The following is a 54,721-nucleotide window of genomic DNA, read 5'->3' as shown; positions in this document are numbered from 1 at the left end:
GATGGAATCAGTCTTTCTCTGACTGTTAGCCCAAGCTATCGAAACAGAAGTCAGGTTGGGCGATAGTTAGACATTAGCCTAAATTCCACCGCGTTCAGGCACGAAGAGACATCACGCATCCACTCAACATCCGGCCGCACGTATCGCACTTCCCCTGGCGGGCTGCTCGGCCGAGAACAGCTCTGCTGACAGATCGAAACGCTCCTCCTCTGACACGATACGGATCATGCACCGTCTCGGATTCCTGCACACGTCGCCCGTGCATGTCCCCGTGTTCGACCGCCTCGTCACCCTCGGAGACGCGGACGCCGACCCACGACACATCGTCGAAGAAGCGCTCCTCCGTGATGCCCGCGCACAGGGGCCACGAGCCGTCCGAACTCGCGTCGAGGAACACCTCGCAGCTCTGCGTGACGAAGGCGCAGAGATCATCTGCTGCACGTGCTCGACGATCGGCGACGTCGCAGAGCGGGCGGCGTTCGATGTTCCCGTCTTCCGCGTCGATCGCCCCATGGCCGTTCGCGCAATCGAGCTCGGCCCGAGAATCGGAGTCGTCGTAGCGCTCGAATCGACCATTGCGCCGACCCGCGCTCTGCTGCACGACGCGGCGACGACTGCACACCGCCGAATCGAGGAATCGATCGTCATCGCGGACAGAGCGTGGGACAGCTTCGAACGCGGCGACCATGACGGGTACCTCGTCGAGATCGCCGCGACGGCACGGGCACTGGCCTGCCGCACGGACGTCATCGTCCTCGCGCAGGCGAGCATGGCGGACGCCGAGCCGCTGCTCACCGACCTGGCGGTGCCGGTGCTCACCTCGCCGGCCTCGGCCGTCGCACACATGCTCGGCCTCTGATCACCATCACCTGCGGCCGCTCGGCGGCACGACTGCAGAGACAGCGTCGCCCCGGCCGTCATCGACGACCGGGGCGACGCGCACAGACTCTGCAGATCACACGTTGAACCGGAACTCCACCACGTCACCATCAGCCATGACGTAGTCCTTGCCCTCCATGCGCACCTTGCCGGCGGCCTTCGCCTCGGCCATCGAGCCGAGCGTGTCCAGGTCCTCGAAGGAGACGACCTCGGCCTTGATGAAGCCGCGCTCGAAGTCGGTGTGGATGACGCCCGCCGCCTTGGGCGCGGTGTCGCCGCGGTGGATCGTCCACGCGCGCGACTCCTTGGGGCCGGCGGTCAGGTAGGTCTGCAGGCCGAGGGTGTTGAATCCCTTGCGCGCCAGCTGGTCCAGGCCCGGCTCGTCGATGCCGACGCCCTCGAGGAGCTCCCGGGCGTCCTCGTCGTCGAGCTCGGCGACCTCGGACTCGAGCTTGGCGTTGAGGAAGATCGCCTCGGCCGGCTCGACGAGCGCCTGCATCCGCTCCTGGAAGTCGGTGTCGGTCAGCTGGTCCTCGTCGACGTTGAAGACGTAGAGGAAGGGCTTGGTCGTCAGCAGCCCGAGCTGACGGGCGATCTCCATGTCGACACCGGCGGCGCCCCCCTTCGCGAAGAGCGTGTCGCCGGCCTCGAGGACGGAGCGCGCGGCGAGGGCGGTGTCGAGGACGTCCTTGTCGGTCTTCTTGCCCTTGACCTCCTTCTCGATCCGCGGGATGGCGGTCTCGAGCGTCTGCAGGTCGGCCAGGACGAGCTCGGTGTTGATCGTCTCCATGTCGGAGGCGGGGTCGATCTTGCCGTCGACGTGCGTCACGTCGTCGTCGACGAAGGCACGCACCACCTGGCAGATCGCGTCGGACTCGCGGATGTTGGCGAGGAACTTGTTGCCCAGCCCCTCCCCTTCGCTCGCACCGCGGACGATGCCGGCGATGTCGACGAAGGAGACCGTCGCGGGCAGGATCTTCTCGCTCCCGAAGATCTCGGCGAGCCGCTGCAGTCGCGCGTCCGGCAGCGGGACGACGCCGACATTCGGCTCGATGGTCGCGAAGGGATAGTTCGCGGCGAGGACGTTGTTCTTGGTCAGGGCGTTGAACATCGTCGACTTGCCGACGTTGGGGAGCCCGACGATTCCGATGGAGAGTGCCACGGGGACAGGAGTCTAACCGGGCGAAGGGGGGTCCCCGGCCCGGTCCCCCGCCGCCACCCACCGGCGGAGCAGGACCCGCAACGTCCACCAGATCGCGACGAAGAGGGCGAGCAGGCCGATCAGACGCGGCCAAGAGCCGCCGGACGTGGCGATCACGGGCACCAGCAGGAGGGTGGCGAGCACGGGCATCGCGGCGAGGAGCAGCGTCAGGTCCTTGACGGTCTCGCGACCCCACATCGACCACAGGGGCGGACGCGCGGGCGCCTTGCGGGGCAGGCGGAGATCGTCGAGGGGGTCGCTCACGTGTCGTCCCGGGGGCCGGAGTTCTCCAGGTAGGCCGTGCTGTCAGCCGTGCCCATCGCGACCTCCGCGACCATGCGGGAGGTGTAGGGCGCGACCCGCTCGGCGAGCGTCGCCGCATCGGCCCAGTGCACGGCCCTGATCTCTCGGGGCTGGAGGCTCGCGGCGTCGAGGAAGTCCTCCGGCACATGACCGAGGTCGAAGAGGCACAGCAGGGCGTCGTCCCAGCCGCGGTAGGGCGGCAGCCAGTTGACGGCGAGCAGACCGCGCACGGTGACGTCGAGACCGAGCTCCTCCTTGACCTCACGGACCACGCAGGTCGCAGGGGACTCGCCCGGGTCGACGATGCCGCCGGGCAGGTCCCAGTCCTGCTTGTAGGTCAGCTCGCACAGCGCGATCCGGTCGCCGTCGGTGCGCAGCACGCCCTGGGCGATGAGGCGCTTCTTGGGCAGGCGCGCGTTGAGCACCTTGATGAAGGCGAGGCGACCGGCCTCGGTCGCGAGGTTGGGGCGAGTCGCCGAGGCCTTGACCTGCTCCTCCGTGGGCTCGTCGCTCGTCATGGTCCCGAGGCTACCGGCGCTACTCGCCGAGGCGGCCGTCGATCCGCTCCCGCAGCAGGTCCGCGTGACCGAGGTGCCGGGCGTACTCCTCGACCATGTGCCCCAGCAGGGACCGCATGTTTCACAGACATCCGCCGTGGCCGACAAAGATCTCGTCGAGCCCCGTGCCGCGATGATCCGGTCGGACGAGCCGCACTCGGCACGCCAGGCCGCGAAGGCCTCGTCGACGCACTCCCGGGTCCCGACCGCGTCGTCCCACTCCCCGTCCATGTTGCCCGGGCCGCGGAAGAGGGTCGCGACGTCCTCCCCTTCGACGCACTGCCTGAACCAGCCGCGCTCGACGCGGGCCATGTGCCGCACGAGTCCCAGCAGGGAGATCGTCGACGGCGGGACGGCGCGCTGGGCCAGCTGCTCCGGGGTGAGCCCGGCGCACTTGGCCTCCAGGGTCTCGCGCTGCCGCTGCAGGAATACGGTGAGCATCGTGCGCTCGTCCCACGCGAGGTCCTGCGGCGAGCGTGGATCGCGTCCGCTCTCGTCGACGAGGACCTCAGCGCGCTGGGTGTCGCTCATGCCCCCACGATCCGGCCCTGACCGATCAGCGTCAACACCCGCGGACCGTTGTCGGTGCTCGACGAGAGCATGGGACATGGGTCGTCGACGAGGACGAAGGGGGATGACGTGGAGGTCATCGAAGGACTGGCAGAGCAGGGGACGATCGAGACGGGTGGCGCAGGTCCCGGGTGGGGTCCCGCGGATCCCGGACCGGACGGCGCGGATCCCAGGTCGGGCGGCGCGGATCCCGGGTGGGGTTCCGCGGATCCCGGACCGGACGACGTCCGGGACCCGGTCGCGGCGCTGACCGGGGCACTCGACCTGGTGGGCCGCGTGCGGGAGCGGTGCCGGGACTCGACGGCGCCGGTCGATGATCCCGAGCTCGAGGCGCGGCTGCGGGCCACCGAGGCGGCCCGGCGCGCGATCGACGCGATGGAGCTGACGCTCGTCGCCGAGCTCAACCGGCACGGGGAGCGGCGCGGCTCCGACGGCATCCACCGCGAGGTGCGTCTCGCCGTCGACCAGGTGGCCCAGATGGCCCCGGACGCACTGGCGCTGACAGTCGGCATCGGTCCGAGCGAGGCGGACAAGCGCTGCCGGCTGGCGGCGCGGGCCGCCACCGACCTCGCCGATGTCGCGGAGCTCATGGCGGCCGGTCGGGTGAGCCGTCGGGCCATGGAGCAGCTCGACAAGCACACCCGCGACACCGACTCCGACACGACGCGGGCGATCGTCGACCACCTCCTCGGCGCCCGCCGCGGCGAGCCGGGCTCCATCCGCATCTGTGGGATGGAGCCGCACGAGGTCGCCAAGACCTGCCGGCGCCTCATCTCCCGACTCGACCCGGAGCTCATGCAGGCTCGAGCGGAGGCCAACCGGGCCACGCGTCTCGACGTGCGCACCGATCCCGGTCCGATCGGGACGACCTGTCTGACGGCCACCCTCCCGACGGAGATGGGCGCGGCGATCCAGGCCGCGGTCGACCAGGCCGGCGTGCTGCGGCGCAAGGACGATCCGACCATGCCGGTCGGTCGTGCACGGGCCCTCGGACTGGCCGACCTCGTCCTGTGTGGCGTCGAGCTCGAGGCGCAGGTCCGGCTCGGCATCCCGGTCCTGGCCTCTGCCGCCTCAAGATTGACCTTCGCCCCGGACCGGCAAGAGTGCGGTGGGTGCCACGAGGCACTGGCGGACCCGCTCGTGGGCCTGCCCGAGGACGGGACCACCTACGGGCAGGCCACGACGGAGTCGGTGCGCATCGTCACCGGTTCGGGCGCCGACGCCGTGGATGTCCTGACCGAGGAGTGGTTCCCCGACGTCACCACCGAAGTGCGCGTTGCGGCCGCCCGCGGCGCAGCGGGTGACGGCGCCCAGCAGGACCGGTGGGTCTCCGGCACGACGATCCCCGGCGTCGGTTACGTGCCGCCGGACGCGGTGGCCGCCATCCTCGGCCGGCTCGACGTCCGCATCGGCCGGGCCCTCCTCGACGCTCGCACCGGCACCCTGCTCGAGACCTCCACCGACCGGTACGCCATCCCCAAGGCGCAGCGCGAGTTCGTCGCCACCCGCGACGGGACCTGCCGGATGTGGGGGTGCGAGCGTCCGGTGCACTCGACCCGGCTGGGCTGGCAGGCCGACGTCGACCACGCCACCCCGTGGCCCGCGGGTGAGACGACCCCGGGCAACCTGTCGGCCCTGTGCCGGCACCACCACCTGGTCAAGCACTCCGCCCGCTGGACCCACCGCCTCAACGGCGATGGCTCGACCGAATGGGTCACCCCCGGTGGCACGGTGGCCTTCACCTTCCCGGTGCACGCGGTGGACGCCGACGACGTCACCGAGGGTGGCGCGGTCGAGGAGACCAAGGCTTCGTCCCCACCCACGGGGACCAACGAGCCCGGCCAGCCCCCTTCGTCCCCACCCACAGGGACCAACGAACCCGAGCCGGCGCCGGTGTCTGCGGCAGACGAGATCAGGTCGGGCATCCGACTCCCTTCGTCCCCGTGGGCGGGGACCAACGGGCTGGTCCGCTTCATCGGCCCCTTCCCCTTCTGACCCGCACGGCCATCACATCCCCATCGTTGTCGGAGGTCACTGCTTGGCTGGAGCCATGGACACGACGAGCCTGATCATCGGACTGCTGGTCGGCGCCGCCCTCGGCGGACTGCTGGCCTGGCTCGCCGCGCGCGCCACGACGGCCGCGGTGACCGCCGAGCGCGACGGGTTGCGCGAGCGGCTGTCCGACCACGAGGTCGCGGCGGACGAGGACGACCGCACGGCAGCGGCGCTCCTCCCCCTCGGCGAGACCTTGCGGCGCATCTCGCTCAAGGTCGAGCAGCTCGAGCGGGACCGGGTCGACCAGTTCGCCACGGTCCGTGAGGCCCTCGGTCGCGTGGAGCAGACGACGACCCGCGTCGGGCACGAGGCATCCTCGCTCGCCTCGTCGCTGCGCATCTCTTCGGTGCGCGGCGCCTGGGGCGAGGTGCAGCTGCGCCGGGTGCTCGAGGTCTCGGGGATGTTGGCACGCACCGACTTCGACGAGCAGGCGAAAGGGGTGACCTCCGCCGGCCGGGACGTGCGGCCCGACGTCGTGGTGCGGCTGCCCGGTGGCAAGCACTTGGTGATCGATGCCAAGGCGCCGATGTCGCACTGGCTGCAGGCCCAGGCCGAGGACATCGAGCCGGAGGAGCACGACCGACTGCTCGAGGGACATGCGGCCTCCCTGCGCTCGCACGTCGACACCCTCGCGGACAAGGCGTACTGGACCGCCTTCGACCCGTCGCCGGAGATGGTCGTCTGCTTCGTCCCGTCGGACGCCACCCTCGCCGCCGCCCTCGCCCGGGTGCCCGGGCTGCACGAGGAGGCCATGGCGAGCAAGGTCGTGCTCGCCTCCCCCGGCACGCTGCTGGCGCTGCTGCGGACGGTCGCCTTCGCGTGGCAGCAGGACACCGTGACGAGCGAGGCCCGCGAGCTGTTGACGATCGGTCGCGAGCTCTACGCGCGACTCGGCACGCTCGGTGAGCACGCGTCGCGGATGGGCCGGTCGCTGCAGCGATCGGTCGAGGACTACAACCGGCTCGTCGGCTCGCTCGAGAGCCGCGTGCTCGTGAGCGCCCGTCGCATGCAGGAGCTCGGACTGGCGACCGACGAGATCGACGACGTCGAACCGGTGACGGTCGCGCCACGGCCGCTCACCGCACCCGAGTTGCTGGACGCACCCGAGTTGCTGGACGCACCCGAGCCGACGCCCGCGGCGCTCGACACGTCGCAGATGCTCGACACCTCACAGATGCTCGATGCGGTGGCAGAGCCACAGGCCCGTCCGGAGATCGACGTCGACAGCGAGCGCCGCCGGTGGGAGGGTGACAACACCAGCACGGCACGTGAGGAGGCCTCGTGACCCAGCAGCCACTCCCCTCGTGGGAGCCGCCCATCAACGGCACCGACGCCGAGCAGCTCGTGGCCGCCATCGACCGGCAGCGCGCGACCCTGCGGTGGAAGGCTGACGACCTCGATGAGGCCGGCCTGTCCCACCGCATCGGCTTCTCCGAGCTCTCGCTCGGTGGCCTGCTCAACCACCTCGCCTTCATCGAGGACCTCACCTCGACGCACTCGCTCGACGGCACCGAGCTGCCCGAGCACTGGGGCGACCCGCGCGACCCGGAGCAGTGGGACCGGATCTTCGCACCCACCGAGACCCCGGCGCAGATCTACGCCCGCTACGACGACGCCGTGACCCGAGCGCGCACCCGCATCGGTGAGGCCATCGCCGCAGGTGGCCTGGACCAGCCGGTCAACCTCGAGGACCCCGACCGGGGCACGGCCAACCTGCGCCGACTCCTGCTCGACCTGCTCGAGGAGTACGGCCGCCACACCGGCCACTCTGACCTGCTGCGCGAGTCGGTCGACGGGCGCACCGGCGAGGACCCGCCGGACGAGTGGACGACGCCCTGGGAGTGAGCGCACGCTGGCAGCGAGCGGCCCCGCGGGAGTGACCACTGCACGGGAGTCGGCGTCGGCCCTGAAGTGATCGCCGCCCTTGACGACTCCCTCAGACCTCCAGCGTCCGGGCGATCGGCACGCCGGCCCGGTAGCTCAGGTGCAGGTGGTTGGGCGCATCCAGCACGGCAAGATCCGCGCGAGCGCCGACCTCGATGCGCCCGATGTCGTCGCGGCGCAGCGCGCGGGCGCCACCGCGGGTGGCGGCGACGACGGCTTCGCTCGGCGTCATCCCCATCTCGCGCACGGCCAGCGCGATGACGAAGGGCATCGAGCTCGAGTAGCAGGTGCCGGGATTGCAGTCGGTGGCCAGTGCCACGGACACCCCGGCGTCGAGCAGCGCCCGGGCGTCGGGCCACGGCGAGCGCGTCGAGAACTCCACGCCGGGCAGCAGCGTCGCGCTCGTCGTCGCGGCCGCATCGACCAGCGCGTCGACGTCGGCACCCGAGAGATAGGTGCAGTGGTCGACACTGGCCGCACCGAGCTCGCAGGCGAGTTGGACGCCCGGGCCGTGGTCGAGCTGGTTGCCGTGGACGCGCAGCTCCAGCCCGGCCTCCCTCCCGGCCTCGAGGACGACGCGAGACTCGTCGCCGGTGAAGGCGTGCGGCGACGCCGGCTCGCAGAAGACGTCGATCCACCGAGCGTGCGGGGCGCACGCGGCGAGCATCTCGCCGGCGACGAGGTCGACGTAGCCGGCACGGTCCTCGCGCATCTCGGCGGGCACGACGTGCGCGCCGAGGTAGGTCACCTCGTCGGTGACCTCCGCGGCCAGCTGCAGCGCGCGCTCCTCATCGGCGACCGTGAGCCCGTAGCCGGACTTCACCTCGACCGTCGTCGTCCCCTGCGCGCGCATCTCGGCGACACGGGCGGCCAGGGCTGCACGCAGCGTGGCGTCGTCGGCGGCACGGGTGGCGTCGACCGAGACACCGATCCCACCGCCGTCATAGGACTGCCCGGCCATGCGAGCGGCGAACTCCGCCGATCGGTCCCCCGCGAAGACCAGGTGCGCGTGACTGTCGACGAACCCCGGTGTGACACAACGCCCTTCGACGTCGATCACGGAGTCAGCGGCCGGCGCCGACGAGGCGGGTCCGACCCATGCGATCCGTCCGTCCTCGACGACGAGCGCATGGTCGACGCGGGTGCCGATGCCCCCTTCGCCCGTGCCGTCGCAGGTGACGAGCTCACCGATGCCGGTGACGAGAGTGCTCATGAGGTCCTCCTCCGTGCGGTCTCGCGGGTGATGACGCGGTGGATGAGTCGCGCGGCCAGCTTGGCCGTGCGCTGGTCGACGTCGAGCCCGGGGTTGAGCTCGGTGACGTCGAGGTGGACGAGCTTGCCCGAGTCGACGACCGCTTCGCACACCGCCTGGACGACGAAGGGGGGAACCCCCAGTGCCGCAGGCGCGCTCACGCCGGGCGCGGCGCCGGCCGGCAGGACGTCGAGGTCGATCGTCAGGTACACCTCGTCGAGGTCCGCGAGGAATCCCGCCACGAACTCCACCGCCGGCGCGACCTCCTGCGCGTCGTCATCGAGCAGCCACGTGGCACCGATCGACTCGGCGGTCTCGAAGAGCACCCCGGTGTTGCTCGTGCGGCTGATGCCGACGACGGCGTAGTGCATCTCCTCCCCCGCGGCCTGTCGGTCCCGCGCGATCTGCAGGAAGGGCGTGCCCGACGTCGGCACGTCCGCCTCCCGCAGGTCGAAGTGCGCGTCGAGGTTGAGCACACCCAGTCGCGGTCGCATCCCCAGCCCGAGGTGGCTGCCGTAGGCGGTCTCGTGACCGCCGCCGAGCACGACGCTCAGCGGCGCGTCCTGCCGTGCCGCGCGGATGGCCTCGCCGAGACGACGGTGACCCCCTTCGAGGTCACCGTCGTCGACGACGACGTCCCCGTGGTCGACGACCACGAGCTCGTCGTGGACGGCGAGCGAGCCGAGCGCGGAGCGCAGGGCACGCGGCCCCTCGGCCGCGCCGACCCGCCCCTTGTTGCGGCGCACCCCTTCGTCACTGGCGAAGCCGATGAGCGCCGCGTCGGGCGCCCGCCCCTCCGCGGGTCGAGGTGCGAGGGACGAGCCTCGAGACCCGGGCTCCACCACGGCATTCCAGAACCGCCGGTGCTCGGGCCCGTCGCCATCGGTCCGGCCCGTCCACTCGAAGGGGGCGCCCACGCTCACTCCTGACCGTCGCGGATCGTCGGCTCCATGGGCACCCTGACCCCACGCTCCTGCGCGACCTCCGCCGCGCGCGAGTAGCCCGCGTCGACGTGCCGCAGGACGCCCATGCCGGGGTCATTGGTCAGCAGACGGTCCAGCTTCTGCGCGGCGAGCTCGGTGCCGTCGGCGACGCCGACCTGGCCGGCGTGGATCGAGCGGCCGATGCCGACGCCTCCGCCGTGGTGGATCGAGACCCAGGTCGCGCCGGAGCTCGTGGCGGTCAGCGCGTTGAGCAGCGGCCAGTCGGCGATCGCGTCCGAGCCGTCGAGCATCGACTCGGTCTCGCGGTAGGGCGAGGCGACGGAGCCGGAGTCGAGGTGGTCGCGACCGATGACGATCGGGGCCTTGACCTTGCCGTCGCGCACGAGCTCGTTGAACAGCAGCCCGGCCTTGTGCCGCTCGCCGTACCCGAGCCAGCAGATGCGCGCCGGCAGCCCCTCGAACTCCACGAGCTCACCCGCGGCGTCGAGCCAGCGGTGCAGGTGCTCGTTGTCCGGGAAGAGCTCCTTGAGCGCCTCGTCGGTGACCTTGATGTCCTCCGGGTCACCGGACAGCGCCACCCAGCGGAAGGGACCGAGACCCTCGCAGAAGAGCGGGCGGATGTACGCCGGGACGAAGCCCGGGAACTCGAAGGCCCGCGTGTACCCGGCGTGCCGGGCCTCGTCGCGGATGCTGTTGCCGTAGTCGAAGACCTCGGCGCCCTCGTCCTGGAACTCGACCATCGCCTGGACCTGGGCGGCCATCGACTCACGCGACTTCTTGGTGAAGCCCTCGGGGTCGCCCTCGGCCTCGCGCTGCCAGTCGTCCAACGCGACCTCCGCGGGGAGATAGCTCAGCGGGTCGTGCGCGCTCGTCTGGTCGGTGACGACGTCGACCTCGACCTCACCGGCGCGGTGGCGGCGCAGGATCTCGGGGAAGATCTCGGCGGCGTTGCCGACGAGCCCGACGGACAGGGCGCGCTTGTCCCCCTTCGCCTCCATGACCTTGGCCAGGGCGACGTCGAGATCGGTCTCCACCTCGTCGAGGTAGCGCTTGGACTGGCGCCGCTTGAGGCGCGACTCGTCGACGTCGACGATGAGGCAGGCGCCGCCGTTGAGCGTCACGGCGAGCGGCTGCGCGCCGCCCATGCCGCCGCACCCACCGGTGAGGGTCAGGGTGCCGGCGAGGGTCCCGCCGAAGCGTTTGCGGGCGACCGCGGCGAAGGTCTCGTAGGTGCCCTGGAGGATGCCCTGGGTCGCGATGTAGATCCACGAGCCGGCTGTCATCTGGCCGTACATCATCAGGCCCTCGGCCTCGAGCTTGCGGAACTGCGGCCACGTCGCCCAGTCACCCACGAGGTTGGAGTTGGCCAGGAGCACGCGGGGCGCCCACGGGTTGGTGCGCAGCACGCCGACCGGCTTGCCGGACTGCACGAGGAGGGTCTCGTCGTCGGCGAGGTCGGTGAGGGTCTCGACGATCGCGTCGAAGGCCTCCCACGACCGCGCGGCGCGGCCGGTGCCGCCGTAGACGACGAGGTCGTCCGGGCGCTCGGCGACCTCGGGGTCGAGGTTGTTCATCAGCATGCGCAGCGGCGCTTCGGTCTGCCAACTGCGGGCGGTCAGCTCGGTGCCGCGGGCGGCACGCACGGGACGGGCTCCGTCCATGGAGATCACACTTCCTTGTGTCGGCTGGGATGGGTCAGTTCAGGGGGCCCGTCACCGACTCCGCCGCAGTGCGGACGGAGCCGTCGACGACGGCCAGGTGGGCAGCGGTCAGGTCGGGCGAGGTGAAGCGGTCCGGCCCGGGGCCGGTCTCGCCGTGGGCGGCCAGGGCCTCGATGACCGCGGCGGTGGCCGGAGCCGGACGAAGGGGGGCCCGCAGCGCGATCCCCCGAGCTGCGGTGTGCAGCTCGATGGCGATGACGCGGCCGAGCGCGTCGACGCTGCGGCGTAGCTTGCGCGCGGCGCCCCAGCCCATCGAGACGTGGTCCTCCTGCATCGCACTGCTCGGGATGGAGTCGACGCTGGCGGGGGTCGCCAGGCGCTTCATCTCCGAGACCATCCCGGCGGCGGTGTACTGGGCGATCATCAGCCCGGAGTCGGTCCCCGGGTCGTCGGCGAGGAAGGGAGGGAGGCCATTGCTGCGCTTGACGTCGAGGAAACGGTCGGTGCGCCGCTCGCTCATGCTCGCGACGTCGGCCGCGACGATCGCGAGGAAGTCGAGGACGTAGGCGACGGGCGCCCCGTGGAAGTTGCCGTTGGACTCGACCCGGCCGTCGAAGGTGACGACGGGGTTGTCGATGGCCGAGGCGAGCTCGTGGCCGGCGATCGTCGCGGCGTGCTCGACGGTGTCGCGGGCGCCGCCGTGCACCTGCGGGGCACAGCGCAGGGAGTAGGCGTCCTGGACGCGGGTGCAGGCCTGCGGGTCGCGGTGGCTGTCGCGGATCGGGCTGTCCGTGAGGACCGCTCGCATGTTGGCGGCGGCGAGCGCCTGGCCGGGCTGGGGACGCAGTGCCTGCAGGTCGGCGGCGAAGACGTCGTCGGTGCCGAGCAGGCCCTCGACGCTCATGGCGTTGGCGATGTCGGCCGCGACGAGCAGGTGCCGCAGGTCGTGGACGGCGAGGCAGAGCATGCCGAGCATGCCGTCGGTGCCGTTGATGAGGGCCAGGCCCTCCTTCTCATGCAGCTCCACGGGCGACAGGCCGGCTCCGGCGAGCGCGGCCGCGGCGTCGACCTCGTCGCCGCCGGCGACGCGCACGCGTCCCTCGCCCATGAGCGTCAGGGCGCAGTGGCTGAGGGGCGACAGGTCCCCGGAGCACCCGAGCGAGCCGTACTCGTGGACGACGGGGGTGATGCCGTGCTGCAGGAGTGCGAGGTAGAGGCGCAGCGTCTCCTCGCGAATACCGGTGCGTCCCGTCGCGAGGGTCTGCACGCGCAGCAGCATCAGCGCACGGACGACCTCCTCCTCGACCTCGGCGCCGGCCCCGGCGGCGTGGCTGCGCACGAGGGAACGCTGCAGCCGCGTGCGCTTCTCGTGCGGGATGTGGGTCGTGGCGAGCGCGCCGAACCCGGTCGAGACGCCGTAGTGGGCGACGGTGTCCTCCGCCAACCCCTCGATGACGGTGCGCGACTCCCGGACGCGCTCCCACGCGGCGTCACTGATCGTGACGGGGGCGTGGTGACGGGCGACGGCGACGACCTCGTCGATGGTGAGGGGCCGGTCGCCGAGGACGACGGTGGTGGTGTCGGTGGGCATGAGGCCCATGCAACCCCCCTTCGCCCCTCCCCGGGAGCCGGGCGGAGCCGATAGTGTCTTGGATACAAGACATCTCGCTGGTCGAGGTGCGACGAAGGAGCCTGGAGACCCGTGCCCAACGCCACCGCCGCCGGCCACGCGCTGCGCGCCCTGACCCACCTCGCCGGCCGCGCCGAACCCATCCCCGCGGCCCACCTGGCGCGGGCGCTCGAACTGCCCCGCAGCAGCACCTACCACCTGCTCAGGGTCCTCGTGGAGCACGGCTTCGTCGTGCACTACGAGGAGGAGCGCACCTACGGCATCGGGGCGGCCGTGCACGAGCTCGGTGCCGGCTACCAGCGACAGGACCCCCTGGTCCGGCTCTCCCGACCGCTCGTCGAGCGGCTCGTCGACGCCACGACGCACAACGCCCACCTCGCCGTGCTCACGGGCCGCGACGTCCTCTACGTCATCGAAGAACGTGCGGCGGGCCGCCCTTCGCTCGTCACGGACGTCGGGGTGCGCCTGCCGGCGACGCTCACCGCGAGCGGCCTGGCCCTGCTCGCGGCGCTCCCCCGCCGCCAGGTGACCGCCCTCTACCCCTCGGCCGCGGTCCTGGTCGACGGCGGGCCCGCGACGCCTTCTGCCCTGCGCCGCCAGCTCGTCGACGTCCGGGCCCGCGGCCACGCGCGGGAGGAAGGGAGCGTCACGCCCGACCTGTCCTCCGTCGCCTCGGCGGTCCTGGACCGCGACGGCCACCCCGTGGCCGCGGTCGCCCTCACCTATCGCACCGCAGACGTGGACGAAGGGGGTGCCGCCGCCCTCGCCTCGAGCGCCCGGGAGACGGCCCAGCGGATCAGCGCGCGCCTCTAGCCCCGACCGTCACTCTCTGCCAAACTACGACGTGACGTAGTAGTCGCAGAAGGGATGGCTGACCATGCGCATCGTCGTCGGCGCCCCGGGCAACGGGGCCGCGCTGAAGGACGAGATCAAGGACTTCCTCGAGGCGGATCCCCGCGTCAGCGACGTGGTCGACCTGTCGAGACCGGACATCACCTATCCCCGGGTGTCCCTCGAGGCCGCGCAGGCGGTCGTCGCCGGGGACTGCGACCGCGCGATCCTCGTCTGCGGCACCGGCATCGGGACCGCGATCGCGGCCGGCAAGGTGGTCGGCGCCCGAGCCGCCACCGCCCACGACCTGATCACCGTGCGCGGGTCCGTGGAGAACTACGACGCCCAGATCCTGTGCATGGGGCAGAACGTCATCGCCCCGGTGCACGCCCGCGCACTGGTCGACATCTGGCTCGACCTGCGCCACGACCCCGCCGGCTCCTACGGCCCCAAGCTGGCCGAGATCGGCGACTTCGAGGCACAGCACCACCCCGACCCGCGGCACTGAGCACCCAGGAGGCAGACGATGGACCTCGCCGGATCCGACTTCCCGTTGTGGCTGCGCGCGCAGCACCTGCTCAACTTCGTCCTCATGGGCATGCTCATCCGATCGGGCATCGAGATGCTGTCCTCGCTGCCACGCCTGTGGTGGCGCAACGACTGCGCGCCGGGGACGGAGTGGCTGAAGTTCACCCGGCGTGAGCTGCCGAAGGAGGAGGGCGTCTACACCTCGCTCATGGATGAGAGGTCCGTCTCGCCGCTGCTCTCCCTCCCCGGTCGGGAGAACATCGGCCTCGGCCGCCACTGGCACGGACTGTCCGTCATGTTCTGGGTGCTCAACGGCATCGTCTACGCGGCCCTGCTCTTCGCCACCGGGCTGTGGCGCCGGATCGTGCCGACCTCGTGGGAGGTCTTCCCGCAGGCGTGGGACTCGCTCCTGATGTACCTCAGCCTCGAGACCCCCGACATCAGCCACTTCACGCCCTACGACTCGCTGCAGATGCTGGGCTACACCTTCGTCATCTTCGTGCTGGCGCCCTTCCAGATGCTCACCGGCGTGGCGATGTCGCCGGCCGTCCGCTCACGCTTCCCGTGGTTCGTCAAGGCGCTCGGTGGCCACCAGGGCGCCCGGTCACTGCACTTCATCGGCCTGGTGATCTTCTCCGGCTTCATCGTCATGCACGTCTCGCTCGTCCTCCTCGTCCACCGCGACCACAACGTCATCCACATGGTCTTCGGTGGGGGTGAGGTGACGACTGCGCGAGCGGCCCAGGCCCTCGTCATCATGGTGGCGACGATCGTCGCGGTGGTCGTCTTCTGGATCGCCCTGTCCTACTGGTCCTTGGCCGACCGCGCGCGAGCCCAGCGACTGACCACCGCGGTCACCGAGGTCGGCCGCACGATCTTCCTCGACCGGATGCGTCCGCTGGGCGCGAAGAAGAAGGCCTACACCGACCGGGACATCTCCCGGTTCCACTGGACCAACGGTCTGCCGCCCACCGAGGACGAGTCACAGCTGTGGGTCCAGGCCAGGGACAACGACTGGCAGGGGCTCACGATCACCGTGCGCGACGACATCAACGACGTCGAGCAGCACCTGACCCTGGAGGATCTGCGGGCGCTGCCACGACACTCCTACGTCGCCACCCACACGTGCATGCAGGGCTGGTCGGCCACGTCCCGGTGGACCGGCGTGCGCCTCACCGATCTCATGGACGTGCTCGGCCCCCGACCGGCGGGCGCCAGGTACCTCATGGCCGAGTCCTACGGGCTGGCCCAGAAGATGTACGACAACCGACCCCGCGAGCCCTTCTACGCGGTCATCGACCTCGAGACGATGGCGGAGGAGGAGTCGATCCTCGCCTACGAGCGCAACGGCCACCCGGTCGACGAGCACCTGGGTGCGCCGGCGCGGCTGCGCGTCGAGTCCAACCACGGGTACAAGCACGTCAAGTGGGTCAGCCGGATCATGTGGATCCACGACTACGCCGACTACGGTGATGGTCGTGGCGGGACGCGAGAGGACTCCGCCCTGCAGGCGTTCAACGGAAGGATCTGATGCCCGTGGCGAGGATCGTCACCACCCGCTTCCTCGTCGAGGGCGTCCACGCCGACGACGACACCAAGGCGGCCCTGCAGGCCCTCTACGACATCTTCGCGCAACACGGCCTCGGCCAGGCGACCTTCGAGATCATCCCCGGAGAGCACACCCGCCTGTGGGTCAAGCACCGCGACGACGTGCAGCCCACGCCCGAGCTGATCGACGAGGCCCTCGCCCGCGCGGGCGAGTACCGGGTCGTCGACGGGTAGGAGCTGACCTCAGTGCAGCTGACCGGCGTCACCGAGGGCGCCGGCATCGTGCTTCATCTGGTCACTCAGGCCGGCGGCCTTGAGGTCCTTGCGCAGCTCCTTGGGCAGGGCGAAGAGGAGCGACTCCTCGGCCGCCACGATCGGCTGCGGCTCCCCGTAGCCACGCTCGGCAAGGAAGTCGAGGACACCGCGCACGAGGATCTCGGGCACCGAGGCGCCGGAGGTCACGCCGACCGTGCGCACCCCGTCGAGCCAGGCCTCGTCGATCTCCTCGGCGTAGTCGACGAGATGCCCGTCGCGGGAGCCGTGCTCGATCGCGACCTCGACCAGGCGCACCGAGTTGGAGGAGTTGCGCGAGCCGACGACGATCATCAGGTCGCAGTCCTTGGCCATCTGCTTGACGGCCAGCTGCCGGTTCTGCGTCGCGTAGCAGATGTCGTCCGACGGCGGGTCCTGCAGCTTGGGGAACTTCTCCCGCAGCCGCCGCACCGTCTCCATCGTCTCGTCGACGGAGAGCGTGGTCTGGGAGAGCCAGACGACCTTGTCGGGGTCGCGGACCTCGACGTTGGCGACGTCGTCGGGCCCCTCGACGAGGGTGATGTGCTCGGGCGCCTCACCGGAGGTGCCGATGACCTCCTCGTGGCCGTCGTGGCCGATGAGCAGGATGTCGTAGTCGTCGTCGGCGAAGCGAACGGCCTCGCGGTGCACCTTGGTGACGAGCGGGCAGGTCGCATCGATCGTCTTGAGGCTGAGGGCCTTGGCCTCCTCGTGCACGACGGGGGCGACGCCGTGCGCGGAGAAGACGACGGTTGCGCCCTCGGGCACCTCGTCGGTCTCCTCGACGAAGATCGCGCCGCGCTTCTCCAGCGTCGTGACGACATGCTTGTTGTGCACGATCTCCTTGCGGACGTACACGGGGGGCCCATAGAGCTCCAAGGCCTTTTCGACGGTGACGACGGCGCGGTCCACCCCGGCGCAGTAGCCGCGGGGTGCCGCGAGCAGGACGCGCTTGGCGCCCTCGGGGGCGTCGGGTGCGGTGGACGGGGTGGCGCTGGTGGTCATGGCCCCATCGTAGGCGAGGGGCCTGAACACCCCCTGACCGTCCGTGGCCCGGCCTACGCTGGGCCGCATGACCGCGCCCCTGCCCGACAAGGCCGCCGACACCACGGCCGAGCAGCCGTGGCCGGTGCGGCTGCTCAGCATGAAGATCGCCGAGTACGTCGACAAGATGTCGGTGACCTGGGTCGAGGGGCAGGTCGTGCAGCTGACCCGCCGCCCCGGCTCACGCACCGCGTGGCTGACCCTGCGCGACCCGGACGTGGACATGTCCCTGTCGTGCATGGTGCGCACGACCGCGCTCGATGCCATGCCGGCCCCGCTCGGCGAGGGCGCGCGCGTCGTCGTCCAGGCCAAGCCGAACTACTGGACCCAGCGCGGGTCGCTGTCGATGGACGTGCGCCAGATCCGGCCCGTCGGCGTCGGTGAGCTGCTGGCCCGCATCGAGTACCTCAAGCAGCACCTGCGCTCCGAGGGGCTCTTCGACGCCTCGCGCAAGCGCCCCCTCCCCTTCCTCCCCCGCCGGGTCGGGCTGGTCTGCGGCCGGGCGAGTGCGGCCGAGCGCGACGTGGTGGAAAATGCGCGCCGCCGCTGGCCGGGCCTCCCCTTCGCCGTCAAGCAGGTCGCGGTGCAGGGCCCGACCGCGGTGACCGAGGTCGTCGCGGCCATCGCCGAGCTCGACGCGATGGACGACGTCGACGTCATCGTCGTCAGCCGTGGTGGTGGGTCAGTGGAGGACCTGCTGCCCTTCAGCAACGAGACGATGGTCCGAGCGGTCGCCGATGCGCGCACCCCTGTCGTCAGCGCCATCGGACACGACGTCGACACCCCGCTGCTCGACCTCGTCGCCGACGTGCGGGCCTCGACCCCCACCGACGCCGCCAAGCTCATCTGCCCCGACGCCGCGGCCGAGCGCGCCGGCGTCGTCGACGCGCGCGAGCGGGCCCGGGCCGCGCTGACCGGGCTCGTCGAGCGCGAGCGCCGGGGCCTGGTCCACCTGACGAGCCGTCCCGTGCTCACCGACCGCACCGCCTTCGTCCGCGCGCAGCGCGAGGTCGTCGGCGCGCTGCGCCACCGCGCCCACGGGCGGGTCGAGGCGCGCCTGCACCGCGAGCGCGACCGCATCGGTCACCTCCGGGCCCAGGCCCGCGTGCTCTCCCCCGCCTCGACCCTCGAGCGCGGCTACGCGATCGTCCAACGGCCCGAAGGGGAGGTCGTCGCCTCCCGCGAGGAGCTCGCCGTCGACGACCTGCTGCGGGTGACGGTCGCGGACGGGGACTTCGCCGTCCGGGTCGCCGGCTCCTGAGCGGTCGTCGTCGCCGGTGGTTACTCGCGGGTACGACGTGCACTACAGGAGCAGAAGCACGCACGAACCCCGAGATCTCGGGGTTCGGCCACCGCAGGTCCCGCCGGCATGTCGTCGTACCCGCGGGTCACGAGCCGGGACCGACGCCGGACCCCGCGCATAGGGTGGTCCCCATGGCCACCGACCCGCAGCAGACCGAGCAGGAGCAGACCGACGTCGCCGACCTCAGCTACGAGGAGGCGCGGCAGGAGCTGATCGAGCTCGTCGCCCGGCTCGAAGGGGGCCAGGCCGGCCTCGAGGAGTCGATGCGGTTGTGGCAGCGCGGCGAGGCGCTGGCCGCGCACTGCGAGGCGTGGCTCGACAAGGCCGAGGCGAGCCTGGCGCCCGAGGTGGCGACGCCCCCTTCGTCCGGCAGCTCGTCCGGCACCCAGCCGACCGACGACTGAGGCCGCGCCGGTGCACCGCGTCGCCGCGGGACTGCTCGTCGCGGACGGGCTGGTCCTGCTGGGTCACCGCCACCCGCAGCGGCGCCACTACCCCGACTGCTGGGACGCGGTCGGTGGTCACATCGAGCCGGGCGAGACCCCGATGGAGGCGCTCGTGCGGGAGTGCCGCGAGGAGATCGGCGTCGTCGTCACCCGGGCCCGACCGGTCGACCTGCCGGTGACGATGGAGGACCTGGAGCTGCACGCCTTCGTCGTGGAGGCGTGGGAGGGCACGCCCGCCAACCTCGAGCCCGACGAGCACGACGCGATCGGCTGGTTCGGCGCCGACGAGGTGCCCGGGCTCCGACTGGCGCACCCCGCCCTCGGCGAGCTGATCGCCGGCGTGGTCCGCCCCGGGTGAGACCCGCTCCAGGACGACCCGCTGCGAGCGACCGCCTCAGCTCGTGGGGCTCGTGGCCCCGGGAGTGACCTTCGCCGGCACGAGCCGCTCGGCGAAGAGCTCGAGCTGCTCCCACGAGCCGGTGCCCGTGACGAGCGTGGTCAGCTCGCTCGCGTCGTCCGGGGAGTTGACGAGGCTGCGCTGCACCTTGCCCTCTCGGTCGCGCTTGGCCCAGACCCGGCCGTCGTCGGTGGTGAGGGTGCCGACGCGCGCGCCGTTGTTGGTCTGGGTGTTGACCCAGCCCTGACCCGGGTCGACCGCCTGCTGCACCGAGACGTACTCGCCGTCGGGGGTGGTGTAGCCGGCGTTCCACACCATGACGTCACCCTTGGAGCGCACGTAGCGCACATTGGTCGCCGCCCAGCCCTCGGGCAGCTCCTCCGGGTAGGCGAAGGGCTGACCGGCCTGCTGAGCGCGGAACTCGGCGGTGCCGGCGACGTCGATCGACTCGGGCGTGGTGCTGTTGGGCCGGCCGGTCATGAAGAACAGACCGAGGGTGATGGCCAGGATGACGGCCATCGAGCGGGCCATGTTGGCCACGGTGCCCTTGCCGTAGTGGCTCGCCCCGCGCGCCGGCACACCCTGCTGCGCCGCCAGCTCGGCGGGCGTCGGCTCGCGGTGCGGGGCGGTGCTGGGGGCGGTCTCGGCAGGGTCGCCGGGGGTGGAACTCATGGAGCACATGGTCGCACGCGCCGATGGGTGCGACAGATAGGCTCTGGCGCGACGAGCACCACGCCGCCACCCGAGGAGAGCCATGAGCCAGTCCCAGCCCACCCCGAGCGCCGGGGTCATGCACCCCGACCGCAACCTCGCGATGGAGCTGGTGCGGGTGACCGAGGCCGCCGCGCTGGCCGGCGGACGCTGGGTGGGACGAGGCGACAAGAACACCGCGGACGGTGCAGCCGTCGACGCGATGCGCTCGATGATCTCCAGCGTGCGCATGAGCGGCACCGTCATCATCGGTGAGGGGGAGAAGGACGAGGCCCCCATGCTCTTCAACGGCGAGGAGGTCGGCGACGGCGAGGGCCCCGCCTGCGACGTCGCGGTCGACCCGATCGACGGCACCACCCTCACGGCGAAGGGGATGACCAACGCGGTCTCCGTCCTCGCCGTCGCGGACCGCGGCTCGATGTACGACCCGAGCGCCGTCTTCTACATGGACAAGCTCGTCACCGGGCCCGAGGCGGCCGACGTCGTCGACATCCGCCTGCCCGTGGCGGAGAACATCAAGCGCATCGCCAAGGCGAAGAACGAGCAGCCCGAGGACGTCACCGTCATCATGCTCGACCGCCCGCGCCACAACGACCTCGCCGAGCAGGTCCGGGCAGCCGGGGCGCGCATCCGCTTCATCTCCGACGGCGACGTCGCCGGCGCCATCATGGCCGCCCGGCCCGGCACCGGCATCGACCTGCTCCTCGGCATCGGCGGCACCCCCGAGGGCATCATCACCGCCTGCGCCATCAAGTGCCTCGGTGGTGTCATCCAGGGCCGCCTGTGGCCTCGCGACGACGAGGAGCGCCAGCACGCCCTCGACGCGGGCCACGACCTCGACCGGGTCCTCACGACCGACGACCTCGTCGCGACCGACAACTGCTACTTCGTGGCGACCGGCATCACCGACGGTGAGCTGCTGCGCGGCGTGCGCTACCGCGCCGGCGGCGCGACGACCGAGTCGCTCGTCATGCGCAGCAAGTCCGGCACGATCCGCGTCGTGGAGGCCCACCACAACCTCACCAAGGTCCAGCGCCTCTCCCCGCAGCCGACCGCCTGACCGATGGTCGGCCTGCGGCGTCGTCAGCCCACACCCGCCCCGACGCTCGTCGTCGGCGAGTCACTCGTCGACGTCGTCGTCCGACCGGACGGCAGCCGCGAGGAGCACGTGGGCGGCAGCCCGCTCAACGTCGCCGTCGGGCTGGCCCGGCTCGGCCACCCCGTCAGCCTGGCGACGCACCTGGCCCGGGACGCCCACGGGGCCGTCATCGGTGAGCACCTCACGGAGGCGGGTGTCGTCCTCGCCCCCGGCAGCGACACCGCCGTCGACACCTCGACGGCGACCGCCACCCTCGACGAGACCGGTGCCGCCACCTACTCCTTCGACCTCGACTGGCGCCTGCCGCCCCTGCCGGAGACCACGGGCCACCTGCACACCGGGTCGATCGGCGCCCTCAAGCCCCCGGGCGGGGTCGACGTGCTCTCGGCGATGGCCGGCGCCGCCCGGACCCGTACCGTCTCCTACGACCCCAACATCCGCCCGGACCTCTTCCCGGACCAGGAGCTGGCCCGCGACGAGGTCGCGCGGCGCATCGCGGTGTCCGACGTCGTCAAGGCGAGCGACGAGGACCTGCAGTGGCTCGCCGGGCGATCACTCGACGACAACGAGATCGCCGACCACCTGAGGGCCTGGTGCGACGCCGGGCCGGTGTTGGCGGTGTGCACCCTCGGCGCCCGCGGCGCGCTGGTGCTGCTGCCGTCCGGGCGGCGCACGACCCTGCGCGCGCACCGGGTCGAGGTCGTCGACACCGTCGGCGCGGGCGACGCCTTCATGTCAGGTCTGCTCTCCGGGTTGCTCGACGCCGGCCTGCTCGGCGGCGCGGATGCCAAGTCACGCCTGCACGGCGCCCGCGGACAGGTGCTGTCCGAGGCCGTCGAGCGCGGTCTCGCGGCCTCGGCCCACACCGTCTCCCGGGCCGGCGCGCAGCCACCGACCCGCGCCGAGCTCGGGTTGCCCAGCCGCCCGGGGCGGTGACCGGAGGCCCAGCGGCCGGGGTGAGATGCCCAGCCGCCGGGCCGGTGACGCTAGGCGGGCTGCTGGGCCTCGCGCGAGCGGGCCCGCTCCAGGGCCCGCTGCCGGTCCTCCTCGGACTGCCTGGCGATCTCGGCGGCCTTGTCGTCGTCGCGCGTCAGGCAGTCGCCCGTCTCCGGGTCGAAGACGTGCATGAGCGCCGGGTCGAAGACGAAGTTGCCGTCGTCCCCCTCGCGCACCCGCGAGCGCGGGTCGAGGTTGATGACCATCTGGGTGCGCATTCCCTCGCCGTCGAGCTCCTTGTCGAGCTCGTCGAGCTTGTCCTTGACGTCGCCCTCGACGCCGAACGGCACGTACGCGTACTGCTCGTTGCCGAGCCACTCCGTCTGGTCGACCGGCGCGCTGAAACTCACCCCGCCGTTGGGCACGTCGCCGAGATCGGCGTCCTTGATGTGCTCGGGCCGGATGCCGACGATGAGCAGCTCCTTGCCTCCGGCCCGCTCGCGGACGGCCGCGGGCAGCGGGGCACTGCAGAACGGCAGCTCGAGCTGGTCCCCCTTCACCTCCGCCGGCAGGAAGTTCATCGGCGGTGTCCCGATGAACCCGGCGACGAAGAGGTTCACCGGCTGGTCGTAGAGCTCGCGCGGGCTGGCGCACTGCTGCAGCACGCCCTTCTTGAGCACCGAGACGCGGTCACCGAGCGTCAGCGCCTCGGTCTGGTCGTGCGTGACGTAGATCGTCGTCGTGCCCATGCGGCGCTGCATCCGGGCGATCTCGGTGCGCATCTGTCCGCGCAGCTTGGCGTCGAGGTTGGACAGCGGCTCGTCGAAGAGGAAGGCGTCGGCGTCGCGCACGATCGCCCGCCCCATCGCCACGCGCTGACGCTGGCCACCGGAGAGGTTCGCCGGCTTGCGCTCGAGGTGCTCGTCGAGCTCGAGCATCGAGCTGGCCATGCGCACCTTTTCGTCGATCTCGGCGTTGGTGTGCTGGCCCTTGGCCAGGCGAAGGGGGAAGGCGATGTTCTCGAAGACCGTCAGGTGCGGGTAGAGGGCGTAGTTCTGGAAGACCATCGACAGGTTGCGGTCCTTCGGCGAGAGGTCGTTGACCCGCTTGCCGTCGATGAGCAGCTCGCCGCTCGTGATGTCCTCGAGCCCGACGACCATGCGCAGCAGCGTCGACTTCCCGCAGCCGGAGGGGCCGACGAAGATCATGAACTCGCCGTCCTTGATGTCCAGGCTGACGTCGTTGACCGCCGGGAAGCCGTCGCCGTACTGCTTGACGATGTTGTTGAGGGTGATCTCGGCCATGGGATGTACTCCAGTTCTCGTGAGGCGGGGGTCAGCCCTTGACGGCGCCCGAGGTCAGGCCGGCGACGATCCGGCGCTGGAAGATCAGCACGAGGATGACGACGGGGATGGTGACGACGACCGAGGCCGCCATGATCGCGCCGGTCGGCTGCTCGAACTGGCTGGCCCCGGTGAAGAAGGCGAGCGCGGCGGGGACCGTGCGGGCCTGGTCGGAGGTCAGCGAGATCGCGAAGACGAAGTCGTTCCACGCGGTGAAGAAGGTGATGATCGCCGTGGTGAAGACGCCGGGTGCGGCGAGCGGGATGATCACCTTGCGGAAGGCCTGCCAGCTGCTCGCCCCGTCGACCTGGGCCGCCTGCTCCATCTCCCACGGGATCTGCTGGAAGAAGGCCGACATCGTCCAGATCGACAGCGGCAGCGTCAGGGCGAGGTAGGGGATGATCAGGCCGGGGATCGTGTCGAAGAGACCGACCCGGCTCCACACGTCGAACAGCGGCGTCACCATCGCGACGACGGGGAAGAAGCTGACGGCCAGCGCCGTCGTGAGGATCATCTTCTTGCCCTTGAACTCCAGCCGGGAGATCGCGTACGCGCAGAACATCGCGAGCACGACCGAGATGAGGGTCGCGAGCAGGCAGACGATCAGCGAGTTGCGCAGGGCCGGCATGAAGAGATCGCTCGCGCCGCCGGTGAAGATCAGCTTGTAGTTCTCCAGCGTCGGGTCCTTGGGCCAGAAGTTGCCGAAGTAGGCCGAGTCCGGGTCGGCGAGGGTGTCCGCGCTCTTGAGCGAGAGCGAGAGCATCCACAACAGCGGCAGCACGGTCCAGATCATGATCGGGACCGCGAGCGCGGTCCACAGCCCGGTGCCCTTGGCGGATTCCTTGGCCATGTCAGCTCCTCCCCTGGGTCAGGTCGACCTTGAATCCTCGGACGAACACCGCCGCGATGATCAGCACGCAGACGAAGAGGATCACCGACAGCGCCGACCCGAGCCCGATCTCCGTGCGGTCGATCGTCTGGCGATAGATCAAGCCGGAGAGGGAGTTCGTCCCGTTGGCGCCTCCGGTCATGATGAAGATGTTGTCGAAGATGCGGAAGGCGTCGAGGGTGCGGAAGAGCACCGCGACCATGATCGCGGCCTTCATGTTCGGCAGGATCACCTTGAACAGCACCTGCGTCCACGACGCACCGTCGACCTTGGCCGCCTCCTCCATCGACGTGTCCACCTGCGCCAGGCCGGCGAGCAGGAGCAACGACATGAAGGGGGTCGTCTTCCAGATCTCCGAGAGGCAGATGACGAAGATCGAGGGCCAGAAGCTGCCGAACCAGTCGTAGTTGTCGGCGACCCCCGGGATCCAGTTGGTCCAGCGGTTCACGAAGCCGGTGTCGGTCTGGTACATGAACAGCCAGGTGAAACCGGAGACGACGGTGATGATCGAGTACGGGATGAGCACCACCGTGCGCAGCGTGCGCCGGGGCAGCACGATCCGGTGCATCACCAGGGCGATGATGAAGCCGAGGATCAGCTCGACGATCACGGTGATGACGGTGATGAGGACCGTCGCCTTCATCGCGTCCCAGAAGACCCCGTCGCTCAACGAGACGACGTAGTTGTTCAGCCCGACGAACTCCCGGTTCTCCGGGTCGGTGAGCCGGTAGGCGAAGAAGCTGTTCCACACCGCCTGCAGGATCGGGTACGCGGTGACGAGCAGCATGACGACGAAGGCGGGCATCGCCAGCTTCCAGCCCAGGCGCTGCTCGGCCCGGGACCGGTCGGACAGGCGCGGCTTCGCCCCCTTCGTCGGCGGGTCGGTGCGCGCAGGCTCGGTCACGGTGCTCACAGCAACGCATCTCCCTTCAGCACGTCCTGCAGCAGGGACGTCGTCTGCTGCGGCGTGGTCGACGGGTCGACGGACCCGGGCGGGCTGTACTCGCGCTGGATGCCGCTCGAGACGTCGCCGTAGTACTGCGTGAGCGGCCGGGGGCCGCTGGCGTCCAGGGACTCGCGGATCAGGGAGGCCATCGGGAAGTCCTTCTTGATCTCCGGGTCGTCGTAGACGGCCTTGCGCGCGGCGGGGTTGCCGGTGCCGAGCATGTAGGCCTTCTGGCTCTCCTGCGAGGTCAGGCAGCTGACCGCCTCCCAGGCGGCCTCCTGGTTGTCGGAGGAGGCGGCCACGCCCATCTCGATGCCACCGAGCGGCGGCTTGGACTCGGTGCCCTCGGTCGTCTGCGGGTAGCGCGCCCACGCGAGGTCGTCGATCCACTCGACCTCGGCGCCGGAGAGCGCCGCGTAGACGTAGGGCCAGTTGACCATGAAGCCGGCCCGCTCCGTCTGGAACATGTCGAGCGTCGTCGTCTCGTCGGTCGAGCCCATCGCCGGGCCGGCGACGCCCTCCGAGGAGACGGACTGGATGATCTCCGCTGCCTTCTTGCCGCCCTCGGAGTCGAGGCCGAACTGCAGCTCCTTGCCGTCGGCGCCGGGGTTCTCGACGATGTGGTCGCCGCCGCCCTCGACGAGCGCGTTGATCCACACCATGTAGCCCTCGTAGCGGGAGGCCTGGACGCCGATGTCGGTGTCGGTGGTCTTGGCCGCCTCGATGACTTGATCCCAGGTGACCGGCTTGGTCATGTCGAGCCCGGCCTCCTTGGCGACGCTCTTGCGGTACCAGAGCAGCTGCGTGTTGGCCCAGAAGGGAGCGGCGTACAGCTCGTCCTTCCACGTCGCGTTGGTGACGGCCGGGTCCACGACGTCGTCGGTGAACTCCGCCTTCTTGTCCTCGGGCACGGGAGCGAGGAACTCGGCCTCGGCGAACTCCGCGACGAAGACCGGGTCGATCGACATGATGTCGACGCCCTTGTCCTGCGAGGCCAGGCGCCGCAGGAGCTGCTGGCGCTGGTCGCTCGCGCTGTTGGGCAGCAGCTGGATGCCGATCGTGTACGTGCCGCCGGAGGCGTCGGAGCACTCCTTGGCCAGCTGCGCCTGTCCGCCACCGGCCGGGTCGGAGCCACCGCCGTCGGGGTTGATGTACCAGGTCAGGTGGGTCGAGCCACCGCTCGAGCCGTCGTCACCGCAGGCCGCCAGACCCAGGCTCGCGGCCGTGGCCGCGGCCAGCAGGAAGGCCAACCGCCCTCGTCGTCGTGTCACCACGTCGCTCCCTTCGTCCGGGACGCGACGTCCGCGGGTCGCCGACGTCGCCTCCCATGGATCTGTCTACACCCCGGATGTGGTGTGTGCCACGTTTATGACGTGGCGAATTCACCTCCGCGATGGTTTCGTGACGGACCGCTCACCCGGGCCGACGAAGGGGGTCGCGCCGCCGGGTCTACATTGCAAGGACCACTTGCGAAAGGAACCTTGATGCCCGCATCCCCCTCGGCCCCCGAAGACTTCGCGGACCTGATCGCCGCCAACCAGACCTTCTCGGAGAGCTTCGCGCTCAGCGGGTTCGACGGCATCGCGCACGCCGGCGTCGCCATCGTCACCTGCATGGACAGCCGGATCGACCCGCTCGGCATGCTCGGCCTGGTGCCCGGAGACGCCAAGATCTTCCGCAACCCGGGTGGGCGCGTCACCGCGGCCGCGCTCGAGGCGCTCGTCCTCGGCGTGCACCTGCTCAAGGTCGAGCGCATCCTCGTCGTCCCGCACACGCGCTGCGCGATGGGCAGCGCCTCCGAGGACGAGCTCCGCGCGAAGGTCGGCGCCTCCGCCGGCCAGGACGCCTCGTGGCAGGGATTCCACGTCGTCCACGACCAGATCGACGCGCTGCGCCAGGACGTCGCGGCCGTGCGCACCCACCCGCTCATCGGCGAGCGCGCCAAGGTCGGTGGCTTCGTCTACGACGTCGACACGGGCCTGCTGCAGCAGCACTTCTGAGCCGGCGACCGACGCCCGGCCCCGGGTGACGGGGGTCACACGACCCCTGTCACCATGGGGAGCATGACCACCGTCACGACCCCCACCCCGACGTCCGAGCTCATCGCCGAACCCTGGGCGAGCGAGCAGACGATCACCTGCCGCGACGACCGCGTCGGCCTGCGCGCCGTCATCGCGATCGACGACACGACCCTCGGCCCCGGCTTCGGCGGAGTGCGCTACCGCGCCTACCCCTCCACCGAGGCCGCCGCGCGCGAGGCGCAGCGCCTCGCCGCCGCGATGACCCTCAAGCACGCGCTGGCCGAGCTGCCCTACGGCGGAGCCAAGTCCGTCGTCATGCTCGAGGGCGCCGCCCCCGCCCCGGGCTCGACGGAGCGCCGCGCCCTCTTCGCGCGCTTCGGCGAGATGATCGCCCGCACCGCCGGCACCTACGTGCCCGGTGTCGACATGGGCACCCTCCTCGAGGACATGCAGACCATCCGCGACGACGGCGGCGCCCGCGCGTTCTGCGACGAGGTCAGCCCCTCCCCCTTCACCGCCCGCGGGGTGCACGCCGCGATGCGCGCCGCCGCGGTCCACCACCACGGCGCAGCCGGCCTGTCCGGGCTGCACGTCGTCGTCCAGGGCGTCGGCAGCGTCGGCGCCGAGGTCGCCCGGCTCGCCCACGCCGACGGCGCGCGACTGACGGTCGCCGACGTCGACACGGCCCGGGCGGAGGAGCTGGCCCGCGAGCTCGGTGGCGCGACGGTCGCCGCCGACGCGGCACCCTTCCACGACGCCGATGTCTTCTCCCCGTGCGCGGTCGCCCGCGTCGTCACCCGGGACACCCTCGAGCGGATCCCGGCACGGATCATCGCCGGCGCGGCCAACGACACCCTCGACGAGCCCGGGTGCGCCGAAGCCCTGCGCGCGGCCGGCATCACCTACGTGCCGGACTTCGTCGCCAACGCCGGCGGCGTCGTCCAGGTGCACGGCGGCGTCAGCGGCTGGAGCGAGCAGGAGACCCTGGCCGCGATCGACCGCATAGGCGAGCGCGTCACCGGGCTGCTCGAGACCGGTGAGGCCCAGGGCATCACGCCGGTCGCGGCGGCCCTGCAGCGCGCCTCAGCGGCGCTCGGCCGCGAGATCGTCGCGTGAGCGCGGAGCAGGCGGCGCGCCGCTACTACGCGCTCGTCGACGCCGGTGACGTCGACGGCGTCGTCGGCTGCTTCGCCGAGGACGCCGTCTACCACCGACCCGGCTACGCCCCGATGGAGGGAAGGGCGGCGCTCGCCGAGTTCTACGGCGGCGAGCGGGTCATCGCCGACGGCCGTCACGAGCTCGACGAGGTCGTCGTCGAGGGGCGCCGGGTGGCGGTGCACGGCCGCTTCGTCGGCACGCTCAAGGACGGGAGCGCCGCCCGGGTCGGCTTCGCCGACTTCTGGGTGCTCGACGAGGAGGACCGGGCGACGTCACGGCGGTCCTTCTTCGACACGCCGGCGGTCTGAGGCGCACCGCCCGGCGCGGGAACCGTCAGAGCGCGAGGCGCTCCTGGACGACGACCGACAGCCGCTCGGCGGACTCCTGCGCCTGCTCGTGCGTCGACGCCTCGACCATGACCCGCACGACGGGCTCGGTGCCGGACTTGCGCAGGAGGACCCGTCCTTCGTCCGCGAGCAGGGTCTCCACCTCGGAGACGGCTGCCTGCACACCTGCGTCGCCGTCGACGCGGTGCTTGTCCACGCCCTTGACGTTGATGAGGACCTGGGGCATGCGGATCATCGCGGCGCCGAGCTCGGCGATCGACCGGCCGGTCCCCGCGACGCGGGCGGCGAGCATGAGGCCGGTGAGCACACCGTCACCGGTCGTGGCGTGCTCGGAGAGGATGACGTGGCCGGACTGCTCACCGCCGAGGGAGAACCCACCGCGACGCATCTCCTCGAGGACGTAGCGGTCGCCGACTCCGGCCTGCACGACGGTGATGCCGGCGGCCTCCATCGCGCGGATGAGGCCGAGGTTGCTCATGACGGTGGCGACGAGGGTGTCGTGGGCGAGCGCCCCGTCGTCCTTGAGCGCCAGGGCGAGGATCGCCATGATCTGGTCGCCGTCGATCTCGTTGCCCTCGGCGTCGACCGCGAGGCAGCGGTCGGCGTCGCCGTCGTGCGCGATGCCCAGGTCGGCCCCGTGCTGGACGACGGCCTGCTTGAGCGGGTCGAGGTGCGTCGAGCCGACGCCGTCGTTGATGTTCAGCCCGTCCGGACGGGCGCCGATGACGTGCACCGTGGCGCCGGCGAGGCGGAAGACCTCGGGCGAGACCTCGCTCGCGGCGCCGTGCGCCGCGTCGATGACGACGGTCAGTCCCTCGAGCTGCGGCTCGACCGCGTCGAGCAGGTGGCGCACGTAGCGGGTGCCGCCGTCGTCCATGACCGTGACCCGACCGACGTCGACGCCCGTCGGGCGGGCGGGCGGCTCGTCCATGGCCGCCTGGATGGCGTCCTCGACTGCGTCCGGCAGCTTGTGCCCGCCGGTGGCGAAGAACTTGATGCCGTTGTCCGGCATGGCGTTGTGGGAGGCCGAGAGCATGACGCCGAAGTCCGCGTGCACCTCCGCGGTGAGGAAGGCCACCGCCGGCGTCGGGACGACGCCCGCGTCGAGCACGTCGATGCCGCTGCTGGCCAGACCGGCCACGACGGCGGCGGAGAGGAACTCACCTGAGGCGCGCGGGTCGCGACCGACGACCGCGACGGGTCGCCGCCCTTCCGTGCCCTCGGGATCGCGCAGGACGCGAGCCGCCGCCTGGGACAGGCGCAGGGCGAAGTCAGCGGTGATGACCTCGCCGTTGGCGAGGCCACGGACACCGTCGGTGCCGAAGAGTCGGGACATGGGGCAACCTTCCGTGGGGAACCCGCCGCATGTCGCGCGGTGGCGGGCGCCAGAGACGATACCCGCTGGTTAGGCTGGGGAACCGCAGGTCCGGGCGTCGAGAGGCCACCATGATCGAGTACTGCCCGTCCGACGGGCCCACGCTGGGCGTCGAGTGGGAGATCGCGCTCGTCGATCGAGAGACCCTGGACCTCGTGCCGCTCGCCGAGAGCGTCGTCGAGCCGCTGCGCGCCGAGGAGCACCTGGCACCCAAGGTGCACCGCGAGCTGCTGACCAACACCGTCGAGATCGTCACGGGCGTCTGTCGCGACGTCCCCGAGGTCCTCGCCGACCTGTCCACGAGCGTGGACCGGCTGCGCTCCCTGACCGATGACCTGGGTCTGGAGCTCATGAGCGCCGGCACGCACCCCTTCGCCCGCTGGGAGAGCCAGCAGGTCAGCGAGGGCGAGCGCTATGCCACGCTCATCGACCGCACCCGCTGGTGGGGCCGCCAGATGGTCATCTACGGCGTGCACACGCACGTCGGCGTCACCCACCGCGACAAGGTGCTCCCCCTGCTCGGCGGCATGCTCACGTACGCCCCGCACCTGCAGGCGCTGTCCGCGTCGTCCCCGTGGTGGGGTGGCGTCCCGACCGACTACGCGAGCAACCGGGCGCTGCTCTTCCAGCAGCTGCCGACCGCGGGGCTGCCCTTCCAGTTCGACACCTGGGGCGAGTACGAGCGCTACGTCGACGACCTGCTCGTCACGGGCGTCATCGACGAGCTCAAGGAGGTGCGCTGGGACCTGCGCCCCGCGCCGCACCTCGGCACGCTCGAGGTGCGGGTCTGCGACGGCGTGCCCACGCTCCACGAGATCGGGGCCATCACGGCCCTCACGCAGTGCCTGCTCGTCCACCTCGACGACCGGCTCACCGACGGGGGCACGATCCCGACGCTCCCGCCGTGGCACGTGCAGGAGAACAAGTGGCGCACCGCCCGCTACGGCATGGACGCGATCATCATCCTCGACTCGCGCAACCGTGAGCGCCTGGTCACCGACGAGCTGTACGACCTGCTCGAGCGTCTGGCCCCGATCGCCCGGCGCCTGGGCTGCGCCGATGAGCTCGCCGCCGTCGAGGACATCATCCGCGCGGGCGCGAGCTACCAGCGCCAGCTCGCCGTCGCCGCGCAGCACGACGGCGACCTCGTCGAGGTGACCCGGTCGCTCGTCGAGGAGATGCGGGCCGGGCGCCCCCTTCGTCCCTGAGCGCGCATCTCCCCGGGCGGATGCGCGGTCCCGGGCACCCGAGCGCGCACTTCCCCGGGCGGATGCGCGGTCCCGGGCACCTGAGCGCGCATTTCCCCGGGCGGATGCGCGGTCCGGGCACGACGAAGGGCGCCGCCACCGTGAGGTGTGCGACGCCCTTCGTGACGTGATCCGTGGATCAGCGCTTGCTGTACTGCGGCGCCTTGCGGGCCTTCTTGAGACCGGCCTTCTTGCGCTCCGGGACGCGGGCGTCCCGGGTGAGGTAGCCGGCCTTCTTCAGGGTCGCGCGGTTCAGCTCGGGGTCGACGCCGTTGAGCGAGCGGGCGACGCCGAGGCGGACGGCACCGGCCTGGCCGGAGGGGCCACCGCCGTGGACGCGCACGAGCACGTCGTAGGCGCCGTCGAGCTCGAGCGCGACGAGCGGCTCGTTGACGATCTGCTGGTGGACCTTGTTCGGGAAGTAGTCCTCGAGCGTGCGCCCGTTGACCTTCCACTCGCCGGTGCCCGGGACGATCCGGACGCGGGCGATGGCCTGCTTGCGGCGGCCGGTCGCGGAGCCGGGGGCCGACGCGGAGGGGCGGCGCACGGGCTCGTCGGTCGCGGCGACGGGGCCGTCGGACTCGGAGGTGTAGGAGGTCAGCTCGGGCTCGTCGGCCTCGAGGACCTCGGTGTTGTCGGTGGTCTCAGCCACGGTAATTCCTCAGTTCCTTCTGGGGCGCGCTTACTGCGCGACCTGCGAGATCGTGTAGGGGGTGGGCTGCTGGGCGCCGTGCGGGTGCTCGGCACCGGCGTAGACCTTGAGCTTCGACAGCTGCTGGCGGCCGAGCGTGTTGCGCGGGAGCATGCCGCGGACGGCCTTCTCCACGGCGCGGGTCGGGTGCTTCTCCAGCATCTCGGTGTAGTTCATCGAGGACAGACCGCCCGGGTGACCCGAGTGGCGGTAGGCGCGCTTCTGCTCGGCCTTGGCGCCGGTCAGCGCGATCTTGTCCGCGTTGATGATGATGACGAAGTCGCCCGTGTCGACGTGGGGGGCGAAGGTCGTCTTGTGCTTGCCGCGCAGCAGGATGGCGGTCTGGCTGGCGAGGCGGCCGAGCACCACGTCCGTGGCGTCGATGATGTGCCACTGACGGGTGATGTCACCGCCCTTGGTGGAGTGGGTACGCATGTGTGGTGCCTTCTGCTCGTCTGATGACTGACCCCTTGCACCGGGCGAAGGGGTGGCGCCGCACGTCCCGAGGACGCGGCGCCGCTGGGTTCCATTCTACGGAGGTCGCGGTGGTCGCCGAAATCCGTCGAGGAGCACCAAAACCCTTGATACGAAGGGGGATTCGCCCTCGTCGCGCGCGCCTCACGCGCCCGCGTCATGGAGATTGCACAATACTTGTGCAATCGTGGACGGGTGACCGACGACCCCCGCAGCGCGACCTGGCGGCTCCTGGCCCACCCCCTTCGCTCCCGCATCCTGGCCCACCTGCGCCTGCACGGCGGGTCGACGGCCGCCGACCTCGCCCGCGCCCTGGGCACCAACACCGGCGCCACGAGCTACCACACCCGGGTCCTCGCGGAGGCGGGTCTCGTCGAGGACACCGGGCTCGGTGACGGGCGCTCGCGGGTGTGGGCCGCGAGCGAGGAGGACGAGGGCAGCGGTGTCGACACCTCCGTCGCCGTGAGCGCCATCGACGACGCCGAGGACCTCGCCGACGCGCTCTGGCTCGCCCACGACCTCGTCGACCACCACGCCCAGCGCCAGCACGCGTGGATCGACGCGCAGGTCTCCTGGCCGCTCGTGTGGCAGGAGGAGTGCGGCATCGACGACGGCGAGGTGCTCGTCGACGAGACCCAACTGAGCGCGCTGCGGGCCGAGCTGGGTGCCGTCCTCGAGCGCTACCGGCGGCGCGGCGCCGGCACCCCCGGCGCGCGGCGCGTGACGGCCGTCGTCGCCCTCACGCCCCTGCCCCGCCGGTCCTGACCCCGACCGACCTAGGGTGGACCCGTGAGTTCCTCCGAAGAGCGCCACGAGCGCCACTGGCTGATCGGCGTCGTCGCGCGGGTGCTCATCGCCTTCGCCGTCCTCGCCGTCATCACGCACACGCTCGTGCGCCCCTTCGTCATCCCGTCGGCGTCGATGGAGCCGACGCTCATGACCGGCGACCGGGTCTTCGCGCAGGTCCTCGGTGTCGACGGCGAGCAGCTGGAGCGCGGCGACGTCGTCGTCTTCGGCCACGGCGCCACGTGGGAGGCGGCGCGTCTCGACGACCCCAATCCGGTGACCGACGCCCTGCGTTACGTCGGCGACGTGCTCGGCACCGGCCCCAGCCACACCGCGCACACGGTGAAACGGGTCATCGGCCTGCCCGGCGAGACGGTCACCTGCTGTGACGACCAGGGGCGCGTCCTCGTCGACGGCGAACCGATCGCGGAACCGTACGTCACGAACGACCTGCCCTTCGACGGGTGCGACGAGCGTGTGTCCCAGCGCTGCTTCCCCGAGATCACCGTCCCCGACGGCTCCTACCTCGTCCTCGGCGACAACCGGGCCAACAGCTCCGACTCGGTCGCCGGCTGCCGCGGTCAGGTCGAGGGCGACTGCGCCACAGTGCGGTTCGTGCGTGCCGACCAGGTCGTCGGCACCCTCGGCTGGCGCTGGTGGCCGCTGCCGCCGGGCGGGGCCGAGCGGAGCTGATCAGTCCTCGCGGCGGGCCCTCGCCTCGACGGCCCGGGCCGCGAGGGCGCCCTCCGCGGGGTACTCGACCTCGACGAGGCACAGCCCGTGGGCGGGCATGACCTTGACCCGCGGGTCGCGGGACAGGCCCGTGAGCACCTCGACGGGGAAGTCGACCCCGCGTCGCCCCTCCCCCACGGGCACGAGCGCGCCGATGAGTGCGCGCACCATCGAGTGGCAGAACGCGTCGGCGCGCACGGTCGCCTCGAGCAGCCCGTCGTCGCGGCGCTCCCAGTCGTAGCGCAGCAGGGTGCGGGTCGTGCTGGCACCTTCGCGCTTCTTGCAGAAGGCGGCGAAGTTGCGCAGGCCGAGCAGCTGGGCCGTCGCGGCATTCATCGCGTCGACGTCCAGGGGCGAGCGCAACGCCACGACCTCACGACGACGAAGGGGGTCCAGCCGTGCCGGATCGTCGCAGACCAGGTAGCGGTAGCGCCGGCTCAGCGCCGAGAAGCGCGCGTCGAATCCCTCGGGCGCCCGGGTGACGCGGTGGACGACGACGTCGGCCGGCAGCACCCCGCGCAGGCGCGTCCCGAGCGCCTCCTCCGGGCGGCGACCGGAGTGGCCCACGGCCCGCTCCAGCTCCTCGGGCTCGAGGTCGAGGTGGACGACCTGCCCGGCGGCGTGCACCCCTGCATCGGTGCGCCCGGCGACGGTCAGCCGCGCCGGCTCGTCCAGGCGCAGCACCGTCGTCACCGCGGCCGCGAGCTCTCCCTCGACGGTCCGCAGCCCGGGCTGCGCCGCCCACCCGTGGAAGTCGGTCCCGTCATAGGCGAGGTCGAGGCGCAGCCGCATGCGGGCCAGCGTAGGTGAGGGACCCCCTTCGCCCTCCCGTGGGGACGACGAAGGCGCCGCACCCGATAGGGGTGCGGCGCCTTCGGTCAGGCAGGGACCCGGCTCAGGCCTCGTCCTCGACCTGCTGCTTGGCCTCGCCACCGGCCGGCTCGAAGCCGGCCGCCTTGGCCTCGTCGGCGGTCTTGAACCAGACCTCGGCGATGGTGGCGTCGAACCACTGCGAGCCCGGGACGTGGTACTTCATCGAGTCGAGGTTGCCCTTGACCGTGTAGTCCTCGCTCGGGGCGGCACCGTCCTCGAGCGGCGCGACGGCGCCCTCGGGCAGGTCCGCGGCCGCCGCGGGAGCGGTGGCCTCGGTGGTCTCGTCGGTGTCGATGGCGTCGAGCGTGCCCTCGGACTCGGTGGGAGCCTCGGCGTCGGCGTCCTTGGCCGAGCGCGCGGTGGCGGCCTCGGCCTCGGCGACGACGGCGCGCTTCGGCTTGGCGTTGACCGGCTCACGCACGAGCTCGATGACGCACATGGGGGCGTTGTCGCCCTTGCGCGGCGCGATTTTGGTGATCCGGGTGTAGCCACCCTGGCGGTCGGCCATGTCGGGGGCGATCTCGACGAAGAGACGGTGGACGACGCTCTTGTCGGTGACCGTGGTCATGACCTTGCGGCGGGCGTGCAGGTCACCGCGCTTGGCGAAGGTGATCAGCCGCTCGGCCAGCGGACGCAGCCGCTTGGCCTTGGCCTGCGTCGTGGTGATCTGGTCGTGCTCGAAGAGCGCGGTGGCCAGGTTCGCGAGGATGAGGCGCTCGTGAGCCGGGCCGCCACCGATACGGGGTCCCTTGGTGGGGGTGGGCATGGTGTTCTCCTTGGAAGTTCTGACCTCACCGCGTCAGCGGTCAGGTCGTGAAGCGGTGGGTCAGAGCTGCTCGTCCTCGGCGAACGAGGCGTCCTCGTCGCCGGACTCGTCGTAGTCGTCCTCGCCGTAGCCGGGGATCGCGGTCGGGTCGAACCCGGGCGGGCTGTCCTTGAGCGCCAGGTCCATCTCGTGCAGCTTGGCCTTGACCTCGTCGATCGACTTCGCACCGAAGTTGCGGATGTCGAGCAGGTCGGCCTCGCTGCGCCCGACGAGCTCACCCACGGTGTGGATGCCCTCGCGCTTGAGGCAGTTGTAGGAGCGGACGGTCAGGTCCAGGTCCTCGATCGGCAGCGCCAGGTCGGCAGCGATCGCGGCGTCGGTCGGCGACGGGCCCATGTCGATGCCCTCGGCCTCGACGTTGAGCTCACGGGCCAGGCCGAAGAGCTCGACGAGCGTCTTGCCGGCGGAGGCCAGCGCGTCGCGCGGGGCGATCGAGCTCTTGGTCTCGACGTCGACGACGAGGCGGTCGAAGTCGGTGCGCTGCTCGACACGGGTCGCCTCGACCTTGTAGGTCACGGCCAGCACGGGCGAGTAGATCGAGTCGACCGGGATGCGACCGATCTCCTGGTCACCGGACTTGTTCTGCTGCGCGGAGACGTAGCCACGGCCACGCTCGACGGTCAGCTCCATCTCGATGGAGCCCTTGTCGTTGAGCGTCGCGATGTGCAGGTCCGGGTTGTGGACCTCGACACCGGCCGGGGGGTTGATGTCGGCGGCGGTGACCGCGCCGGCACCCGACTTGCGCAGGTACATCACGACCGGCTCGTCGTTCTCGCTGGAGACGACGAGGGACTTGATGTTGAGGATGATCTCGGTGACGTCCTCCTTGACCCCGGGGATCGTGGAGAACTCGTGGAGCACGCCGTCGATCCGGATCGAGGTGAGCGAGGCGCCCGGGATGCTCGAGAGCAGGGTGCGACGCAGGGAGTTGCCGATGGTGTAGCCGAAGCCGGGCTCGAGGGGCTCGATGACGAACCGCGAGCGGTTGTCGGCGATGACCTCTTCGCTGAGGTTCGGGCGCTGTGCGATGAGCACGGTGATTCTTCCTTCCCACGGGCGACCGCTATATGACGCCTCGTGAAGGTGTCGGGGCGTGACCCCGACGGTGGCTCCCGCATCGGTCCGCGGGAGCCACCCTCAGTCGAACTGGATCAGTTCTTGGAGTAGAGCTCGACGATCAGCTGCTCGGTGAGCTGGGTGTCGATCTGCTCACGCGTCGGCAGCTGGTGGACGAGGATCTTCAGGCTGCCCGGGACGACGTGCAGCCACGCCGGGATCGGACGCTCGCCGAAGGTCTCACGAGCCAGCTGGATCGGGAAGGCCTCGACCGACTGCTTGCGCACGGTGATGATGTCGTACTGCGAGACGCGGGCGCTGGGCACGTCGGTGCGCACGCCGTTGATCTCGAAGTGGCCGTGCGTGACGAGCTGACGAGCCTGACGACGCGTGCGGGCCAGGCCGGCACGGTAGATGACGTTGTCGAGGCGCGACTCGAGGATGATCAGCAGGTTGTGACCGGTCTGACCGGGGCGGTTGGCCGCCTCCTTGTAGTACCGGACGAACTGCTTCTCCATGACGCCGTAGGTGAAGCGGGCCTTCTGCTTCTCCTGCAGCTGGGTCAGGTACTCCTTCTCCTGGATCCGCCGGCGGCCGTGCTGGCCCGGCGGGAAGGGACGGAGCTCGAAGTTCTTGTCGCCGCCGACGAGGTCGAGCTTGAGGCGGCGGGACTTCTTGGTGATGGGGCCGGTGTAACGAGCCATGTGTTATCGAATCTCCCGTATCTCTGCTGCTCAGACGCGACGGCGCTTGGGCGGGCGGACACCGTTGTGCGGGCTGGGCGTGACGTCCTGGATCGCGCCGACCTCGAGGCCGGCGGCGGTCAGGGAGCGGATGGCGGTCTCGCGACCGGAACCCGGGCCCTTGACGAAGACGTCGACCTTCTTCATGCCGTGCTCCATGGCGCGGCGGGCGGCGGCCTCGGCAGCCATCTGGGCGGCGTACGGGGTGGACTTGCGCGACCCCTTGAAGCCGACCTGGCCCGCGGAGGCCCAGGAGATCACGGCACCGGTGGGGTCGGTGATCGAGATGATCGTGTTGTTGAACGTGCTCTTGATGTGGGCCTGGCCCACGGCAACGTTCTTCTTGACCTTGCGGCGCACCTTGGCGCCGGAACGGGTCTTGGGGGGCATGTTTCTCCTACGAAGTTCTTCGGTGTGTGGTGATCACGCGGCCAGCGCGAGGCCGGCACGTGATGCCGTGGTGTGTCAGGCCTTCTTCTTGCCTGCGACGGTGCGCTTCGGGCCCTTGCGGGTCCGGGCGTTGGTCTTGGTGCGCTGACCGCGGACCGGGAGACCGCGGCGGTGCCGCAGACCCTCGTAGGTGCCGATCTCGACCTTGCGGCGGATGTCGGCAGCGACCTCGCGACGGAGGTCACCCTCGAGCTTGACGTTCGCCTCGAGGTAGTCGCGGAGGGCGACGAGCTGGTCGTCGTCCAGGTCCTTCACGCGGATGCTCGGGTCCACGCCGGTGGCGGCGAGGGCCTGCTGTGCGGTCGTACGTCCCACACCGAAGATGTAGGTCAGGGCGACCTCGGCGCGCTTCTCGCGCGGCAGGTCGACTCCAACAAGTCGTGCCATGTGATGGCTTCCTTCTCATGTTCTCGGAGGTCTGGTGCACCACCGGTCCGGCGGTGGTCCCCGCAAGGTCTGCGGGCCGCTCGGTCCCCGGCCTCCGAGCCGGGGGTGACGTCTCGCTCCACGAAGGGGGCGAGGGCCGGGTGGTGCGTGATTTTCAGTTGGCGTTGCTCGAGGATCCGGCGACAGGCCGAGGTTCCTCGCCGTTCAGTCGGTCCTGGTGGACGCGATCAGCCCTGGCGCTGCTTGTGGCGCAGGTTCTCGCAGATCACCATGACCCGACCGTTGCGGCGGATCACCTTGCACTTGTCGCAGATCTTCTTGACGCTCGGCTGAACCTTCATTGCCGTCTCGCATCTGCTCGATCTGTCCCGTCACCCAGGTCGGGGCGACGGGTCGTGCTGTGGGTGCTTCACTCGTCGGGCGCCGGCACGCGGCGACCGCCTCGATCAGCGGTAACGGAAGACGATCCGGCCGCGGGTCAGGTCGTACGGGCTGAGCTCCACGACAACCTTGTCCTCGGGGAGGATCCGGATGTAGTGCTGCCGCATCTTGCCCGAGATGTGGGCGAGAACCTTGTGACCGTTGGTCAGCTCGACCCGGAACATTGCGTTCGGGAGCGCTTCGACGATCGTGCCCTCGACCTCGATGACACCGTCCTTCTTGGCCATACCCTCTCAATCCGTTGGTGGTCACCTCCTGGGTGGAAGCGACCGTGGGCGGCACGCACGAACGTGCCTCCCCGGATGCAGGGAAGGCAGTACACACGTGACCGACAGTCAAGACTACGGCACACACGCACGTGCGGGGAAATCCGATCAGTCGGGGAACCCCACGGCGGGCCGTCGACTGCAACACTCGGGAGCGCAGGGCATGACCCACATCACAGGAAGCAGCCCGGGGCGCTCACCGCCTCGGACGTGAGCGGAAGGACAGCGACATGGACGCACTGGCTCGCCGCCTGGGCCTGCGGACCCAACCGACCATCTTCTTCGTCTCGGCCGGGTTGATGATTCTCTTCCTCGTGGTCCTGCTGCTCTTCCCCGACGAGTTGAACAGCTCCTTCGGCGCCGGCCGTGAATGGATCGTCACCAACCTCGGCTGGTACTTCATCTTCGGGGTCACCGCCTGGCTGGTCATCCTTCTCGCTGTGGCATTCAGTCCCTACGGGGGCGTCCAGCTCGGACGCAAGGACGAACCCCCGCAGTACAGCTTCCTCTCGTGGTTCGCCATGCTCTTCGCCGGTGGCATCGGCACCATCCTGATGTTCTGGGGCGTCGCGGAGCCGATCTCCCACTTCTCCAATCCGCCGCGGGCCGGGGTCGATCCGTACACGGCCGAGGCGGCCACCGACGGCATGAACTTCGCGCTCTACCACCTGAGCCTGCACACCTGGGCGATCTTCTGCCTGCCGGGCCTGGCCTTCGCCTACTTCATCCACCGCTACGAGCTCCCGGTCCGGGTGAGTTCCGTCTTCTACCCCTTCCTCAAGGAGGGCATCTACGGACCGATCGGTCGCGCCATCGACATCCTCGCCATCCTCGGCACCCTCTTCGGTGTCGCTGTCTCCATCGGTCTGGGCACCTCCCAGATCGGTGCCGGTCTGAACGAGCTCTTCGGGTGGGCGAACGACACGACCCTGCAGGTGGCCATCATCATCGTCCTGACGACGGTCGCGGTGACCTCGATCGTCCGAGGTCTGGACAAGGGCGTGAAGCTGCTGTCGAACATCAACATCGGCATGGCGATCGTGATGATGATCTTCGTCTTCCTCGCCGGAGGGATGACCCTTTTCCTCCTCCGCCAGATCTTCGAGACGACGGGCAACTTCGTCTCCGCGCTGCCAGGCCTGATGCTCTGGAACGACGCGATGGCCGATGTCACCAAGGACGAGGGCTGGGGCTGGCAGGGCGGCTGGACCGTCTTCTACTGGGCGTGGACGGTCAGCTGGGCCCCCTTCATGGGGATCTTCCTCGCCCGCATCTCCAAGGGACGCACGGTCCGCGAGTTCGTCCTCGGTGTGCTCTTCGCACCAACGATCTTCACGATCATCTGGTTCGTCACCTTCGGCTGGTCCGCCTTGCGCATCGACGGCATGGACGGCCAAGAGGGCCCGATCTCCGCGGCGGTCGCCGAGTCGGTCCCCCTGTCGATGTTCGCCTTCTTCGAGAACTACCCGCTGACGACCTTCATGCAGGGCTTCGCCGTGGTCATCGTCGCGATCTTCTTCGCGACGAGCTCCGACTCCGCATCGCTCGTCGTCGACATGCTCTGCACCGGCGACGGCGATCCCGGCCCCACGCGTCAGCGCGTCTTCTGGGGGGTCAGTGAGGGCGTGCTCGCCGCACTGCTCATCGTCCTGGCCGGCGACGAGGGCCTGAACGCACTGCAACAGGTGATCACCGTGGTCGGATTGCCAATGTTCACCTTGATGTTCCTCGCTGGGATCAGCTTCGTCGTGGCGCTGCGCAAGGAGAATCTGCAGTTCGTCACGAAGGTCAAGGGAGTTCCCGAGGAGGCGGTCGCTGCCGGCCGGGACGCCATGGACCGCGGTGAGATCACCGCGGCGACGCCCGTGGCGGAGGAGGAGGGCGAGCCCACCACCGTGGGCTCAGGCGGCGACCGGGCCGGGTGAGACGTGCGTGGGTGGTGCCCACCCACGGACCCCGTCGCGCAAGGCCCGTACCATCGCAGCCATGACCGGCCTGCGTCTTGCCCTCGTTGGTGATCCGAACTGGGCCGGCACCGCCCACGCGCGACGGGCCCTGCAGGCGCTGGCGCCCGATGCGCAGCTCCACCAATTGCCCACCGGGTCGGCACCGACCGTCGATCTCGACGGCCTGTGGCTGCTCACGCCGCCCGCGAGCGGTGACCCGACGGCCCACGACGCCACGATCAGCTGGGCCCTGCACCTGGGGATCCCCTTCGTGGGCCCGTTGGGCGGGAGTCAAGGGGGGAGCCCCTTCGTCACCGCCGTGCCCGGCAGCCGACTGGCCACCATGCTCGGCCACACCCCGCGAGAGCTGCCCGGTGCGGCCGCCGATGCCCGCACCGGGCTGGAGTACGTGACCCCCGTAGGCACGGCGTGGTTCGCCCAGGCCCACCGCGACGACATGCCCGCCGTCATCACAGCCGCGGGCTCTCCCTTCGCCGCGCTCGTCGACCACCCACTGGCCACGGACGCAGGACTGCACCCGCTGCTCGTGGACTTCATCGACGCGGCCCGTCGTCGCGCGACGTCTCGACATCTGCCCGAGCCGGCTGCGGCACCCACCGCAGGCCCCTCCTTCGCCCCCTTCGCCGACGACGAGCCGCGCAGCTACCTGCACCAGATGCGCACTGCCCGCTACCGCTGGTGGCGGCCGCTGCTCGCCCTGGCCGCGGGGCTGGGGACCTTCTTCGCGATCTCGATGTTCCTCAGCATCGTCTGGGTCGTCCTCGACCCGTCGCTGCTCGAGACCACGGACACTGCCGCGATCGACCCCACCGACCCGGTGACGATGCTCATCGGCAACCTCATGCTCGCCGGGCTCATCCCGGCCACGCTCGTTGCGACCCGCGTGGGCCACTGGCGGCCGATGGGCAAGGTGTGGTCGGTCACCGGACGCATCCGGTGGGGCTGGCTGCTGCGCGCGACACTCGTCACGACCCTCGTGTGGGGCGCCTACCTCGCCCTCGCGTGGCTCCTCTCCGGTGAGCAGCCGACGGCCCGGCCCGAGCACTGGGGGTGGCTGCTGCTCATCACCCTGCTCACCACTCCCCTGCAGGCGGCGGGCGAGGAGGTCGCCTTCCGCGGGGGGCTCATGCAGGGCGTCGGCGCGTGGATCGGGCGCCCCGTGCTCGCCCTCGTCGTGAGCACCGTGCTGTCGGCGGCGACCTTCGCCCTGGCGCACACCTCGCTCGACCCGTGGATCCTGCTCGACCTGGGCGGCATGGCGATCGCCTGCTGCTACCTCACGTGGCGCACGGGCGGTCTCGAGGCGGCGATCGTGCTGCACGTCGTCAACAACCTCGTCATCACCATCGGGCTGACGCTGCTCGGCGGCATCCAGGACGCCTACGTCACGGAGGAGACGACGAGCACCGCCGGCAGCGCCGGGCTGGGCGTCCTCGCCACCGCGGTCATGACGGCGATCCTGCTGTGGCTCGCGCGGCGGTCGGGGGTGGCGCCCAAGGGCTTCGGCCGACCGGCCCTCAACCCTGAGTCGAGGTAGTCCCGACCCTCTGGCAGGGCGTGCCCTACCTCGACTCGCGGGGCCCCTCGGCGAGGTCCGCGGAGAAGGCCTCGATGATCCGAGCGGCACCGTCGACGGCGCTCACCTGACCCGATCGCACGCCCGGGGTCAGCTCACCGAGCAGCTCGCGCACCCGCGGTGAGCGGCGCACGGCGTCGCGCAGCTCGGCGTCGACCATCGCCCACATCCACTCGCGCTGCTGCTCGGCGCGGCGCGCCTGCAGCGAGCCCTGCTCCTCGAGGTACGCGCGGTGCTCGAGCACCGCGTCCCACACGTCGTCGAGCCCGTCGCCGGTGTACGCGCTGCAGGTGAGCACCGGGGGGCGGCGGGCGTCGGGGTCGGAGTTCATCAGCCGCATCGCCCCGGAGAGCTCGCGGGCGGCCACGCGGGCGTCGCCGGCGTGCTCACCGTCGGCCTTGTTGACCGCGATGACGTCGGCCATCTCGAGGATGCCGCGCTTGATGCCCTGCAGCTGGTCGCCGCCCCGGGCGAGCGCGAGCATGAGGAAGGTGTCGACCATCTCGGCGACCGCGACCTCGGACTGGCCGACACCGACGGTCTCGACGAGCACGACGTCGAATCCGGCAGCCTCGAGCACGAGCATCCCCTCACGGGTCGCGCGCGCGACACCACCCAGGTGCGCCCCCGACGGCGACGGCCGGACGAAGGCGTCCTCGCTCGCCGTCAGCTGTGCCATGCGGGTGCGGTCGCCCAGGACCGACCCGCCGGTGCGCGCGCTGCTCGGGTCGACGGCGACGACCGCGACCCGGTGGCCCCGCTCGATGAGCCGCGTGCCGAGCGCGTCGATGAAGGTCGACTTGCCGGCCCCCGGGATCCCCGAGACGCCCACACGCATGCCGCGGCCGGTGTCCGCCGCGAGCAGCGCGAGCAGCTCGCGGGCCCGCTCCCGGTGGTCCGGGCGCGAGGACTCGACGAGCGTGATGGCGCGGGCGATGTGTGCCCGCGAGCGGTCACGCACCCCATGGGCGAGGTCGGCGACCGACTCAGCCATCGGTACCGGCGGCCCGCTCCCGCAGCTGGTCGACCAGGCGCCCCGCCGCACTGGCGATGACGGTGCCCGGCGGGTAGATGTCGTCGGCGCCGGCGGCCCGCAGCTCGTCGAAGTCCTGGTCGGGGATGACCCCGCCCACGACGATCATGAGGTCCTCACGACCGAGCGCGTCCAGCTCCTGGCGCAGCGCCGGCACGAGGGTCAGGTGACCCGCGGCCAGCGACGACACCCCGACGACGTGCACGTCGCCCTCGACGGCCTGACGGGCCACCTCGCCGGGGGTCTGGAAGAGCGGACCCACGTCGACGTCGAAGCCGAGGTCGGCGAAGGCGGTGGCGATGACCTTCTGCCCGCGGTCGTGCCCGTCCTGACCCATCTTGGCCACGAGGATGCGCGGCCGCCGGCCCTCGGCCTGCTCGAACTCCTCGACCTTGGCCAGGACCTCGTCCACGGCTCCGCCCTTGCCCGCCTCGTCCCGGTACACACCCGAGATCGTACGGATCTGTGCGGTGTACCGGCCGTAGACCTCCTCGAGCGCCGAGGAGATCTCGCCGACGGTCGCCTTGGCGCGGGCCGCGTCGATGGCGAGCGCGAGCAGGTTGGTCTCCATCGTGCCGCCCGCGGAGCGGGCCGCCTCGGTGAGCGCTGCGAGGGCCGCGCGGGTCTCCCCTTCGTCCCGCTCGGCACGCAGGCGCTCGAGCTTGGCGATCTGCGAGGCGCGCACGGCGGCGTTGTCGACCTTGAGGATCTCGATGGCCTCGTCGTCGGTGCTCTCGGTGACCGGATAGGTGTTGACGCCGATGACCGGCTGCTGGCCCGAGTCGATGCGCGCCTGGGTGCGGGCGGCCGCCTCCTCGATGCGCATCTTGGGGATGCCGGCCTCGATGGCCTTGGCCATGCCGCCCGCCGCCTCGACCTCCTGGATGTGCGCCCACGCGCGCTGGGCGAGGTCGTGCGTCAGCCGCTCGACGTAGGCGCTGCCGCCCCACGGGTCGATGACCCGGGTCGTGCCCGACTCCTGCTGGAGGACCAGCTGGGTGTTGCGGGCGATGCGCGCGGAGAAGTCCGTCGGCAGCGCGATCGCCTCGTCGAGCGCATTGGTGTGCAGGCTCTGCGTGTGACCCTGGGTCGAGGCCATCGCCTCGACGCAGGTGCGCACGACGTTGTTGTAGACGTCCTGCGCCGTCAGGCTCCAGCCGGAGGTCTGCGAGTGGGTCCGCAGCGACAGCGACTTGGCATTGGCCGGCTCGAAGTTCTCCTTGACCAGGCGCGCCCAGAGCAGGCGGGCCGCGCGCAGCTTGGCCACCTCCATGTAGAAGTTCATGCCGATGGCCCAGAAGAAGGACAGGCGCGGCGCGAAGGCGTCGACGTCCATGCCAGCCTCCTTGCCCGCACGGATGTACTCGATGCCGTCGGCGAGGGTGTAGCCGAGCTCGAGGTCCTGCGTCGCCCCGGCCTCCTGCATGTGGTACCCGGAGATCGAGATGGAGTTGAACCGCGGCATCCGCTGGCTGGTGAAGGCGAAGATGTCGGAGATGATCCGCATCGAGGGCACCGGCGGGTAGATGTAGGTGTTGCGGACCATGAACTCCTTGAGGATGTCGTTCTGGATGGTGCCGCTCAGCTGCTCCGGGCTCACCCCCTGCTCCTCGGCCGCGACGACGTAGAGCGCGAGGATCGGCAGGACGGCGCCGTTCATCGTCATCGACACACTCATCCGGTCCAGCGGGATCCCGTCGAAGAGCGTGCGCATGTCGTAGATCGAGTCGATGGCGACACCGGCCATGCCGACGTCGCCGGAGACGCGCGGGTGGTCGCTGTCGTAGCCGCGGTGCGTCGCGAGGTCGAAGGCGACGGACAGGCCCTTCTGCCCCGCCGCGAGGTTGCGCCGGTAGAACGCGTTGGACTCCTCGGCGGTGGAGAAGCCGGCGTACTGCCGGATCGTCCACGGCTGGTTGACGTACATCGTCGGGTAGGGACCGCGGAGGAAGGGGGCGGCGCCCGGGACCGTCTCGAGGAAGTCCAGGTCCTCGGTGTCGGCCTCGGTGTAGACGGGGGCGACGTCGATGCCCTCGGGCGTCGCCCAGCCCTCGGCCGCGCCGGGGGTGGCCTCGAGGGCCTCCTGCCAGAGGCCGTCCGCCGCGGCGGAGGGGGTGCCCTCGCCGAGCTCGATCGTGTCGAAGGTGGGGATCTGCGCGCTCATGCCTGTGCTCCTGCCTGCGGGGCGCCGAGGGTGTCGAGGAGGTCCGTGAGGAAGGCGACGACGTCCATGCCGTCGCGGATCTCGCCGTCGACCGCCGTGTCGCCGACCTCCTTGGCCGAGCCGGCGACGAGGACGCGCTCCGCACCAGCAGCACGAAGGGAGGACACGCTCGCCTCGGCGAGGTCGGCGTAGCCCTGCTTCGAGGACGCGATGACGGCGACCGAGCCGGTCGTGGCGGGCACGTCGTCGGCGGAGGCGACCTCGACGACGTCGGGCCGGATGCCGGCGACGCCGAGGAGGTTGCTGACGAAGGTCAGGCGGGCGGTGTGCTCGCGGGCGGGGCCGAGGGCGAGGACCGGGACGGAGACGTCGCCGGCGGCGGTGCGCGCGCGCAGCGCCTCGAAGACCTCACCGTCGCGACGCCGCGGCAGTCCCTCTCCGGGCAGCTCGACGCGCGCGGTGCGCTCGAGCAGGGTCTCTCCCGCCAGGGGGAAGGTCGACGTGCCGGTCAGGGGCAGGGCGCGGGTGGCCAGCGCCGCGTCGCGCTCGGCGCGCGTGGCGGCGAGGCGCTCGGCGACGGCACCGGAGGCCAGGCCGGCGGCGGCGCCACCGGCGGCGTCGAGCTCGCCGAACCAGGCCCACGCGGCCCGGGCCAGCTCGTCGGTGAGCGTCTCGACGTAGGCGGATCCACCCGCCGGGTCGGCGACGCGCGCGACATTGGACTCGGAGGACAGCAGCGACTGCGTGTTGCGGGCGACCCTGCGGGAGAAGGCGGTCGGCAGCCCGAGCGCGTGGTCGTAGGGCAGCACGGTGATCGCGTCGGCGCCACCGGCGGCCGCAGCGAAGCAGGCGATCGTGTCGCGCAGCAGGTTGACCCACGGGTCGGTGCGGGTCTGCATGCGCCACGAGGTCACGGCGTGGATCCACGCGCCGCGGTCGGCCTCGGGGACCTCGAGGACCTCGCCCACGCGGGCCCAGGTGCGGCGCAGGGCGCGCAGCTTGGCGATCGTCGTGAACTGGTCGGCGGTGGCGGCGACGCGGAAGTCGATCCGGCGGAAGGTCTCGGCCGGCTCGATGCCCGCCTCGGACAGGTGCCGCACGTAGTCCAGGGCGGTGGCCAGGGCCAGGGCGATCTCGTCCTGGTCGCTCGCCCCGGCGTCGTGGTGCACCCGCGCGTCGACGGTGATGGCCCGCACGCCGGTGAACCGGTCGCGGCAGGTGGCGACGGCGTCGGCAAGCGGTCCGAGGTCGGGGGTGCCACCGCGGACGGCGACCTGACCGATCGGGTCGTGGCCGAGGCTGCCGCTGACGGTGGTGGGGTCGACCCCCTTCGCCTCCCAGGCGGCGACGAGCGCGGCCGCGGCGGCGCCCTGGTCGTCGAGGGAGCTGACGACGACGGGAGCGAGGTCGGCCCGGACGTCGGTGAGGACCTCGGCGACGTCGCCGGCGGCGATGCCGTCCGCGCCGACGTGCAGCCAGACCGAGGTGACGCCGCGCTCGAGGTCGGCGAGCACGGCCTTGCGGCTCGTGGCCGCGTCGGGGTCGTCGTGGAGCTGGCGCACGTCCCACGGCACGTCGGGGTTGCGCGGCCCGCGGCCCCGGGTGAACGGCATGGCGCCCGGCAGACCGAGCGCGGTGCCCGGCTGCGGCCAGTAGATCGGGTCGATGTCGATGCCGCCAGGCAGGTGGCTCGTCAGCACCTCACGGGCGCCGTCGGCGTCGACCTTGCGGTCCTCGGGCCGGGACTTGTTGACGACCGCGGCGGCCAGCTGGGCCCACTCGTCGGGACTCGTCCGGTCGAAGCCGGCGGCCAGTCCCATCGTCTCGTCCTGTGCAGGGGGAAGGGTCATCCTCGTAACGCTCCTCATCGACCCGGACGTCGGCCCGCGGGCCGACGGCATGACTGACTTCGCACCCTACCGAGGAGCGGGCCGTGCCGAAGGCGCCGTCCGGCGTCGCGTGCGCCACATCAGCGCGTGGGGCGGGCCTCGAGGCAACGAACGTTGGTCGAGGTGCGAGGCCGTCCGCGGCCGAGCCTCGAGACAACGAACGTTGGTCGAGGTGCGAGGCCGTCCGCGGCCGAGCCTCGAGACCCCGCTCAGTCCAGCGGGCCGAAGCTGGCGCCGCGGGCGGACAGCTCCGCCTCCCCGCCGTCGATGGCCGTGAGGACCCAGACGCCGTGCTCGGTGATCGCGACGGAGTGCTCCCAGTGGGCCGCGGGGCTGCCGTCGTTGGTGACGACGGTCCAGTCGTCGTCGAGCACGTGGTTGGCCTGGTCGCCAAGGGTGACCATCGGCTCGATGGCCAGCGTCGTGCCGACCGGCGTCTGCGGCACGCGACCCCGGACGCGGTAGTTGGGCACGTTGGGCGGCAGGTGCATGTGCTCGCCGATGCCGTGGCCCGTGTAGTCCTCGACGATGCCGTAAGCGACGCCGTCGGTGCGGGCGTCAGCTCGGATCGAGTCCTCGACCGCGCCGCCGATGTCGTTGAGGTCCCCGTCGGGACGAAGGGCGGCGATCCCCGCCCAGAGCGAGCGGCGGGTGATCTCCGACAGCCGCACGGCGGCAGGCTCGCCGGCGGCGTCGCCGCCGACGACGACGGTCATGGCGGCATCGCCGTTCCACCCGTCGACCTCGGCACCGCAGTCGATGCTCAGCAGGTCGCCGTCACGCAGGACCCGGTCACCGGGGATGCCGTGGACGATCTCCTCGCCGACGGAGGTGCACAGGGTGTGGCTGTAGCCGGGGACGAGCTGGAAGTTGGGCACTCCCCCGCCGCTGCGGATGAAGTCCTCCGCGAGGGCGTCGAGCTGGGCGGTGGTGACGCCGGCGCGGACCTCACAGCGCAGCATCTCGAGGGTGCGGCCGACGAGCAGGCCCGCCACGCGCATCGCCCGGAGCTGATCCGGGGTGCGCGGGCGGACCCGCTCGCGACCGAAGAGTCCCAAGAGCTCAGGCGCCCAGGGCGGCGACGATCCGCTCGGCGACCTCGTCGACCTCGCCCTCGCCGTCGACCTTGACGAGCAGACCGCGCTGCTCGTAAGCGTCGGACAGCGGCTTGGTCTCGCGGTGGTAGATGGCCATCCGCTCGCGGATGACCTCCTCGGTGTCGTCGACGCGACCCTCGAGCTCGGCGCGCTTGAGCAGGCGCTGCACGACGACCTCGTCGTCGACGACGAGCTCGAGCACCTTGTCGATCGAGTGGTCGGTCTTGGCGAGCATCGCGTCGAGCGCGGTCACCTGCGCGGTCGTGCGCGGGTAGCCGTCGAGGAGGAACCCGGGCGCGGCGTCGCCCTCGGCGAGACGGGCCTCGACGATCGCGTTGGTGATGTCGTCGGAGACGTAACCACCGGAGGCGAGGATCTCCTTGACCTGGAGCCCGAGCTCGGTCTCGTTCTTGATGTTGGCACGGAAGATGTCACCCGTGGAGATGGCCGGGATGCCGTAGTGCTCGGCGATCCGGGTGGCCTGGGTGCCCTTGCCGGCCCCGGGGGGGCCCAGGATGATGAGACGCATCAGCGGAGGAATCCTTCGTAGTGGCGTTGCTGGAGCTGGGACTCGATCTGCTTCACCGTCTCCAGACCGACGCCCACCATGATGAGGATAGACGCCCCGCCGAAGGGGAAGTCCTGGTTGGCGCCGATCCACACGAATGCGACGAGCGGGATCAGCGAGATCAGAGCGAGGTAGATGGCTCCCGGCACGGTGATGCGGGTGAGCACGTACTGGAGGTACTCGGCCGTGGGTCGCCCGGCTCGGATACCTGGGATGAATCCCCCGTACTTCTTCATGTTGTCCGCGACCTCCGTGGGGTTGAAGGTGATCGACACGTAGAAGAAGGTGAAGAAGAGGATCATCGCGGTGAAGACCGCCATGTAGATGGGGTGGTCACCCCGCACGAGGTAGGTGTTGATCCAGTCCACCCAGCCCGGGTTGTTGCCCGTCGGGTCGGTCTGGAACTGGGCGATCATCTGCGGCAGCGCGAGCATCGAGCTGGCGAAGATGATCGGGATCACGTTGGCCATGTTGACCTTGATCGGGATGTACGTGGACGTCCCGCCGTACATCTGGCGACCGACCATCCGCTTGGCGTACTGCACGGGGATGCGGCGCTGGGACTGCTCGACGAAGACGACGGCCGCGATGATGAGGAAGCCGATCGCGATGACGAGCAGGAAGAGGTCCCAGCGTCCGTCGCGCTGCTGGATGGCCCAGAGCGAGCCGGGGAAGGTCGCGGTGATCGAGGTGAAGATCAGCAGGGACATGCCGTTGCCGACGCCCTTGTCGGTGATGAGCTCACCGAGCCACATGATCAGGCCGGTGCCGGCCGTCATCGTCAGCACCATCAGGACGATGTCGAACATCGACTCGCGGTAGAGGATCGGGCCGCACTCGGCGTTGTTGAACAGCGCCGCGGGGTTGCGCGCGAAGGTGATGAAGGTGGCCGACTGGAGGACCGCCAGCGCGATCGTCAGGTACCGCGTGTACTGCGTCATCTTGGCCTGACCGGTCTGCCCCTCCTTCTTCAGCGCCTCGAAGCGGGGGATGACGACGGTGAGCAGCTGCACGATGATGCTCGCGGTGATGTACGGCATGATGCCGAGCGCGAAGATCGACAGCTGCAGGAGCGCGCCACCACTGAAGAGGTTGGCCATCCCGAGGAAGTTGTTGCCGCCGTCCTGGCGGGCGCCCGCGATGCAGGCCTGCACGGCCGAGTAGTCGACGTTGGGCGTCGGCACGTGGGAGCCGAGGCGGAAGAGCACGACGATGCCCAGCGTGAAGAGCAGCTTGCGCCGCAGGTCGGGCGTCTTGAACGCCCGGGTGAAGACGGAGAGCACGTGGGTTCCTCCAGGACGGTGCCGGGATGCAGATGTGAGCTGCGGGCAGGGAGCCGCCGGGTGGCGGCACAACCTGACCGACGATACCTGTCGCGAGCAGGCGATCGCGACGTGACTCGCGTCCCGTCGTGGGACGACGTGGCCACAGACGCGTCGAGGCCGCCCCGATCACGGGGCGGCCTCGACGCAGTGACCGAAGGGGGTCAGCGAGCGGTGATGCTGCCGCCGGCCGCCTCGATCTTGTCCTTGGCGCTCGCGGAGAAGGCGTCGACTGTGAGGTCGACCTTCACCGTGATCTCGCCGGAGCCGAGCACCTTGACGGGGTGGCCGTCGCGGACGGCGCCCTTCGCCACGAGCTCCTCGACACCCACGGTGCCGCCCTCGGGGAAGAGGGAGGCGATGCGGTCGAGGTTCACGACCTGGTACTCGGTCTTGAACGGGTTCTTGAAGCCACGGAGCTTGGGCAGACGCATGTGCAGCGGCGTCTGACCGCCCTCGAAGCGCTCCGGAACCTGGTAGCGAGCCTTGGTGCCCTTGGTACCGCGGCCCGCGGTCTTGCCCTTGGAGCCCTCACCGCGACCGACACGGGTCTTCGCGGTCTTGGCGCCGGGGGCCGGACGCAGGTGGTGCACCTTGAGGGCGTGGGTCGAACCCTGCTCCTCGTTGGGGGTGGCCTTGGAGTCAGCCATGATCAGTCAACCTCCTCGACGGTCACCAGGTGGCGAACCGTCTGGACCATGCCACGGATCTCCGGGCGGTCCTCCTTGACGACGACGTCGCCGATGCGCTTCAGACCGAGGCTGCGCAGCGTGTCGCGCTGGTTCTGCTTGCCACCGATCTCGGAACGGGTCTGGGTCACCTTGAGACGAGCCATCATGCACCCGCCTTCGCCTTCTCGGCGGCCTCGGCGCGACCAGCGGCCTGGGCACGCAGCATGGCTGCAGGGGCGACCTCGTCCAGGGGCAGACCGCGGCGGGCCGCGACGGCCTCCGGGCGCTCGAGACCCTTGAGGGCCGCGACCGCCGCGTGGACGATGTTGATCGCGTTGTCCGAGCCGAGGCTCTTGGACAGCACGTCGTGGATGCCGGCGCACTCGAGCACGGCGCGCACCGGACCACCGGCGATGACACCGGTACCCGGGGAGGCCGGACGGAGCATGACGACACCGGCCGCGGCCTCACCCTGGATGGGGTGCGGGATCGTGCCCTGGATGCGCGGGACGGTGAAGAAGTTCTTCTTCGCCTCCTCGACACCCTTGGCGATCGCGGCCGGGACCTCCTTGGCCTTGCCGTAGCCGACACCGACGGTGCCGTCACCGTCACCGACGACGACCAGGGCGGTGAAGCTGAAGCGACGACCACCCTTGACGACCTTGGCGACACGGTTGATGGTCACGACGCGCTCGAGGAACTGGCTCTCGGTGCGGTCGCGGCCACCGTCACGACGGTCACGGCCACCGCCGCGGTTGTCACGACGGTCGTTGTTGGAGCGCTCATTGGTGCCGGCGGCACCGGCGCCTCGACGCTGGGGTCCGGGCATCAGATGTTCCTCTTCTCGACGTTGTGGGCCTGCATCACAGGGTCAGGCCCCCTTCGCGGGCGCCGTCCGCGATGGCGGCGACGCGGCCGTGGTAGCGGTTGCCACCGCGATCAAAAACCACGGAGACGACTCCATTCGCCTTGGCGCGCTCGGCGACGAGCTCGCCGACCTTCTTGGCCCGCTCGGTCTTGTCGGCCTCGAGGGCACGCACGTCGGCCTCCATGGTCGACGCGGACGCGACGGTCTTGCCGACCGTGTCGTCGACGACCTGGACGAAGACGTGGCGGCTGCTGCGGGTGACGACCAGACGCGGCCGTGCAGCGGTACCGGAGACCTTCTTGCGAAGGCGCACGTGGCGACGGCCACGAGCGGCGGTCTTGCCCTTGGCGCGCTTGATGATCTTGGCCATGGCTTACTTACCAGCCTTTCCGACCTTGCGACGGATGTGCTCGCCCTCGTACCGGACACCCTTGCCCTTGTACGGGTCGGGGCGGCGGAGCTTGCGGATGTTGGCAGCGGTCTCGCCGACGAGCTGCTTGTCGATGCCCTGGACGCTGAAGCGGGTCGGGTTCTCGACGTTGAAGCTGATCCCCTCGGGGGCCTCGATGACGATCGGGTGGCTGTAGCCGAGCGCGAACTCGAGCGAACCGCCCTTGTTCTGCACGCGGTAACCCGTGCCGTGGATCTCGAGCTTCTTCTCGTAGCCCTCGGTGACACCGATGACCATGTTGTTGATGAGGCTGCGGGTCAGGCCGTGGAGCGAGCGCGACTCGCGCTCGTCGTCGGGACGCGCGACCTCGACGCCGTTCTCGGTCTGGGAGACCGTGATCGGCTCGGTCACGATGACCTGCAGCTCGCCCTTGGGGCCCTTGACCTTGACGGTCTGGCCCTCGATGGCGATGTCGACACCGCTGGGGATGGCGACCGGGAGTCGTCCGATTCGCGACATGTCTGCTTCCCCTTACCAGACGTAGGCGAGGACTTCCCCACCCACACCCTTGGTTGCGGCCTGCTTATCGGTCAGGAGGCCGGAGGACGTGGAGATGATCGCCACGCCCAGGCCGCCGAGAACCTTCGGCAGGTTGGTGGACTTCGCGTACACGCGCAGACCGGGCTTGGACACCCGGCGCACGCCCGCGATGGAGCGCTCACGGTTGGGGCCGTACTTGAGGTTGATCGTCAGCGTCTTGCCGACGGTCGCCTCCTCGACCTCCCACCCCGCGATGAAACCCTCCGCCTGGAGGATCTCCGCGATGTGCGACTTGAGCTTGGAGTACGGCATGGAGACCTCGTCGTGGTGCGCCGAGTTGGCGTTCCGGACGCGGGTCAGCATGTCCGCAATCGGGTCGGTCATGGTCATGGGCTCTGCCTGCCCTCTCTCATCGCGGTTTCCCTCCGGGATCCGGAGCGACCTTCGATGTAGAAGTGATGATTCGTGGATGTGGCCCTTCGGGAGAAGGAACCACGCGGGACTTCGGGGGGCACTCGGGGGACGATGCCCCGTGCGTGCCGGATTACCAGGAGGACTTGGTCACGCCGGGGAGCTCGCCCCGGTGGGCCATCTCCCGGAGGCACACGCGGCACAGGCCGAACTTGCGGTAGACCGAGTGCGGCCGGCCGCAGCGCTGGCACCGGGTGTACCCGCGGACCTTGAACTTCGGCTTCTTGTTCGCCTTGTTGATCAGGGCGGTCTTCGCCATGTCAGTTCTCCTTGAAGGGGAAGCCGAGCTGCTTGAGCAGCGCGCGGCCCTCGTCGTCGTTCGTCGCGGTCGTGACCACGGTGATGTCCATGCCGCGGACGCGATCGATCTTGTCCTGGTCGATCTCGTGGAACATCGACTGCTCGGTCAGACCGAAGGTGTAGTTGCCGTTCCCGTCGAACTGCTTGGGGTTCAGGCCACGGAAGTCACGGATGCGGGGCAGCGCGACCGCGGTGAGGCGGTCGAGGAACTCCCACATGCGCGCACCGCGCAGCGTGACGTGGCAACCGATCGGCATGCCCTCGCGCAGCTTGAACTGCGCGATGGACTTGCGGGCCTTGGTCACCTGCGGCTTCTGACCGGTGATGGCGGTCAGGTCGCGGATGGCGCCCTCGATCAGCTTGCTGTCCTTGGCGGCGTCGCCGACGCCCATGTTGACGACGACCTTGACGACGCGGGGAACCTGCATCGCGTTGCCGTACCCGAACTGCTCCTGCAGGGCGGGGACGACCTGGTCGGCGTACTTGCCCTTCAGGCGCGGGGCCTCGACGGCGGGGGTCTCGATGGTGTCAGTCACTTCACAGGTCCTTGCCCGAGCGGCCCGCGACGCGGGTGCGGCTCGCCTTGGTGCGACCGTCGCGCTCGACGGTCTCGACGCGGGTGCGGATGCGGGTCGGCTTGTTGTCCTCGGGGTCGACGATGGCCACGTTGCTCACGTGGATCGGCGCCTCGGAGACGACCAGGCCACCGGCCTGCCCGCCGAAGCCGGCCTTGGTGTGGCGGG

59 protein-coding genes and 1 pseudogene are annotated in these 54,721 nt (G+C 70.7%); 21 read left to right on the top strand and 39 right to left on the bottom strand.

Annotated features, from left to right (window positions below):
* Positions 1 to 226 precede the first annotated feature (226 nt).
* The gene (locus JAN01S_RS05165; protein ID WP_068314680.1) at positions 227 to 859 is read left to right on the top strand and encodes an aspartate/glutamate racemase family protein; all 633 of its coding nucleotides are present in this window, start codon (positions 227 to 229) and stop codon (positions 857 to 859) included.
* Between the two features lie 96 nt (positions 860 to 955).
* On the opposite strand, the gene ychF is transcribed toward JAN01S_RS05165, so the two are convergent.
* From ychF to JAN01S_RS17805, 3 genes are read right to left on the bottom strand one after another with little or no spacing between them, the layout of a single operon-like run.
* Positions 956 to 2,041 carry a redox-regulated ATPase YchF gene (gene ychF, locus JAN01S_RS05160; RefSeq protein WP_068314678.1) on the bottom strand — a complete coding sequence of 362 codons (1,086 nt, stop codon included), beginning with the start codon at positions 2,039 to 2,041 and terminating at the stop codon, positions 956 to 958.
* 12 nt (positions 2,042 to 2,053) lie between these two features.
* Positions 2,054 to 2,344, bottom strand: a complete 291-nt coding sequence (locus tag JAN01S_RS05155; protein WP_068314675.1) for a hypothetical protein — start codon at positions 2,342 to 2,344, stop codon at positions 2,054 to 2,056.
* Positions 2,341 to 3,471, bottom strand: a complete 1,131-nt coding sequence (locus JAN01S_RS17805) for a mycothiol transferase (protein WP_441663893.1) — start codon at positions 3,469 to 3,471, stop codon at positions 2,341 to 2,343. Before JAN01S_RS17805 ends, JAN01S_RS05155 begins: the two co-directional genes overlap by 4 nt.
* Before the next feature lie 108 nt (positions 3,472 to 3,579).
* Here JAN01S_RS17805 and JAN01S_RS05145 point away from each other — a divergent pair, with 108 nt between their 5' ends.
* Genes JAN01S_RS05145 through JAN01S_RS05135 form a run of 3 tightly spaced genes read left to right on the top strand, consistent with a single transcriptional unit; the run spans position 3,580 to position 7,410 of the window.
* Positions 3,580 to 5,505: an HNH endonuclease signature motif containing protein gene (locus tag JAN01S_RS05145; RefSeq protein ID WP_068314672.1), complete on the top strand. Its 1,926-nt coding sequence runs from the start codon at positions 3,580 to 3,582 to the stop codon at positions 5,503 to 5,505.
* 55 nt (positions 5,506 to 5,560) lie between these two features.
* The gene (locus JAN01S_RS05140) at positions 5,561 to 6,850 is read left to right on the top strand and encodes a DNA recombination protein RmuC (protein WP_068314669.1); all 1,290 of its coding nucleotides are present in this window, start codon (positions 5,561 to 5,563) and stop codon (positions 6,848 to 6,850) included.
* Positions 6,847 to 7,410 carry a mycothiol transferase gene (locus JAN01S_RS05135; RefSeq protein ID WP_068314667.1) on the top strand — a complete coding sequence of 188 codons (564 nt, stop codon included), beginning with the start codon at positions 6,847 to 6,849 and terminating at the stop codon, positions 7,408 to 7,410. Before JAN01S_RS05140 ends, JAN01S_RS05135 begins: the two co-directional genes overlap by 4 nt.
* Before the next feature lie 91 nt (positions 7,411 to 7,501).
* On the opposite strand, the gene hutI is transcribed toward JAN01S_RS05135, so the two are convergent.
* The 4 genes from hutI to hutH are packed head-to-tail and all read right to left on the bottom strand — an operon-like array spanning position 7,502 to position 12,897.
* Entirely contained in the window at positions 7,502 to 8,662 is a 1,161-nt protein-coding gene (hutI, locus tag JAN01S_RS05130) for an imidazolonepropionase (protein ID WP_068314665.1), read from the bottom strand.
* On the bottom strand, positions 8,659 to 9,618 hold the full coding sequence (hutG, locus tag JAN01S_RS05125) for a formimidoylglutamase (RefSeq protein ID WP_244884758.1): 960 nt from the start codon (positions 9,616 to 9,618) through the stop codon (positions 8,659 to 8,661). The genes hutI and hutG overlap by 4 nt, the downstream gene beginning before the upstream one ends.
* 2 nt (positions 9,619 to 9,620) lie before the next feature.
* The gene (hutU, locus tag JAN01S_RS05120; protein ID WP_068314716.1) at positions 9,621 to 11,306 is read right to left on the bottom strand and encodes a urocanate hydratase; all 1,686 of its coding nucleotides are present in this window, start codon (positions 11,304 to 11,306) and stop codon (positions 9,621 to 9,623) included.
* A gap of 34 nt (positions 11,307 to 11,340) precedes the next feature.
* Positions 11,341 to 12,897, bottom strand: a complete 1,557-nt coding sequence (gene hutH, locus JAN01S_RS05115) for a histidine ammonia-lyase (RefSeq protein WP_068314714.1) — start codon at positions 12,895 to 12,897, stop codon at positions 11,341 to 11,343.
* 111 nt (positions 12,898 to 13,008) lie between these two features.
* On the opposite strand from hutH, the gene JAN01S_RS05110 reads away from it, so the two are divergent.
* From JAN01S_RS05110 to JAN01S_RS05095, 4 genes are all read left to right on the top strand, one after another.
* A complete protein-coding gene (locus tag JAN01S_RS05110) occupies positions 13,009 to 13,749 on the top strand; it encodes an IclR family transcriptional regulator (protein WP_068314661.1) in 741 nt (246 codons plus the stop codon).
* Positions 13,750 to 13,813: 64 nt separating this feature from the next.
* Complete coding sequence (locus JAN01S_RS05105) at positions 13,814 to 14,275, top strand: RpiB/LacA/LacB family sugar-phosphate isomerase (RefSeq protein WP_068314658.1); 462 nt, start codon at positions 13,814 to 13,816, stop codon at positions 14,273 to 14,275.
* Between the two features lie 18 nt (positions 14,276 to 14,293).
* A complete protein-coding gene (locus JAN01S_RS05100; RefSeq protein ID WP_068314655.1) occupies positions 14,294 to 15,826 on the top strand; it encodes a molybdopterin-dependent oxidoreductase in 1,533 nt (510 codons plus the stop codon).
* Positions 15,826 to 16,077 (top strand): hypothetical protein, encoded by a 252-nt coding sequence (locus JAN01S_RS05095; RefSeq protein ID WP_205353110.1) that lies wholly within the window; start codon positions 15,826 to 15,828, stop codon positions 16,075 to 16,077. Before JAN01S_RS05100 ends, JAN01S_RS05095 begins: the two co-directional genes overlap by 1 nt.
* A 9-nt stretch (positions 16,078 to 16,086) precedes the next feature.
* Here JAN01S_RS05095 and JAN01S_RS05090 read toward each other — a convergent pair whose 3' ends face one another.
* Positions 16,087 to 17,139 (bottom strand): 4-hydroxy-3-methylbut-2-enyl diphosphate reductase, encoded by a 1,053-nt coding sequence (locus JAN01S_RS05090; protein WP_068314652.1) that lies wholly within the window; start codon positions 17,137 to 17,139, stop codon positions 16,087 to 16,089.
* A gap of 67 nt (positions 17,140 to 17,206) precedes the next feature.
* Here JAN01S_RS05090 and xseA point away from each other — a divergent pair, with 67 nt between their 5' ends.
* The 3 genes from xseA to JAN01S_RS05075 all read left to right on the top strand — a co-directional run bounded on the left by xseA (position 17,207) and on the right by JAN01S_RS05075 (position 19,285).
* Positions 17,207 to 18,439: an exodeoxyribonuclease VII large subunit gene (xseA, locus tag JAN01S_RS05085; protein ID WP_068314648.1), complete on the top strand. Its 1,233-nt coding sequence runs from the start codon at positions 17,207 to 17,209 to the stop codon at positions 18,437 to 18,439.
* Positions 18,440 to 18,612: 173 nt separating this feature from the next.
* Positions 18,613 to 18,885, top strand: coding sequence for an exodeoxyribonuclease VII small subunit (locus JAN01S_RS05080; RefSeq protein WP_068314645.1), 273 nt, complete (start codon positions 18,613 to 18,615; stop codon positions 18,883 to 18,885).
* A 10-nt stretch (positions 18,886 to 18,895) separates the two neighbouring features.
* On the top strand, positions 18,896 to 19,285 hold the full coding sequence (locus tag JAN01S_RS05075; protein WP_068314642.1) for an NUDIX domain-containing protein: 390 nt from the start codon (positions 18,896 to 18,898) through the stop codon (positions 19,283 to 19,285).
* Between the two features lie 36 nt (positions 19,286 to 19,321).
* Here the strand turns inward: JAN01S_RS05075 and JAN01S_RS05070 are convergent, their stop codons facing one another.
* Positions 19,322 to 19,996 carry a DUF4245 domain-containing protein gene (locus tag JAN01S_RS05070; protein ID WP_068314639.1) on the bottom strand — a complete coding sequence of 225 codons (675 nt, stop codon included), beginning with the start codon at positions 19,994 to 19,996 and terminating at the stop codon, positions 19,322 to 19,324.
* Positions 19,997 to 20,078: 82 nt separating this feature from the next.
* Between JAN01S_RS05070 and glpX the strand changes: the two genes are divergently transcribed.
* Complete coding sequence (glpX, locus tag JAN01S_RS05065; protein ID WP_068314635.1) at positions 20,079 to 21,095, top strand: class II fructose-bisphosphatase; 1,017 nt, start codon at positions 20,079 to 20,081, stop codon at positions 21,093 to 21,095.
* Positions 21,096 to 21,098: 3 nt separating this feature from the next.
* On the top strand, positions 21,099 to 22,070 hold the full coding sequence (locus JAN01S_RS05060; RefSeq protein WP_068314633.1) for a PfkB family carbohydrate kinase: 972 nt from the start codon (positions 21,099 to 21,101) through the stop codon (positions 22,068 to 22,070).
* A 50-nt stretch (positions 22,071 to 22,120) separates the two neighbouring features.
* On the opposite strand, the gene JAN01S_RS05055 is transcribed toward JAN01S_RS05060, so the two are convergent.
* Genes JAN01S_RS05055 through JAN01S_RS05040 form a run of 4 tightly spaced genes read right to left on the bottom strand, consistent with a single transcriptional unit; the run spans position 22,121 to position 26,519 of the window.
* Complete coding sequence (locus tag JAN01S_RS05055; RefSeq protein ID WP_068314630.1) at positions 22,121 to 23,374, bottom strand: ABC transporter ATP-binding protein; 1,254 nt, start codon at positions 23,372 to 23,374, stop codon at positions 22,121 to 22,123.
* Positions 23,375 to 23,405: 31 nt separating this feature from the next.
* Positions 23,406 to 24,263 carry a carbohydrate ABC transporter permease gene (locus tag JAN01S_RS05050; RefSeq protein ID WP_068314627.1) on the bottom strand — a complete coding sequence of 286 codons (858 nt, stop codon included), beginning with the start codon at positions 24,261 to 24,263 and terminating at the stop codon, positions 23,406 to 23,408.
* Between the two features lies 1 nt (position 24,264).
* Positions 24,265 to 25,215: a carbohydrate ABC transporter permease gene (locus JAN01S_RS05045; RefSeq protein WP_068314624.1), complete on the bottom strand. Its 951-nt coding sequence runs from the start codon at positions 25,213 to 25,215 to the stop codon at positions 24,265 to 24,267.
* On the bottom strand, positions 25,212 to 26,519 hold the full coding sequence (locus JAN01S_RS05040) for an extracellular solute-binding protein (protein ID WP_068314709.1): 1,308 nt from the start codon (positions 26,517 to 26,519) through the stop codon (positions 25,212 to 25,214). The genes JAN01S_RS05045 and JAN01S_RS05040 overlap by 4 nt, the downstream gene beginning before the upstream one ends.
* A gap of 213 nt (positions 26,520 to 26,732) precedes the next feature.
* Here JAN01S_RS05040 and JAN01S_RS05035 point away from each other — a divergent pair, with 213 nt between their 5' ends.
* From JAN01S_RS05035 to JAN01S_RS05025, 3 genes are all read left to right on the top strand, one after another.
* The gene (locus JAN01S_RS05035) at positions 26,733 to 27,248 is read left to right on the top strand and encodes a beta-class carbonic anhydrase (protein ID WP_068314619.1); all 516 of its coding nucleotides are present in this window, start codon (positions 26,733 to 26,735) and stop codon (positions 27,246 to 27,248) included.
* Positions 27,249 to 27,311: 63 nt separating this feature from the next.
* Positions 27,312 to 28,385, top strand: a complete 1,074-nt coding sequence (locus JAN01S_RS05030; RefSeq protein ID WP_068314707.1) for a Glu/Leu/Phe/Val dehydrogenase dimerization domain-containing protein — start codon at positions 27,312 to 27,314, stop codon at positions 28,383 to 28,385.
* Positions 28,382 to 28,735: a nuclear transport factor 2 family protein gene (locus JAN01S_RS05025; protein ID WP_068314618.1), complete on the top strand. Its 354-nt coding sequence runs from the start codon at positions 28,382 to 28,384 to the stop codon at positions 28,733 to 28,735. Before JAN01S_RS05030 ends, JAN01S_RS05025 begins: the two co-directional genes overlap by 4 nt.
* A gap of 25 nt (positions 28,736 to 28,760) precedes the next feature.
* Here the strand turns inward: JAN01S_RS05025 and glmM are convergent, their stop codons facing one another.
* A complete protein-coding gene (gene glmM, locus JAN01S_RS05020; RefSeq protein ID WP_068314617.1) occupies positions 28,761 to 30,110 on the bottom strand; it encodes a phosphoglucosamine mutase in 1,350 nt (449 codons plus the stop codon).
* Between the two features lie 110 nt (positions 30,111 to 30,220).
* On the opposite strand from glmM, the gene JAN01S_RS05015 reads away from it, so the two are divergent.
* Entirely contained in the window at positions 30,221 to 31,357 is a 1,137-nt protein-coding gene (locus JAN01S_RS05015; RefSeq protein WP_068314611.1) for a glutamate--cysteine ligase, read from the top strand.
* Positions 31,358 to 31,535: 178 nt separating this feature from the next.
* On the opposite strand, the gene rpsI is transcribed toward JAN01S_RS05015, so the two are convergent.
* A complete protein-coding gene (gene rpsI / locus JAN01S_RS05010) occupies positions 31,536 to 32,048 on the bottom strand; it encodes a 30S ribosomal protein S9 (RefSeq protein WP_068314604.1) in 513 nt (170 codons plus the stop codon).
* Between the two features lie 30 nt (positions 32,049 to 32,078).
* Complete coding sequence (gene rplM / locus JAN01S_RS05005) at positions 32,079 to 32,522, bottom strand: 50S ribosomal protein L13 (protein ID WP_068314598.1); 444 nt, start codon at positions 32,520 to 32,522, stop codon at positions 32,079 to 32,081.
* A 234-nt stretch (positions 32,523 to 32,756) separates the two neighbouring features.
* Here rplM and JAN01S_RS05000 point away from each other — a divergent pair, with 234 nt between their 5' ends.
* Positions 32,757 to 33,326: an ArsR/SmtB family transcription factor gene (locus JAN01S_RS05000; protein ID WP_068314594.1), complete on the top strand. Its 570-nt coding sequence runs from the start codon at positions 32,757 to 32,759 to the stop codon at positions 33,324 to 33,326.
* 24 nt (positions 33,327 to 33,350) lie between these two features.
* Positions 33,351 to 34,040 (top strand): signal peptidase I, encoded by a 690-nt coding sequence (gene lepB / locus JAN01S_RS04995; protein WP_244884757.1) that lies wholly within the window; start codon positions 33,351 to 33,353, stop codon positions 34,038 to 34,040.
* On the opposite strand, the gene truA is transcribed toward lepB, so the two are convergent.
* The 8 genes from truA to infA form a co-directional block, all read right to left on the bottom strand.
* Positions 34,041 to 34,871, bottom strand: coding sequence for a tRNA pseudouridine(38-40) synthase TruA (truA, locus tag JAN01S_RS04990; protein ID WP_068314591.1), 831 nt, complete (start codon positions 34,869 to 34,871; stop codon positions 34,041 to 34,043).
* A gap of 103 nt (positions 34,872 to 34,974) precedes the next feature.
* Positions 34,975 to 35,718: a 50S ribosomal protein L17, sunset domain variant gene (gene rplQ, locus JAN01S_RS04985; protein ID WP_068314588.1), complete on the bottom strand. Its 744-nt coding sequence runs from the start codon at positions 35,716 to 35,718 to the stop codon at positions 34,975 to 34,977.
* Positions 35,719 to 35,778: 60 nt separating this feature from the next.
* Positions 35,779 to 36,813 (bottom strand): DNA-directed RNA polymerase subunit alpha, encoded by a 1,035-nt coding sequence (locus JAN01S_RS04980; RefSeq protein WP_068314584.1) that lies wholly within the window; start codon positions 36,811 to 36,813, stop codon positions 35,779 to 35,781.
* A gap of 116 nt (positions 36,814 to 36,929) precedes the next feature.
* Complete coding sequence (gene rpsD, locus JAN01S_RS04975) at positions 36,930 to 37,538, bottom strand: 30S ribosomal protein S4 (protein ID WP_068314581.1); 609 nt, start codon at positions 37,536 to 37,538, stop codon at positions 36,930 to 36,932.
* A gap of 30 nt (positions 37,539 to 37,568) precedes the next feature.
* Positions 37,569 to 37,967 carry a 30S ribosomal protein S11 gene (gene rpsK, locus JAN01S_RS04970; protein WP_007928041.1) on the bottom strand — a complete coding sequence of 133 codons (399 nt, stop codon included), beginning with the start codon at positions 37,965 to 37,967 and terminating at the stop codon, positions 37,569 to 37,571.
* Between the two features lie 75 nt (positions 37,968 to 38,042).
* Positions 38,043 to 38,414, bottom strand: a complete 372-nt coding sequence (rpsM, locus tag JAN01S_RS04965; RefSeq protein WP_068314579.1) for a 30S ribosomal protein S13 — start codon at positions 38,412 to 38,414, stop codon at positions 38,043 to 38,045.
* Positions 38,415 to 38,641: 227 nt separating this feature from the next.
* Entirely contained in the window at positions 38,642 to 38,755 is a 114-nt protein-coding gene (gene rpmJ / locus JAN01S_RS04960; protein ID WP_006592630.1) for a 50S ribosomal protein L36, read from the bottom strand.
* Positions 38,756 to 38,860: 105 nt separating this feature from the next.
* Positions 38,861 to 39,082, bottom strand: coding sequence for a translation initiation factor IF-1 (gene infA, locus JAN01S_RS04955; protein WP_007928045.1), 222 nt, complete (start codon positions 39,080 to 39,082; stop codon positions 38,861 to 38,863).
* 269 nt (positions 39,083 to 39,351) lie between these two features.
* Between infA and JAN01S_RS04950 the strand changes: the two genes are divergently transcribed.
* Positions 39,352 to 41,046, top strand: a complete 1,695-nt coding sequence (locus JAN01S_RS04950; RefSeq protein ID WP_068314575.1) for a BCCT family transporter — start codon at positions 39,352 to 39,354, stop codon at positions 41,044 to 41,046.
* 61 nt (positions 41,047 to 41,107) lie between these two features.
* Entirely contained in the window at positions 41,108 to 42,625 is a 1,518-nt protein-coding gene (locus JAN01S_RS04945) for a CPBP family glutamic-type intramembrane protease (protein WP_068314573.1), read from the top strand.
* Positions 42,626 to 42,650: 25 nt separating this feature from the next.
* Here JAN01S_RS04945 and meaB read toward each other — a convergent pair whose 3' ends face one another.
* The 15 genes and pseudogenes from meaB to JAN01S_RS04870 form a co-directional block, all read right to left on the bottom strand.
* Positions 42,651 to 43,658 (bottom strand): methylmalonyl Co-A mutase-associated GTPase MeaB, encoded by a 1,008-nt coding sequence (gene meaB / locus JAN01S_RS04940; protein WP_068314567.1) that lies wholly within the window; start codon positions 43,656 to 43,658, stop codon positions 42,651 to 42,653.
* On the bottom strand, positions 43,651 to 45,861 hold the full coding sequence (gene scpA / locus JAN01S_RS04935; RefSeq protein ID WP_068314562.1) for a methylmalonyl-CoA mutase: 2,211 nt from the start codon (positions 45,859 to 45,861) through the stop codon (positions 43,651 to 43,653). The genes meaB and scpA overlap by 8 nt, the downstream gene beginning before the upstream one ends.
* Positions 45,858 to 47,711: a methylmalonyl-CoA mutase family protein gene (locus JAN01S_RS04930; protein ID WP_244884756.1), complete on the bottom strand. Its 1,854-nt coding sequence runs from the start codon at positions 47,709 to 47,711 to the stop codon at positions 45,858 to 45,860. Before JAN01S_RS04930 ends, scpA begins: the two co-directional genes overlap by 4 nt.
* A 248-nt stretch (positions 47,712 to 47,959) precedes the next feature.
* Positions 47,960 to 48,808 carry a type I methionyl aminopeptidase gene (gene map, locus JAN01S_RS04925; protein ID WP_084360040.1) on the bottom strand — a complete coding sequence of 283 codons (849 nt, stop codon included), beginning with the start codon at positions 48,806 to 48,808 and terminating at the stop codon, positions 47,960 to 47,962.
* Between the two features lie 4 nt (positions 48,809 to 48,812).
* A complete protein-coding gene (locus tag JAN01S_RS04920; RefSeq protein WP_068314557.1) occupies positions 48,813 to 49,376 on the bottom strand; it encodes an adenylate kinase in 564 nt (187 codons plus the stop codon).
* Entirely contained in the window at positions 49,376 to 50,698 is a 1,323-nt protein-coding gene (gene secY, locus JAN01S_RS04915) for a preprotein translocase subunit SecY (protein ID WP_068314555.1), read from the bottom strand. Before secY ends, JAN01S_RS04920 begins: the two co-directional genes overlap by 1 nt.
* Positions 50,699 to 50,901: 203 nt before the next feature.
* A complete protein-coding gene (gene rplO, locus JAN01S_RS04910) occupies positions 50,902 to 51,387 on the bottom strand; it encodes a 50S ribosomal protein L15 (RefSeq protein ID WP_068314553.1) in 486 nt (161 codons plus the stop codon).
* Positions 51,388 to 51,389: 2 nt separating this feature from the next.
* The gene (gene rpmD / locus JAN01S_RS04905; protein WP_007924709.1) at positions 51,390 to 51,572 is read right to left on the bottom strand and encodes a 50S ribosomal protein L30; all 183 of its coding nucleotides are present in this window, start codon (positions 51,570 to 51,572) and stop codon (positions 51,390 to 51,392) included.
* The gene (gene rpsE, locus JAN01S_RS04900; protein WP_068314551.1) at positions 51,572 to 52,237 is read right to left on the bottom strand and encodes a 30S ribosomal protein S5; all 666 of its coding nucleotides are present in this window, start codon (positions 52,235 to 52,237) and stop codon (positions 51,572 to 51,574) included. Before rpsE ends, rpmD begins: the two co-directional genes overlap by 1 nt.
* 34 nt (positions 52,238 to 52,271) lie before the next feature.
* Positions 52,272 to 52,646, bottom strand: coding sequence for a 50S ribosomal protein L18 (gene rplR / locus JAN01S_RS04895; RefSeq protein WP_068314549.1), 375 nt, complete (start codon positions 52,644 to 52,646; stop codon positions 52,272 to 52,274).
* Between the two features lie 3 nt (positions 52,647 to 52,649).
* Positions 52,650 to 53,186 carry a 50S ribosomal protein L6 gene (gene rplF, locus JAN01S_RS04890; protein ID WP_068314547.1) on the bottom strand — a complete coding sequence of 179 codons (537 nt, stop codon included), beginning with the start codon at positions 53,184 to 53,186 and terminating at the stop codon, positions 52,650 to 52,652.
* Positions 53,187 to 53,198: 12 nt separating this feature from the next.
* Positions 53,199 to 53,597 carry a 30S ribosomal protein S8 gene (rpsH, locus tag JAN01S_RS04885; protein ID WP_068314546.1) on the bottom strand — a complete coding sequence of 133 codons (399 nt, stop codon included), beginning with the start codon at positions 53,595 to 53,597 and terminating at the stop codon, positions 53,199 to 53,201.
* A 154-nt stretch (positions 53,598 to 53,751) separates the two neighbouring features.
* Positions 53,752 to 53,937 carry a type Z 30S ribosomal protein S14 gene (locus tag JAN01S_RS04880; protein ID WP_007924699.1) on the bottom strand — a complete coding sequence of 62 codons (186 nt, stop codon included), beginning with the start codon at positions 53,935 to 53,937 and terminating at the stop codon, positions 53,752 to 53,754.
* Between the two features lies 1 nt (position 53,938).
* The gene (gene rplE, locus JAN01S_RS04875) at positions 53,939 to 54,514 is read right to left on the bottom strand and encodes a 50S ribosomal protein L5 (RefSeq protein WP_068314539.1); all 576 of its coding nucleotides are present in this window, start codon (positions 54,512 to 54,514) and stop codon (positions 53,939 to 53,941) included.
* A gap of 1 nt (position 54,515) precedes the next feature.
* Positions 54,516 to 54,721 (bottom strand): annotated as a pseudogene (locus JAN01S_RS04870) (50S ribosomal protein L24); the annotation flags it as partial.

Source organism: Janibacter anophelis NBRC 107843 (assembly GCF_001570945.1).
GTDB lineage: Bacteria > Actinomycetota > Actinomycetes > Actinomycetales > Dermatophilaceae > Janibacter > Janibacter anophelis.
This window is presented reverse-complemented; position numbering and strand designations above follow the sequence as displayed.

Excerpts from the sequence above, each read along its gene's own strand:
- JAN01S_RS05165 (WP_068314680.1), top strand. The coding sequence starts at position 227 with ATGCACCGTCTCGGATTCCTGCACACGTCGCCCGTGCATGTCCCCGTG.
- JAN01S_RS17805 (WP_441663893.1), bottom strand. The coding sequence starts at position 3,471 with ATGAGCGACACCCAGCGCGCTGAGGTCCTCGTCGACGAGAGCGGACGC.
- JAN01S_RS05140 (WP_068314669.1), top strand. The coding sequence starts at position 5,561 with ATGGACACGACGAGCCTGATCATCGGACTGCTGGTCGGCGCCGCCCTC.
- hutI (WP_068314665.1), bottom strand. The coding sequence starts at position 8,662 with ATGAGCACTCTCGTCACCGGCATCGGTGAGCTCGTCACCTGCGACGGC.
- hutU (WP_068314716.1), bottom strand. The coding sequence starts at position 11,306 with ATGGACGGAGCCCGTCCCGTGCGTGCCGCCCGCGGCACCGAGCTGACC.
- hutH (WP_068314714.1), bottom strand. The coding sequence starts at position 12,897 with ATGCCCACCGACACCACCACCGTCGTCCTCGGCGACCGGCCCCTCACC.
- JAN01S_RS05105 (WP_068314658.1), top strand. The coding sequence starts at position 13,814 with ATGCGCATCGTCGTCGGCGCCCCGGGCAACGGGGCCGCGCTGAAGGAC.
- JAN01S_RS05100 (WP_068314655.1), top strand. The coding sequence starts at position 14,294 with ATGGACCTCGCCGGATCCGACTTCCCGTTGTGGCTGCGCGCGCAGCAC.
- JAN01S_RS05095 (WP_205353110.1), top strand. The coding sequence starts at position 15,826 with ATGCCCGTGGCGAGGATCGTCACCACCCGCTTCCTCGTCGAGGGCGTC.
- JAN01S_RS05090 (WP_068314652.1), bottom strand. The coding sequence starts at position 17,139 with ATGACCACCAGCGCCACCCCGTCCACCGCACCCGACGCCCCCGAGGGC.
- xseA (WP_068314648.1), top strand. The coding sequence starts at position 17,207 with ATGACCGCGCCCCTGCCCGACAAGGCCGCCGACACCACGGCCGAGCAG.
- JAN01S_RS05080 (WP_068314645.1), top strand. The coding sequence starts at position 18,613 with ATGGCCACCGACCCGCAGCAGACCGAGCAGGAGCAGACCGACGTCGCC.
- JAN01S_RS05070 (WP_068314639.1), bottom strand. The coding sequence starts at position 19,996 with ATGAGTTCCACCCCCGGCGACCCTGCCGAGACCGCCCCCAGCACCGCC.
- glpX (WP_068314635.1), top strand. The coding sequence starts at position 20,079 with ATGAGCCAGTCCCAGCCCACCCCGAGCGCCGGGGTCATGCACCCCGAC.
- JAN01S_RS05060 (WP_068314633.1), top strand. The coding sequence starts at position 21,099 with ATGGTCGGCCTGCGGCGTCGTCAGCCCACACCCGCCCCGACGCTCGTC.
- JAN01S_RS05055 (WP_068314630.1), bottom strand. The coding sequence starts at position 23,374 with ATGGCCGAGATCACCCTCAACAACATCGTCAAGCAGTACGGCGACGGC.
- JAN01S_RS05050 (WP_068314627.1), bottom strand. The coding sequence starts at position 24,263 with ATGGCCAAGGAATCCGCCAAGGGCACCGGGCTGTGGACCGCGCTCGCG.
- JAN01S_RS05035 (WP_068314619.1), top strand. The coding sequence starts at position 26,733 with ATGCCCGCATCCCCCTCGGCCCCCGAAGACTTCGCGGACCTGATCGCC.
- JAN01S_RS05030 (WP_068314707.1), top strand. The coding sequence starts at position 27,312 with ATGACCACCGTCACGACCCCCACCCCGACGTCCGAGCTCATCGCCGAA.
- glmM (WP_068314617.1), bottom strand. The coding sequence starts at position 30,110 with ATGTCCCGACTCTTCGGCACCGACGGTGTCCGTGGCCTCGCCAACGGC.
- JAN01S_RS05015 (WP_068314611.1), top strand. The coding sequence starts at position 30,221 with ATGATCGAGTACTGCCCGTCCGACGGGCCCACGCTGGGCGTCGAGTGG.
- rplM (WP_068314598.1), bottom strand. The coding sequence starts at position 32,522 with ATGCGTACCCACTCCACCAAGGGCGGTGACATCACCCGTCAGTGGCAC.
- truA (WP_068314591.1), bottom strand. The coding sequence starts at position 34,871 with ATGCGGCTGCGCCTCGACCTCGCCTATGACGGGACCGACTTCCACGGG.
- rplQ (WP_068314588.1), bottom strand. The coding sequence starts at position 35,718 with ATGCCCACCCCCACCAAGGGACCCCGTATCGGTGGCGGCCCGGCTCAC.
- rpsD (WP_068314581.1), bottom strand. The coding sequence starts at position 37,538 with ATGGCTCGTTACACCGGCCCCATCACCAAGAAGTCCCGCCGCCTCAAG.
- rpsK (WP_007928041.1), bottom strand. The coding sequence starts at position 37,967 with ATGCCCCCCAAGACCCGTTCCGGCGCCAAGGTGCGCCGCAAGGTCAAG.
- rpsM (WP_068314579.1), bottom strand. The coding sequence starts at position 38,414 with ATGGCACGACTTGTTGGAGTCGACCTGCCGCGCGAGAAGCGCGCCGAG.
- rpmJ (WP_006592630.1), bottom strand. The coding sequence starts at position 38,755 with ATGAAGGTTCAGCCGAGCGTCAAGAAGATCTGCGACAAGTGCAAGGTG.
- infA (WP_007928045.1), bottom strand. The coding sequence starts at position 39,082 with ATGGCCAAGAAGGACGGTGTCATCGAGGTCGAGGGCACGATCGTCGAA.
- JAN01S_RS04950 (WP_068314575.1), top strand. The coding sequence starts at position 39,352 with ATGGACGCACTGGCTCGCCGCCTGGGCCTGCGGACCCAACCGACCATC.
- JAN01S_RS04945 (WP_068314573.1), top strand. The coding sequence starts at position 41,108 with ATGACCGGCCTGCGTCTTGCCCTCGTTGGTGATCCGAACTGGGCCGGC.
- meaB (WP_068314567.1), bottom strand. The coding sequence starts at position 43,658 with ATGGCTGAGTCGGTCGCCGACCTCGCCCATGGGGTGCGTGACCGCTCG.
- scpA (WP_068314562.1), bottom strand. The coding sequence starts at position 45,861 with ATGAGCGCGCAGATCCCCACCTTCGACACGATCGAGCTCGGCGAGGGC.
- JAN01S_RS04930 (WP_244884756.1), bottom strand. The coding sequence starts at position 47,711 with ATGACCCTTCCCCCTGCACAGGACGAGACGATGGGACTGGCCGCCGGC.
- JAN01S_RS04920 (WP_068314557.1), bottom strand. The coding sequence starts at position 49,376 with ATGCGTCTCATCATCCTGGGCCCCCCCGGGGCCGGCAAGGGCACCCAG.
- rplO (WP_068314553.1), bottom strand. The coding sequence starts at position 51,387 with ATGGCTGACTCCAAGGCCACCCCCAACGAGGAGCAGGGTTCGACCCAC.
- rpmD (WP_007924709.1), bottom strand. The coding sequence starts at position 51,572 with ATGGCTCGTCTCAAGGTGACCCAGACCCGTTCCGAGATCGGTGGCAAG.
- rpsE (WP_068314551.1), bottom strand. The coding sequence starts at position 52,237 with ATGCCCGGACCCCAGCGTCGAGGCGCCGGTGCCGCCGGCACCAATGAG.
- rplR (WP_068314549.1), bottom strand. The coding sequence starts at position 52,646 with ATGGCCAAGATCATCAAGCGCGCCAAGGGCAAGACCGCCGCTCGTGGC.
- rplF (WP_068314547.1), bottom strand. The coding sequence starts at position 53,186 with ATGTCGCGAATCGGACGACTCCCGGTCGCCATCCCCAGCGGTGTCGAC.
- rpsH (WP_068314546.1), bottom strand. The coding sequence starts at position 53,597 with ATGACCATGACCGACCCGATTGCGGACATGCTGACCCGCGTCCGGAAC.
- JAN01S_RS04880 (WP_007924699.1), bottom strand. The coding sequence starts at position 53,937 with ATGGCGAAGACCGCCCTGATCAACAAGGCGAACAAGAAGCCGAAGTTC.